Origin of the sequence: Aeromonas sp. 96A (genome assembly GCF_051919165.1) — a bacterium.
GTDB classification, from domain to species: domain Bacteria; phylum Pseudomonadota; class Gammaproteobacteria; order Enterobacterales; family Aeromonadaceae; genus Aeromonas; species Aeromonas veronii.
The window spans coordinates 3,150,172-3,206,152 of sequence record NZ_JBQBFE010000001.1 but is presented as its reverse complement, the minus strand read 5'-3'; the positions used below and the strand labels follow the sequence as shown (position 1 = coordinate 3,206,152).

General features: G+C 59.2%; 52 protein-coding genes, 1 tRNA gene, 1 pseudogene and 1 riboswitch (1 of these 55 cut by a window edge). Of the genes and pseudogenes, 26 read left to right on the top strand and 28 right to left on the bottom strand.

What is annotated here, in order from left to right; genetic code table 11:
- The 3 genes in view from ACTG2W_RS14775 to murA are tightly spaced (at most 18 nt apart) and all read left to right on the top strand, a layout consistent with a single transcriptional unit that may run on beyond the window.
- On the top strand, positions 1–53 hold the final stretch of the coding sequence (locus tag ACTG2W_RS14775) for an STAS domain-containing protein (protein WP_128834363.1). Its footprint begins 220 nt before the window's first position; the window shows 53 of its 273 coding nt (coding positions 221–273); its start codon lies beyond the left edge, outside the window; the stop codon is at positions 51–53.
- A complete protein-coding gene (gene ibaG / locus ACTG2W_RS14770; RefSeq protein WP_005306001.1) occupies positions 53–310 on the top strand; it encodes a BolA family iron metabolism protein IbaG in 258 nt (85 codons plus the stop codon). The genes ACTG2W_RS14775 and ibaG overlap by 1 nt, the downstream gene beginning before the upstream one ends.
- 18 nt (positions 311–328) lie before the next feature.
- Positions 329–1,585 (top strand): UDP-N-acetylglucosamine 1-carboxyvinyltransferase, encoded by a 1,257-nt coding sequence (murA, locus tag ACTG2W_RS14765; RefSeq protein ID WP_005336355.1) that lies wholly within the window; start codon positions 329–331, stop codon positions 1,583–1,585.
- Between the two features lie 87 nt (positions 1,586–1,672).
- Here murA and pmbA read toward each other — a convergent pair whose 3' ends face one another.
- Positions 1,673–3,016 (bottom strand): metalloprotease PmbA, encoded by a 1,344-nt coding sequence (pmbA, locus tag ACTG2W_RS14760; protein WP_040068810.1) that lies wholly within the window; start codon positions 3,014–3,016, stop codon positions 1,673–1,675.
- A 113-nt stretch (positions 3,017–3,129) separates the two neighbouring features.
- On the opposite strand from pmbA, the gene yjgA reads away from it, so the two are divergent.
- Positions 3,130–3,654 (top strand): ribosome biogenesis factor YjgA, encoded by a 525-nt coding sequence (gene yjgA, locus ACTG2W_RS14755; protein WP_005336359.1) that lies wholly within the window; start codon positions 3,130–3,132, stop codon positions 3,652–3,654.
- A 396-nt stretch (positions 3,655–4,050) separates the two neighbouring features.
- Positions 4,051–4,833, top strand: a complete 783-nt coding sequence (locus ACTG2W_RS14750; protein WP_106843465.1) for a gamma-glutamyl-gamma-aminobutyrate hydrolase family protein — start codon at positions 4,051–4,053, stop codon at positions 4,831–4,833.
- Between the two features lie 12 nt (positions 4,834–4,845).
- Here ACTG2W_RS14750 and ACTG2W_RS14745 read toward each other — a convergent pair whose 3' ends face one another.
- Positions 4,846–5,229, bottom strand: coding sequence for a hypothetical protein (locus ACTG2W_RS14745; RefSeq protein WP_040069030.1), 384 nt, complete (start codon positions 5,227–5,229; stop codon positions 4,846–4,848).
- 145 nt (positions 5,230–5,374) lie between these two features.
- On the opposite strand from ACTG2W_RS14745, the gene ACTG2W_RS14740 reads away from it, so the two are divergent.
- Positions 5,375–6,901, top strand: a complete 1,527-nt coding sequence (locus tag ACTG2W_RS14740; protein WP_064339228.1) for a mechanosensitive ion channel family protein — start codon at positions 5,375–5,377, stop codon at positions 6,899–6,901.
- Positions 6,902–6,946: 45 nt separating this feature from the next.
- Positions 6,947–7,344, top strand: a pseudogene (locus ACTG2W_RS14735) (STY0301 family protein).
- 76 nt (positions 7,345–7,420) lie between these two features.
- Here the strand turns inward: ACTG2W_RS14735 and ACTG2W_RS14730 are convergent.
- From ACTG2W_RS14730 to lptM, 6 genes are all read right to left on the bottom strand, one after another.
- The gene (locus ACTG2W_RS14730; protein ID WP_106843463.1) at positions 7,421–8,131 is read right to left on the bottom strand and encodes an HAD-IA family hydrolase; all 711 of its coding nucleotides are present in this window, start codon (positions 8,129–8,131) and stop codon (positions 7,421–7,423) included.
- A 32-nt stretch (positions 8,132–8,163) separates the two neighbouring features.
- Positions 8,164–9,129 (bottom strand): tyrosine recombinase XerC, encoded by a 966-nt coding sequence (gene xerC / locus ACTG2W_RS14725; protein ID WP_106843462.1) that lies wholly within the window; start codon positions 9,127–9,129, stop codon positions 8,164–8,166.
- The gene (locus ACTG2W_RS14720; RefSeq protein ID WP_005336370.1) at positions 9,122–9,802 is read right to left on the bottom strand and encodes a DUF484 family protein; all 681 of its coding nucleotides are present in this window, start codon (positions 9,800–9,802) and stop codon (positions 9,122–9,124) included. Before ACTG2W_RS14720 ends, xerC begins: the two co-directional genes overlap by 8 nt.
- A 91-nt stretch (positions 9,803–9,893) precedes the next feature.
- Positions 9,894–10,724, bottom strand: coding sequence for a diaminopimelate epimerase (gene dapF, locus ACTG2W_RS14715; RefSeq protein WP_005336371.1), 831 nt, complete (start codon positions 10,722–10,724; stop codon positions 9,894–9,896).
- A gap of 75 nt (positions 10,725–10,799) precedes the next feature.
- Positions 10,800–12,050 carry a diaminopimelate decarboxylase gene (gene lysA, locus ACTG2W_RS14710; protein WP_088868282.1) on the bottom strand — a complete coding sequence of 417 codons (1,251 nt, stop codon included), beginning with the start codon at positions 12,048–12,050 and terminating at the stop codon, positions 10,800–10,802.
- A gap of 32 nt (positions 12,051–12,082) precedes the next feature.
- Positions 12,083–12,259, bottom strand: coding sequence for an LPS translocon maturation chaperone LptM (lptM, locus tag ACTG2W_RS14705; protein WP_019444858.1), 177 nt, complete (start codon positions 12,257–12,259; stop codon positions 12,083–12,085).
- Between the two features lie 73 nt (positions 12,260–12,332).
- Between lptM and cyaY the strand changes: the two genes are divergently transcribed.
- Positions 12,333–12,647 (top strand): iron donor protein CyaY, encoded by a 315-nt coding sequence (gene cyaY, locus ACTG2W_RS14700; RefSeq protein WP_069554181.1) that lies wholly within the window; start codon positions 12,333–12,335, stop codon positions 12,645–12,647.
- The gene (locus tag ACTG2W_RS14695) at positions 12,644–13,297 is read left to right on the top strand and encodes an alpha/beta hydrolase (RefSeq protein ID WP_128834407.1); all 654 of its coding nucleotides are present in this window, start codon (positions 12,644–12,646) and stop codon (positions 13,295–13,297) included. The genes cyaY and ACTG2W_RS14695 overlap by 4 nt, the downstream gene beginning before the upstream one ends.
- 63 nt (positions 13,298–13,360) lie before the next feature.
- Here ACTG2W_RS14695 and ACTG2W_RS14690 read toward each other — a convergent pair whose 3' ends face one another.
- Positions 13,361–15,880, bottom strand: a complete 2,520-nt coding sequence (locus tag ACTG2W_RS14690) for a class I adenylate cyclase (protein ID WP_421308545.1) — start codon at positions 15,878–15,880, stop codon at positions 13,361–13,363.
- 323 nt (positions 15,881–16,203) lie between these two features.
- On the opposite strand from ACTG2W_RS14690, the gene hemC reads away from it, so the two are divergent.
- The 4 genes from hemC to ACTG2W_RS14670 are packed head-to-tail and all read left to right on the top strand — an operon-like array spanning position 16,204 to position 20,084.
- Positions 16,204–17,133, top strand: a complete 930-nt coding sequence (hemC, locus tag ACTG2W_RS14685) for a hydroxymethylbilane synthase (protein WP_139740585.1) — start codon at positions 16,204–16,206, stop codon at positions 17,131–17,133.
- Positions 17,130–17,864: a uroporphyrinogen-III synthase gene (locus ACTG2W_RS14680; RefSeq protein ID WP_106843458.1), complete on the top strand. Its 735-nt coding sequence runs from the start codon at positions 17,130–17,132 to the stop codon at positions 17,862–17,864. The genes hemC and ACTG2W_RS14680 overlap by 4 nt, the downstream gene beginning before the upstream one ends.
- Positions 17,861–18,910 (top strand): uroporphyrinogen-III C-methyltransferase, encoded by a 1,050-nt coding sequence (locus tag ACTG2W_RS14675; RefSeq protein WP_106843457.1) that lies wholly within the window; start codon positions 17,861–17,863, stop codon positions 18,908–18,910. Before ACTG2W_RS14680 ends, ACTG2W_RS14675 begins: the two co-directional genes overlap by 4 nt.
- 10 nt (positions 18,911–18,920) lie before the next feature.
- Entirely contained in the window at positions 18,921–20,084 is a 1,164-nt protein-coding gene (locus tag ACTG2W_RS14670; protein ID WP_106843456.1) for a heme biosynthesis HemY N-terminal domain-containing protein, read from the top strand.
- A 71-nt stretch (positions 20,085–20,155) separates the two neighbouring features.
- On the opposite strand, the gene ACTG2W_RS14665 is transcribed toward ACTG2W_RS14670, so the two are convergent.
- The gene (locus ACTG2W_RS14665) at positions 20,156–20,407 is read right to left on the bottom strand and encodes a YkgJ family cysteine cluster protein (protein WP_005336384.1); all 252 of its coding nucleotides are present in this window, start codon (positions 20,405–20,407) and stop codon (positions 20,156–20,158) included.
- 131 nt (positions 20,408–20,538) lie between these two features.
- Entirely contained in the window at positions 20,539–21,549 is a 1,011-nt protein-coding gene (glpX, locus tag ACTG2W_RS14660; protein ID WP_005336386.1) for a class II fructose-bisphosphatase, read from the bottom strand.
- A 221-nt stretch (positions 21,550–21,770) separates the two neighbouring features.
- On the opposite strand from glpX, the gene ACTG2W_RS14655 reads away from it, so the two are divergent.
- From ACTG2W_RS14655 to ACTG2W_RS14620, 8 genes are all read left to right on the top strand, one after another.
- A complete protein-coding gene (locus tag ACTG2W_RS14655; protein ID WP_440016317.1) occupies positions 21,771–22,823 on the top strand; it encodes a porin in 1,053 nt (350 codons plus the stop codon).
- 120 nt (positions 22,824–22,943) lie between these two features.
- Positions 22,944–23,864: an ABC transporter substrate-binding protein gene (locus ACTG2W_RS14650; protein WP_106843555.1), complete on the top strand. Its 921-nt coding sequence runs from the start codon at positions 22,944–22,946 to the stop codon at positions 23,862–23,864.
- A 33-nt stretch (positions 23,865–23,897) separates the two neighbouring features.
- A complete protein-coding gene (locus tag ACTG2W_RS14645) occupies positions 23,898–24,776 on the top strand; it encodes a DMT family transporter (protein WP_019444869.1) in 879 nt (292 codons plus the stop codon).
- Between the two features lie 435 nt (positions 24,777–25,211).
- Positions 25,212–26,678: a glutamate/gamma-aminobutyrate family transporter YjeM gene (yjeM, locus tag ACTG2W_RS14640; protein ID WP_274160654.1), complete on the top strand. Its 1,467-nt coding sequence runs from the start codon at positions 25,212–25,214 to the stop codon at positions 26,676–26,678.
- 259 nt (positions 26,679–26,937) lie between these two features.
- Positions 26,938–27,849 (top strand): D-alanyl-D-alanine endopeptidase, encoded by a 912-nt coding sequence (gene pbpG / locus ACTG2W_RS14635; protein WP_139428262.1) that lies wholly within the window; start codon positions 26,938–26,940, stop codon positions 27,847–27,849.
- A 223-nt stretch (positions 27,850–28,072) separates the two neighbouring features.
- Positions 28,073–29,110, top strand: a complete 1,038-nt coding sequence (locus ACTG2W_RS14630; RefSeq protein ID WP_106843454.1) for an acyltransferase — start codon at positions 28,073–28,075, stop codon at positions 29,108–29,110.
- 294 nt (positions 29,111–29,404) lie between these two features.
- A complete protein-coding gene (locus ACTG2W_RS14625; protein WP_106843453.1) occupies positions 29,405–31,447 on the top strand; it encodes a TonB-dependent receptor in 2,043 nt (680 codons plus the stop codon).
- Between the two features lie 21 nt (positions 31,448–31,468).
- Entirely contained in the window at positions 31,469–32,134 is a 666-nt protein-coding gene (locus ACTG2W_RS14620) for a PepSY-associated TM helix domain-containing protein (protein WP_337441961.1), read from the top strand.
- Between the two features lie 944 nt (positions 32,135–33,078).
- Here ACTG2W_RS14620 and ACTG2W_RS14615 read toward each other — a convergent pair.
- The 12 genes from ACTG2W_RS14615 to ACTG2W_RS14560 all read right to left on the bottom strand — a co-directional run bounded on the left by ACTG2W_RS14615 (position 33,079) and on the right by ACTG2W_RS14560 (position 44,206).
- Positions 33,079–33,900, bottom strand: coding sequence for a hypothetical protein (locus ACTG2W_RS14615; protein WP_106843451.1), 822 nt, complete (start codon positions 33,898–33,900; stop codon positions 33,079–33,081).
- Positions 33,901–33,925: 25 nt separating this feature from the next.
- Positions 33,926–34,240, bottom strand: coding sequence for a hypothetical protein (locus ACTG2W_RS14610; protein WP_106843450.1), 315 nt, complete (start codon positions 34,238–34,240; stop codon positions 33,926–33,928).
- Between the two features lie 311 nt (positions 34,241–34,551).
- Entirely contained in the window at positions 34,552–34,800 is a 249-nt protein-coding gene (locus tag ACTG2W_RS14605) for a helix-turn-helix transcriptional regulator (protein ID WP_440016314.1), read from the bottom strand.
- A 344-nt stretch (positions 34,801–35,144) separates the two neighbouring features.
- Entirely contained in the window at positions 35,145–36,140 is a 996-nt protein-coding gene (locus ACTG2W_RS14600; RefSeq protein WP_235657008.1) for a hypothetical protein, read from the bottom strand.
- A 954-nt stretch (positions 36,141–37,094) separates the two neighbouring features.
- Positions 37,095–39,899 (bottom strand): DUF927 domain-containing protein, encoded by a 2,805-nt coding sequence (locus ACTG2W_RS14595; protein ID WP_106843447.1) that lies wholly within the window; start codon positions 39,897–39,899, stop codon positions 37,095–37,097.
- Positions 39,896–40,150 (bottom strand): hypothetical protein, encoded by a 255-nt coding sequence (locus ACTG2W_RS14590; RefSeq protein WP_106843446.1) that lies wholly within the window; start codon positions 40,148–40,150, stop codon positions 39,896–39,898. Before ACTG2W_RS14590 ends, ACTG2W_RS14595 begins: the two co-directional genes overlap by 4 nt.
- On the bottom strand, positions 40,147–40,506 hold the full coding sequence (locus tag ACTG2W_RS14585) for a hypothetical protein (RefSeq protein ID WP_106843445.1): 360 nt from the start codon (positions 40,504–40,506) through the stop codon (positions 40,147–40,149). Before ACTG2W_RS14585 ends, ACTG2W_RS14590 begins: the two co-directional genes overlap by 4 nt.
- Entirely contained in the window at positions 40,503–40,709 is a 207-nt protein-coding gene (locus ACTG2W_RS14580) for a hypothetical protein (RefSeq protein WP_146142120.1), read from the bottom strand. The genes ACTG2W_RS14585 and ACTG2W_RS14580 overlap by 4 nt, the downstream gene beginning before the upstream one ends.
- Positions 40,710–41,209: 500 nt before the next feature.
- Positions 41,210–41,419, bottom strand: coding sequence for a helix-turn-helix transcriptional regulator (locus ACTG2W_RS14575; protein WP_226031354.1), 210 nt, complete (start codon positions 41,417–41,419; stop codon positions 41,210–41,212).
- 109 nt (positions 41,420–41,528) lie between these two features.
- The gene (locus ACTG2W_RS14570) at positions 41,529–42,563 is read right to left on the bottom strand and encodes a hypothetical protein (RefSeq protein WP_106843443.1); all 1,035 of its coding nucleotides are present in this window, start codon (positions 42,561–42,563) and stop codon (positions 41,529–41,531) included.
- An 86-nt stretch (positions 42,564–42,649) separates the two neighbouring features.
- On the bottom strand, positions 42,650–43,858 hold the full coding sequence (locus tag ACTG2W_RS14565; RefSeq protein WP_106843442.1) for a tyrosine-type recombinase/integrase: 1,209 nt from the start codon (positions 43,856–43,858) through the stop codon (positions 42,650–42,652).
- A 262-nt stretch (positions 43,859–44,120) separates the two neighbouring features.
- Positions 44,121–44,206, bottom strand: a tRNA-Leu gene (locus ACTG2W_RS14560).
- A gap of 143 nt (positions 44,207–44,349) precedes the next feature.
- Here ACTG2W_RS14560 and ACTG2W_RS14555 point away from each other — a divergent pair.
- Positions 44,350–44,883 (top strand): RDD family protein, encoded by a 534-nt coding sequence (locus tag ACTG2W_RS14555; RefSeq protein WP_162628446.1) that lies wholly within the window; start codon positions 44,350–44,352, stop codon positions 44,881–44,883.
- Between the two features lie 74 nt (positions 44,884–44,957).
- On the opposite strand, the gene lptG is transcribed toward ACTG2W_RS14555, so the two are convergent.
- The gene (lptG, locus tag ACTG2W_RS14550) at positions 44,958–46,028 is read right to left on the bottom strand and encodes an LPS export ABC transporter permease LptG (protein WP_106843441.1); all 1,071 of its coding nucleotides are present in this window, start codon (positions 46,026–46,028) and stop codon (positions 44,958–44,960) included.
- A gap of 25 nt (positions 46,029–46,053) precedes the next feature.
- The gene (gene lptF / locus ACTG2W_RS14545) at positions 46,054–47,166 is read right to left on the bottom strand and encodes an LPS export ABC transporter permease LptF (protein WP_005356742.1); all 1,113 of its coding nucleotides are present in this window, start codon (positions 47,164–47,166) and stop codon (positions 46,054–46,056) included.
- A 172-nt stretch (positions 47,167–47,338) separates the two neighbouring features.
- On the opposite strand from lptF, the gene pepA reads away from it, so the two are divergent.
- The 3 genes from pepA to ACTG2W_RS14530 all read left to right on the top strand — a co-directional run bounded on the left by pepA (position 47,339) and on the right by ACTG2W_RS14530 (position 52,394).
- Complete coding sequence (pepA, locus tag ACTG2W_RS14540; protein WP_005336423.1) at positions 47,339–48,847, top strand: leucyl aminopeptidase; 1,509 nt, start codon at positions 47,339–47,341, stop codon at positions 48,845–48,847.
- 174 nt (positions 48,848–49,021) lie between these two features.
- Positions 49,022–49,477: a DNA polymerase III subunit chi gene (locus ACTG2W_RS14535; RefSeq protein WP_040068777.1), complete on the top strand. Its 456-nt coding sequence runs from the start codon at positions 49,022–49,024 to the stop codon at positions 49,475–49,477.
- A gap of 64 nt (positions 49,478–49,541) precedes the next feature.
- A complete protein-coding gene (locus tag ACTG2W_RS14530) occupies positions 49,542–52,394 on the top strand; it encodes a valine--tRNA ligase (protein WP_106843440.1) in 2,853 nt (950 codons plus the stop codon).
- 68 nt (positions 52,395–52,462) lie between these two features.
- Here ACTG2W_RS14530 and ACTG2W_RS14525 read toward each other — a convergent pair whose 3' ends face one another.
- Positions 52,463–53,449: a sodium:calcium antiporter gene (locus ACTG2W_RS14525; protein WP_181281615.1), complete on the bottom strand. Its 987-nt coding sequence runs from the start codon at positions 53,447–53,449 to the stop codon at positions 52,463–52,465.
- A gap of 87 nt (positions 53,450–53,536) precedes the next feature.
- Positions 53,537–53,644: riboswitch (yybP-ykoY riboswitch) on the bottom strand.
- Between the two features lie 172 nt (positions 53,645–53,816).
- Between ACTG2W_RS14525 and ACTG2W_RS14520 the strand changes: the two genes are divergently transcribed.
- The gene (locus ACTG2W_RS14520; RefSeq protein WP_005336432.1) at positions 53,817–54,404 is read left to right on the top strand and encodes a superinfection exclusion B family protein; all 588 of its coding nucleotides are present in this window, start codon (positions 53,817–53,819) and stop codon (positions 54,402–54,404) included.
- Positions 54,405–54,500: 96 nt separating this feature from the next.
- Here ACTG2W_RS14520 and ACTG2W_RS14515 read toward each other — a convergent pair whose 3' ends face one another.
- Both ACTG2W_RS14515 and ACTG2W_RS14510 read right to left on the bottom strand, forming a co-directional pair.
- Entirely contained in the window at positions 54,501–55,361 is an 861-nt protein-coding gene (locus ACTG2W_RS14515) for an AraC family transcriptional regulator (protein ID WP_128836536.1), read from the bottom strand.
- Positions 55,362–55,365: 4 nt separating this feature from the next.
- Positions 55,366–55,863 (bottom strand): GNAT family N-acetyltransferase, encoded by a 498-nt coding sequence (locus ACTG2W_RS14510; protein WP_106843437.1) that lies wholly within the window; start codon positions 55,861–55,863, stop codon positions 55,366–55,368.
- Between the last annotated feature and the right edge of the window lie 118 nt (positions 55,864–55,981).

Here is a 55,981-nt window from a genome sequence, read left to right as displayed (position 1 = left end):
ACGGGGTGGCCGGGCTGTTTCAGTCAACTCCGCTCACAACTGAGGACGCATAATGCAAGTCTCTGAAATTGAAGCGATACTCCTTGAGGCTCTGCCATTGTCCGAAGTCCATGTCAAAGGGGACGGTAGTCACTACCAAGTGATCGCCGTCGGTGACATGTTTGACGGCATGAGCCGGGTCAAGAAGCAGCAGGCCATCTATGCCCCGCTGATGGACAAGATCGCCAGCAACGCCATTCACGCCCTCTCCATCAAGGCGTTCACCGACGCCGAGTGGAAACGCGAACGTAAATTCCTATTGCCCTCCTGATTTGGTAACGAAGTAAAAATGGACAAATTCAAAATCGATGGTCGTTGTACTCTCAACGGCGAAGTGACCATCTCCGGCGCCAAAAACGCCGCGCTGCCGATCCTGTTCGCGACCCTGCTCTGTGATGAAGAGGTACACCTCTCCAACGTGCCGCGCCTGAAAGATGTGGGCACCACCATCAAGCTGCTGGAGATGCTGGGCGCCACCACCAAGGTCAACGGCAATGTGACCGTGCTGACCGGTGCCGTAAACAACCACGTCGCTCCCTACGAGCTGGTGAAGACCATGCGCGCCTCCATTCTGGCGCTGGGCCCGCTGGCTGCCCGTTTCGGTGCTGCTGATGTCTCCCTGCCCGGCGGTTGCGCCATCGGTGCCCGTCCGGTCAACCTGCACGTCCACGGCCTGGAGCTGATGGGTGCAAAGATCACCATCGAAGATGGTTACATCAAGGCCCGTGTCGATGGTCGCCTGAAAGGCGCCCACATCCTGATGGATATGGTCTCCGTGACCGGTACCGAAAACCTGATGATGGCCGCGACCCTGGCTGATGGCCGCACCGTGATCGAAAACGCCGCGCGCGAGCCGGAAGTAGTCGATCTGGCCAACTTCCTCAATACTCTGGGCGCCAAGATCCAGGGCGCGGGCACCGATACCCTGACCATCGACGGTGTCGAGCGTCTGCACGGCGGCAACTACAGCGTGCAGCCTGATCGCATCGAAACCGGAACCTTCCTGGTGGGCGCAGCGGTCACCGGCGGCAAGATCACCTGCCGCAAGACCGACCCGACCCTGCTGGAAGCGGTACTGGTCAAGCTGGAAGAAGCTGGCGCCCTGATTGAGAAGGGTGAAGACTGGATCACCCTCGACATGACTGGCCGCACCCTCAAACCGGTCACCATCAAGACTGCCCCCTACCCGGCCTTCCCGACCGACATGCAGGCACAGTTCACTGTGCTGAACGCCGTCGCCAAAGGCACCGGCATGGTCACCGAGACCATCTTCGAGAACCGCTTCATGCACGTTCCCGAACTGGTACGGATGGGCGCAGACATCGAACTGCAGGGCAACGTAGCCATCTGCCGTGACACCGAGCAACTCAAGGGTGCCCAGGTAATGGCGACCGATCTGCGCGCCTCCGCCAGTCTGGTGCTGGCCGGCTTCGTGGCCGAAGGCTCCACCATCGTCGACCGTATCTATCACATCGACCGTGGCTACGAAGACATCGAGCAGAAGCTGCAGGGTCTGGGTGGCCGCATCGAGCGCATCAAGGGCTGATCGCCCACTGATCGCTAGCCGATAAAAAGGCCCCCTCGCGTTGGCGAGGGGGCCTTTTTCATGGTTTCGGTTCTGTTGAAACCCGGATCAGTGGCCCGCCAGCTTCATATTCTCTACCAGCACCGAGCCGGTCTTGAGACTGGAGCGCTCATCCTCGTCACGACCCACCGCCACGATATGACTGAACATCTCGGCCAGATTGCCGGCGATGGTGATCTCCTCGACCGGATAGGCTATCTCGCCATTCTCGACCCAGAAACCGGCAGCGCCGCGGGAGTAGTCGCCATTGACGATATTGACCCCCTGCCCCATCAACTCGGTCACCAGCAGACCGGTGCCCATCTCTTTCAGCATGCCCTGAAAATCCTGGCCAGTATTGGAGACCTGCCAGTTGTGGATGCCACCGGCGTGACCCGTAGTAGTCAGCCCCAGCTTGCGAGCGGAGTAGGAGGTAAGCAGCCAGCTCATCAGCTCGCCGTTACGGATGATATCCATGTCGCGGGTACGCACCCCTTCGCCATCGAACGGGGTACTGGCGAGCCCGCCCAGCAGGTGGGGGAACTCCTGAATGGTGAGCCACTCGGGCAGGATCTGCTTGCCCAATTTGTCGAGCAGGAAGCTCGACTTGCGATAGAGGTTGCCACCGCTGATGGCCATCACCAGATGGCCCCACAGGCCGGAGGCTGTGTCCGGGTGGAACAGCACAGGCGCATGACGGGTAGAGATCTTGCGGGCGCCGAGGCGGGAGACGGTACGCTCAACGGCTTCGTCGGCAATGCGCTGCGGGCTCCAGAGCCCGTCGAGGGTACGGCTGGAGGAGTAGCCGTAATCACGCTGCATATCGCCATCCTGCTCGCCGATCAGCACGCAGCTCAGTGAGTTGCGCGACGCCGCGTAGCCTTTGACGAAGCCGTGGCTGTTGCCATAGACCTTGATGCCGAGATGGCTGGAGAAACCGGCACCGTCGGAGTGCTTGATGCGGGCATCGCGACCAAGCGCCAGCCGCTCGCACTCGATGGCTAGTTCGATACCGCGCTGGGGATCCAGTTCGATTTGGTGACACAGTTGTAGATCGGGGGCATCCCAGGCCAGCAGCTCGGCGTCCGCCAGACCGGCGCAATCATCGGCCGAGGTGTGGCGAGCAATCTCGATAGCCGCTTCAACGGCAGCGCGAATGGCGGGTTTGCTCAGATCGGTGGTCGAGGAAGATCCCTTGCAACCATCGCGATAGACGGCGATACCGAGGGCGCCATCCTTATTGAATTCAATGCTTTCCAGTTCACAACCCCGGGTGTTCACCGACAACCCGGTCTGCTTGCTGATGGAGACTTCGGCCAGCGAGGCGCCCAGTCCTTTGGCTATCTCCAGGGCTTCGGCAACCACGGCCTCGAGATGGGCTTGATCCTGGCGGATTTGGTCTTGCTGATCCATAACTCACATCTGTATGAAGGAAGGAAAGGGGGTAAGCATATCAGACCCCTGCGCCCAGCGGGAGAAGCTGGTAACATATCCGCCAAACGTGAATGACAGGAATCAAGAGACCGATGAGTCAATATCAAGACGACAACGAGTTCGAAGACTGGGGCCCCAGCAAGAGCCAGCTCAAGCGCGATGCCGAAGCATTGCAGAAAATGGGGGAAGAGATCGTCTCCCTCAGCCACAGCGAGCTGGAAAAAATCCCGCTGGATGAAGAGCTGGCCGAAGCGGTAGAGCTGGGGCGCAAACTCAAGCCGAAGAAGGATGAGTCCTTCCGTCGCCATCTGCAGTTCATCGGCCGCCTGATGCGCAGCCGCGATATCGAGCCGATTGCCGAAGCGCTCTCCATCATCAAGAACCGTCACTCCACCGTGAATGCCCGCTTGCATCGCCTGGAGCAGTGGCGCGAGCGCCTGATCACCGAAGGTGACAGCGCCCTCAACGAGCTGATGTCCCAGTTCCACGAGCTGGATCGCCAGAAGCTGCGCCAGCTGATCCGCTCCGCCAACAAGGAGCGGGAGCTGAACAAGCCGCCGGTCGCCTACCGCGAGATGTACCAGTATCTGCGCGGCGAGATCGAAGACCTGCTGTGATCCCCGAAACACGCCTCCCCTCGGGGAGGCGTGCTTCTATTGATGCCTTTTCCTCTCCCCATACCCCGCCATCCCTGCGCGTTTAATATATCCACCATTTTGCAGCCCCAGCCCTAACGGCTCATCTCAACAGCCCCGTTAAATCGCCGCTTAAGAGCAGTCCAAGATAAATCCGTTAACAATTTTGCATCGTTTTGTTTGACATATTGAACGGCCTTGGCAGACTGAAGAGAGGATCCAGGCTGTCGCTGCCCAGGCTGACCAACGATTCTGTCACCCGGCCCGACGCGGGATCCCATGACCATGCCTTGAGGCATGCCCTTGCCCTGCCGGTTTGCAAGGGCCTGCCCAAGGCGCAGGATGAGACTTCAACGCCAAGGATAATCAAGGTGCCCTATGCCAAATCCCCTGCCTCCCGCTCCCCGTAAACCTGTCGTACTGATGACCATGGGCGCCCAGCCCCGCAACGGCCACGCCTATCAGGTGATGACCCACAAATACATCATGCCGCTGGTGGAGATAAGCGGCTGCGTCCCGCTGCTGGTGCCCACCTGCTGCGGCACCACCGATCTGGAGCAGTATCTGGATCTCGCCGATGGGGTCTATCTGAGTGGTGCAGGTTCCAATATCGATCCGGCCCTCTACGGCCAGGAGAACCTCACGCCGGAAAAACAGCAAGACAGGGATCGCGATTTGTTCGACCTGCCCCTCATCAAGGGAGCGCTCGCCCGTGGTTTGCCGATCCTCGGGATCTGCCGCGGCCTGCAGGAGATCAACGTGGCGCTGGGGGGAGACATTCATCAGAAGGTCTATAACGAGCCGGGTTATGACGATCACCGGGAGGATGCCGACGATCCGGTCGACGAGCAGTATGGGCCGAGCCATCAGATCAAACTGCTGCCGGGCAGCTGGTTTGCCGAACTGATGGGGGAAGAACAGATTCCGGTCAACTCCCTGCATGGACAGGGCATTAACCGGTTGGGGAAGGGTCTGGAGCCGTTGGCCCACGCCGAAGATGGGCTGATAGAGGCACTTCATGCTCCCGCACTGTCACCCTTTTTGCTGGCAGTGCAGTGGCATCCGGAGTGGAAAGCCAATGAAAACCCCCACTCCATCAAGATCTTTCAAGCCTTTGGCGATGCCTGCCACCAGCGTTGTGCATTGATGGCAGCGAGTTAACCCCTCATCGATTCAGTCGCCAAACCCGCGCGCCTTGAGCTTGGGCAGTCCACCCCGCTCGGGGCGCAAGGTGCGGCAGATATCCATCCCCTTGAGCCCGCGCTGGATATGATCAGGCGAATGGCCAAACACCATGCCGTTGCTGCGGTAGAGGTTATTGTCATCCAGCTCGAACTTCTCGCCGCCGATCAGCAGCTGCTCGCGACCATTGACCGTGTCGCCCCGCTTGATGGGCACCTTCATGTCGCTCAGCACCTCGCCGGTGGCACACCCCTCGCGCCAGCGTGCCTCGCTGGAGAAGGGGGTAATGGCTATTTCACGCCAGGAGCCATCCCGGAATTCGACCCGATACTTCTCGGCCAGCAGGTCGCAGCCAGCCAATGGCAACAGGGCCATCAAACAGATGATTTTCTTTGAAAATTTCACTCAATCGCACTCCTTTGCCCGGTTCTGCACAGGATAAATAAATTGCCGCCCCAACGCACCATTTCCCCGCGCCGTAGCAGCTATGCTGGAAATAAAACCACAATAAGGTGCTGCTATGGCTGGCGAAAACCTCACCGCGCTACCGACGCTGATCTGGATTGGCGAACACCCGTTCTGGACCCTGCTCACCCTATCCCTGATGCTGCTCCACTTCTGGCGCCGTCCGGGACAGCGACGGGAGCTGCTCTCCGAGCTCAGTTTCGTGATGATTAGCGCGGTGGTGATCCTGCTGATCCAGCTGGAAGGGGGCTGGTTCAAACTGCCGCTGCCCCATCAATTGCTGATCGAGATCTCCACCCTGCTGGCTGGCCTGATACTGGTCAAGATATGGGGGATCCTGCTGTTCGAGTTTCTGCTCCCCCTCTGCCATGTGCGGATCCCGCGGATCATCGCCGATATCGTCATCACCATCGGCTATATCGGCTGGGGTCTGTTTCGCCTCTACGCCTCCGGCATGGCGCTCGGAGAGATAGTCACCACCTCGGCGGTGATCACAGCGGTCATCGCCTTCGCCATGCAGGACACCCTGGGCAACCTGCTGGCCGGGGTCTCCATTCAGCTCGACAACTCCATCGCCATCGGTGACTGGCTGCAAGTCGACACCACCCAGGGCCGGGTGGTGGAGATCAACTGGCGTGCTACCACCATCGAGACCCGCAACTGGGAGACAGTCGTCATCCCCAACAGCCACCTGCTTAAACAGCGCTTCACCGTGCTCGGGCGTCGCCGTGGCGAACCCTTGCAGTGGCGGCGCTGGGTCTGGTTCGATCTGACCCTGGATACCCTGCCGACCCAGATCATCGCGCTGATCGAGAAATCCCTGCGGGAGACCAAGCTCCCCTGCGTCGCCAAGCATCCACAACCGGACTGCCTGCTGATGAACGTCGAAGGAGGGATTGCCCGCTATGCGGTGCGCTACTGGCTCACTGACCTGGCTCGCGACGATCCGACCGACTCCATGGTGCGCAGCCTGATCGATGCCGCCCTGCGTCGCAACGATCGCCGCCTCACCCCGCCGATCTTCAACGTCTTTATGGCCAAGGAGAAGCAGCATCTGGATGCCCGCCACAAGCGCCACACCGCCGAACGAACCGATACCCTGCGCAAGCTGCCGCTGTTTGCCATGTTGCAGGAGAATGAGCTGCTTCAGCTGGCCGATCAGGTGAAGTTCGCCCCCTTCGTCAGCGGCGACATCATGCTGGAGCAGGGAGATGTCTCCAGCTGGCTGTTCGTGCTGGTCAAAGGGGAAGCCGAGATGGTGGTCAATGTCGAGGGACGAGAGCTGAAGCTTGGTACGCTCAACGCGGGAGACTTCTTTGGCGAACTGAGCCTGCTCACCGGCGAGCCCAGCTCCTTCACGGTACGGGCGGTGGCCACCGTCGAAACCTATCGCATCAATCAGGCAATGTTTCAGGAACTGGTGATGCAGCGTGAGGCGCTGGTCGAGCCCCTCTACCGGGTGCTGAGCGACCGCCAGCAGGAGCAGCAGGCGCTGCTGGAGCGGGAGGCGGAAGCCATGAAGCAACCACCACAACAGCTTGATCTGCTTGATAAGCTGATGAAGCTGTTCGGCGGAAGATGACGTAGCATGGCATCGTATTGAGGACGTGAAGAGAGAACCGCAGCCATGTTACTGACTACCCTGGCCCTTGCCGCCAGCCTGCAATTTGATTGTCCCGCCACCATCGAGACTCGACAGCAGCTGCTGACCCCGCAGCAGGGCTGGCAGGCGTTCACCCGCAATGACGATGGCAAACCGGACGAAACCCTCAGTCACCGGCTCGATAATCTGGCCCTGTTCGACGGAGATCTGCCGAGCTGGCCCAACTCAAACCGGATAATGGCGACAGCGACGAGACCCACTACTGGAGCCAGCTCGATAGCAGCCTGCGCCCGCTCTATCTGGTCTGCCGCTATCAGAACAGCGCCATCACCCTGCAGCAGGCGCTGCCCGTCGGCATCAGCTACTGCCGCGTCAACCAGCGCGATCGCTACACCCTGCTCGGGTTGGTTTGTCGCAAATAGCGGGCGTAACCCCTTGCCATATATCGCTATTCGCTGACAGCCATTACCGCCTGAGCGTGGCCACCCGCCAGCGCTATCAGAGCAGCAGCTCGGCCAGCTCCTCCAGTGCCGTCAGCTCCACGTCCGGCAACAGTTGCAGCTGTTGCCACGGTTGCTGCCGTTCGTTGAGCCAGGCGGCGCGAAAGCCATGCAGACGGGCACCCAGTACATCGGTCTCGGGATGATCCCCCACATGGAGGATCCGCCCCGCTGGCAGCTTGAGGGCGCTGCGGGTCTGCTCAAACATATCCGGCGCCGGTTTCATCCTGGCGCCCGCCCCCGCCTTGCAGACCAGCGTGAAGTAGCGATCCAGCCCTGCCTGCGCCAGATCCAGATTGCCGTTGGTGATGACCACCAGCGGGTAGCGTTCGGCCAGTCTGGCCAGCAGCTGATGAGTGGACTCGCTCACCTCGATCTTCGAGCGCTCTGCCAGAAACGCAGCAAACACCTGCTCCGCCTCGCGACTGGCATGCTGGTCAGCCATGCCCCCCGCCACCATGGCGGCGCGGATGGTCTGCTGGCGCGCCAGGCTGACATCGTGGCGCAGCTCGGGGTTGGCCAGCAACACGGCGCGTTTTAACTCCAGCCAGCGTGGCTTGTCGAGCATGGCGGTGGCCAGATATTCGCTGCGCAGATGGCTCAACATCCACTGCTCGGCGCGCACGATGGCGGGGCCGTTGTCATAGAGGGTGTCATCGAGGTCAAACGAGATGGCAGCAACCGGCTGCCAGCGGCGATAAAAGTGCATGGACTCTCCTCTGCAACGGGGCTCAGGGCCCGTTATTCATCGTCCTGCGCATCCGGGTCACGCTTGGCCCTGGGGTGAGCGCTGTCGTAGACCTTGGCCAGATGCTGGAAGTCGAGGTGGGTATAGATCTGGGTGGTAGAGAGGTCGGCATGTCCCAGCAGCTCCTGCACCGCCCGCAGATCGCCGGAGGACTCCAGCATATGGGTGGCGAAGCTGTGGCGCAGCTTGTGGGGATGGACGTGGGCGTTGAGCGCCTGCTTGTTGCCCCAGCCATCGAGGCGGGCCTGTACCGAGCGGGCCGACAGCCGCTGCTTGCGGCTGGAGACAAACAGCGCCTCACTCTCGTCCCCGGCCAGCAACGGCCGCACCTTGAGCCACTTCTGCAGCCACTCCACCGCCATCCGGCCGATGGGCAGCACCCGCTCCCGCGAGCCCTTGCCGGTCACCTTGAGCTGACGGTCGTCGAGCTTCAAATCCACCAGATTGATCCCCACCAGCTCGGCCAGACGCAGCCCTGAAGAGTACATCAGCTCCATGATGGCGCGATCCCGCACCGCCAGCGGATCCTGTTCATCGGTAATGTTGAGCAGCTGGTGCATCTCGTCCACATCGAGGTTTTTCGGCAGCGGCCGCCCCTGTTTGGGGGTGACGATGCCGCGAGCCGGATTGGCGGTCAGCCGACCCTGCCGCACCTGCCAGTCGCAAAAGCTGCGCAGGGCAGAAACCTTGGTGGAAAGGGAACGAGGAGCAAGGCCCGCCTTGTGCATCCGGGTCACCAGAGTGCGCACCTGACTCGCCTCGAGCCGACCCCAATCAGTGAGTCCGAGGGCCACCAGCTCGGCGGTCATCGCCTCCAGATGGGCTTGATAGTTATTGCGGGTATGAGGGCTGAGCTGACGCTCGACCCTCAGGTATTCGATAAAGGCCGCCAGCTCGTCCGCCAGTGCCGCAGGCAGTGGCGGTGCGATGACGGGTGCTTTGGCCGGTGTTCTAGCCATGAGTCAACTCGGGCAGACGCAGTTGCAGCAGGCGCCCCAGTTGGCCCAGCAGCAGGGTGTCGTTGTGGGGAGTAAAGTGGCCGGGATCCGAGCTGGCGAAGGCCAGCACACCGAGATCGCCGAGCCGCATCAGGGCCACCGAGTTGACCAGCACATCATGGCCAAACAGCGCCTGCTTCTCGCTCTGGCTCAGGCGGCCAAAGTAGTAATCCTGCCCCGGCAGACGCTGACCCAGCAGGGATTCGAGCTGCTTGCCCTGCGCCAGAAAGCGCTGCTCGGGCCCGCTCAGGGCAAACTTCTTGGGATTGAGCCAGAGCCGCAGCCCGGTCAGGCGCAGCCGCTGGACAAAGGCCTTGCCCATCACGGCACTTACCTCGAACAGGGTCTGGCAGCCGTACAGCTCGCCGTAGAGATCGGCATAGACCCGGAAGATCCGCTCGTTTTCGCTGGCGATCCCCATCAATTCGGTGATCTCCTGCTCCAGCTGTTCGATCCGCTCGCGCTGACGCTCCAGCTGGCGCTCGACCAGCGAGACCGACCCTTTGCGTTCATGGGGAATGCGGATCCGGTCCAGCACGGCGGCATGGCGTTGGAAAAACTCGGGATAACGGGCCAGGTACTCCAGCACAGTGGCTTCATCCACCGATTGCTCCTGCCGTTTGAGTTCGCTCATAAATTGGTTGATCCATCAGAGAAATGGGGCTCGCTGCCCCGACATCATGGGCAAAGGGGGCCAACGCCCCCCGTACCTGAACCTTTATCGGCTAAACCTCTATCTGGCCGTCAAACACATGCTCGGCGGGACCTGTCATATAGACCGGCTGGCCCGGCCCCTTCCAGGCGATGGTCAGCTTGCCGCCCGGCAGACTGACGGTGACCCGCTCCTTGAGCTTGCCCTGACTGATGCCAATCACCGCCGCCGCACAGGCACCGGTGCCACAGGCCAGGGTCTCGCCACAGCCCCTTTCGAATACACGCAGCTTGATCTCGGTGGCGTTGACCATCTCCATGAAGCCGACGTTGACCCGCTCAGGGAAACGCTCGTGGCGCTCCATGATGGCACCGAGCGTCTCGACCGGTGCATCGGCGACCGAAGGCACCTCGATGACGCAGTGGGGATTACCCATGGAGACCACGCCACACATCACGGTATGCTCCTGCGCCCGCAACAGATAGGTTTTCTCTGCCTTCTGGGCCCGGAACGGGATCTTGCCCGGCTCAAACTGGGGAACACCCATGTTGACCGTGACCTGGTTCTCCCCCTCCAGCTGCAACACGATGCGACCCCGGGCGGTGCTGACCGCGATGCGATCCCGGTTTATCAGCCCCTTGAGACGCACGAAACGGGCAAAACAGCGGGCACCGTTGCCACACTGCTCCACCTCGCTGCCATCGGCATTGAAAATGCGATAGTGAAAGTCGAGTTCAGGGTCATAGGGCGGCTCCACCAGCAGCAGCTGGTCAAAGCCGATCCCGAAGTGGCGATCTGCCAGCTTCTTGATGACGTCATTGCTGAAAAATACCTTCTGGGTGACGCCATCCACCACCATGAAGTCGTTGCCCAAGCCATGCATCTTGGAAAAATCTATCAACATCGTGCATTCCTGTGCTGTTAGGGCTGTAAAAACTCACCGTCAACCGTTATGAAATCATTGTCCCAGCCTGCGCCATCAGGGCAGCAGGTGCTCACCGCGCCAGAGATCGGCCAACTGCTCACGCTCGCGGATCAGGTGTGCTTCGGCACCATCCACCAGCACTTCGGCTGCGCGCGGACGGGTGTTGTAGTTGGATGACATGGTAAAGCCGTAGGCTCCGGCCGAACGCACTGCCAGCAGGGAGCCCTCGGCAATGGCCAAGGTGCGCTCCTTGCCGAGGAAGTCGCCGGTCTCGCACACCGGGCCCACCACGTCATAGATCGCGGGAGCATGGCCGGCACGGCTATCCACCTCGATGATGTTCATCCAGGCGCCGTAGAGCGAGGGGCGCAGCATGTCGTTCATGCCGGCATCGATCAGCGCGAAGTTGCGGGTCTCGCCCGGCTTCAGGTACTCGACCCGGGTCAGCAGCACACCGGCATTGGCGACGATGGCGCGGCCCGGCTCGAACAGCAGGGTCAGATCCCGGCCCGCCAGCTTCTGCTTGAGCGCTTCGGCATACTCGGTCGGATGGGGTGGCTGCTCGGAACCGTAGTTGACCCCCAGACCGCCGCCCACATCCAGATGGTGGATATGAATCCCTTCCGCCGCCAGACCGTCGATCAGCCGCAGCAACTTGTCAGCCGCTTCCATAAAGGGATTTAATTCAGTGAGTTGCGAGCCGATATGGCAATCCACCCCGACGATCTCGATGTTCGCCATCGCGGCCGCCTTGCGATAGATGGCTGGCGCCAGCTCGATGGGGATGCCGAACTTGTTCTGTTTGAGGCCAGTGGAAATATAGGGGTGAGTACCGGCATCGATATCCGGATTGACCCGCACCGAGACGCGAGCCTTCTTGCCCATGCTGCCCGCCACCCGATTGAGGCGCTCCAGCTCGGCTTCCGACTCCAGATTGAAGCAGAGGATCTCTTTATCCAGCGCAAGGCGCATCTCCGCTTCACTCTTGGCAACACCGGAGAAGACCACCTTGGCCGGATCACCGCCCGCCGCCAGTACCCGCGACAGCTCGCCACCAGAGACGATGTCAAACCCCGAGCCCAGACGAGCCAGCAGGTTGAGCAGCGCCAGGTTGGAGTTGGCTTTCACCGCATAGCAGATCAGATGGGGAATATCGCCAGCGGCCTTGTCGAAGGCGTGCCAGTGGCGCTCGAGGGTCGCACGGGAGTAGACGTAAAGCGGGGTACCGTACTGCTCGGCAAGCTGTTGCAGCGAGGTTTGCTCGGCCTGAAGCTGGCCGTCGGCGTCGTAGTTAAAGTGATCCAAGGGGGCGGTTCCTTCCTAGAATGGGTGCGGCATTAGTGCGGCGCGGCCTCGGTGGCAGCCTCAGTGGTCGCAGGCGGTGCTGCTTGCGGTGTACTCTGGCTCTGTGGCTGCTCGGGGGGCGGCATATAGAGCGGCCCCTTCAGACCGCACGCGGCCAACCCGAGGGACAGAAGAGTGGCAAGCAGACACTTGGTGAACTGAGTGATCATAATGGTTCGCTGCGAAAAAATTTTTGGCCCTCTATAATCGCACTCACATTGTTAAAAGCAACAGGATAAACCGATGAAGGATCACGAGTATCACGCCCTGACCGACGCCTTTTTCCAATATGTGGAAGACACGCTCGACGAGGGGTATCCGGATATCGACTGCGAACGCAACGGCGGCGTATTGACCCTCTCTTTCGAGAACAAGACCAAGGTCATCATCAACAAGCAGGAGCCACTGCACCAGATTTGGGTCGCCACCCGCGAGAACGGCTTCCACTTCGAACTGCAGGGTGACACCTGGATCGACAACCGCTTCGGCCACGAGCTCAAGGCGCTGCTGAGCCAATCCTGCACCGCCCAGGCGGGCGAAGAGGTGGTGTTCCCATGATCGACCTGCACCCGCAGGGCGCCCGTCATGCGGTGATCTGGCTACACGGGCTGGGTGATTCCGGCGCCGGTCTCGCCCCGCTGGTGAACGCACTGGATCTGCCCGCCGAGCTACCGGTACGTCACCTGCTGCCGGATGCCCCCGAGCGCCCCATCACTATCAACATGGGCTACAAGATGCGCGGTTGGTACGACATCAAGAGCTTCGAGGACCCCGCCGAGCGGGCAGTGGAGTCCCATGTCCGTGAATCCGCCGACCAGATTGCCGCATTGCTCGATCAGCTGGTGGCCGACGGGTTTGCCCCCGAGCGCATCGTACTGGCGGGCTTCTCTCAGGGCGGGGTGATTGCCTCCTTCACCGCGCTGCGCTATCAGACAACGCTGGCGGGCCTGCTCTGCATGTCCACCTATCTGGCCGCCCCCGACAAATTGCTCGGCGAGATGAGCGAGGCCGCTCGCTCCCTGCCCATCTGCTACATGCACGGCATCTATGACGATGTGGTGAGCCTGTCGCTCGGTTGGGATGCCAAAAACCGGCTGGAAAGCGCCGGACTCGCCCCCGAGTGGCACGAGTACCCGATGCGTCACGAGATCTGCCGCCCGCAGCTGGGCGACATTCGCAGCTGGCTGCTGGCCCGCCTCGGCGCCTGAGCAACCGCAAAAGCAAACGGCCTGCATCTGCAGGCCGTTTTTATGGCGACTTACCCTCGCGGGTCACCCGACATCACGAGTGGGTGACACCTGCTCACGCGGAGCTCCCTGGCTGCGATAGGGGATCACTGCCAGCTCGCTCCCCTGCTGCACTATCTCGTAGTACTGGGGCAGGTTGAAGTTGATGAACTGACCATCATCGCTGAACCGCTCGTGGTTGGAGGTGTAGAAGCGGTTGACCCCCGCCACCAGCTCATCCTTGTTGCCGGCAAAGTGCTGGTAGATCTCCACCCGGTTCGCCTCATCGAGGATATAGATGTTGGTGCCCGCATCCCGGGTATCGAAGAAGAACTGCACCAACCCTTCGCTGGCGTAGGCATCGACGATGCTCGGCAGATGCTGGCTGTGGGTCTTGTCGAGCCGCAGCGGCAGGTGATCCAGCTTGTTGTGGGAGATGTGACGGTAAAAATCGATGGCGTTCTCCAGCTTCTTCACCGACACCCCGCGCCGCTCGAAGAAGATGCCGTACTTCTCGCGGCCAAGGGCCATGGTCTTGACCAGCTGCTGCTTGTCGCGGGCAAGGCGCAGATCGATACACTCCGCCACCAGCTTCTGGAAACGGGTGCGCACCAGAGATCGGAAGTGCTGGCTATAGCAGAACACCTCGATCATCTCGGGGGCGGCGGCATCCTGATGCATCTTGCCGAGGATGGTGGTGAGGGCATCGACCACAGCTTCATCCCCCTGGAAGTGCAGAGTACGGATCTCGCTCCAGGAGTTGCGATAGACCAGATCCACCGAACCCACCAGACACTCCTGATTGCGACCGAACGAGAAGACATCCACGGTATTGGCGTCAAATTCGATCACCTGACCGACCCAGTGGCTGGTCGGGTCCATCTCTAGGTTGAGGAAGATGGAGAGCTGACGGATCTCGCACGGCCGACTGAGCGCCAGGTTGGTGGCGAGCGGGTACTTCTCGGGGAAGCAGCCGGAGAGATCGCGGCAGAACTGGTGCAGATTGTCGATGTGCAGATCCGAGCCCTGATTGAACAGGTGCACCCGCGACTGGGGGGTCAGCAGATCGTTGAAGTAGGCCCAGGAGACCAGCTTGCTGATGTAGCCGTTGAACTCCAGCGGCGCGCGGCCAATGATGTCCACCGGCTCCAGCGAATGTTTGTAGAGATACCAGCCGGCGCGGTTGAGGCGACCATGCGGCACCTGCACGAAGCTGAGATCCGGCTCGCTGAGATCCGGCGCGATCTTGAGGTTGATGCGCTGCACCTTGCCCGGCAGGCTCTCGAACGCGGCGTAGAGTTTGCGCGACAGAATGCCGATATCTTCCGGGTTGATCGACTCGCTGATGTTGTTGCGGCGGGCGAACTGGATCAGGTTGCGGTAGCTCTGCATCAGGGCTTCCAGCAGCTCGGCGTGAGCGATCTTCACCTCTTCGATCTTCCACTCATGGCGATGATCGAGTTGATAAAGTTTGTCCTGACTCCAGCCCCAGTAGGAGACCAGCTGGCTCATCTGCTCGCGGCGCCACTCGGGGGAGTGATCATCCTTGGGATGGCTGAGACCGTCGCACACCTTGAGGTAGAAGCAGCGGCGCACCAGATCGAGCCGCGCCATGTCGCCGATGGACTTGAGGTAGTTGGTCACCTTGTCCAGCATCAGACAGTAGTTGTCGAGCCGGTAGTGCATCCCCTCGTTGTGCTGGAACCAGTCGCGGCTGATCATCGACAGCAGGCGGGTGTTGGGATACTCGTGGGAGTAGGCTTCCATCAGCACCGACTTGAGCACCGCCTTGTAGGGGGAGTCGATCCCCTTGTAGAGCTGCCACAGGGCGGAGCCGAAATACTCTTCGGCCGGAATACGGTCAAAACTGCCCAGATCGAGCCAGTCATCCTGCTTGAGCTTGCCGCTCTCGAACAGCTCGTTCACATACTCATCGTAGTGATCATCACACTCGGTGGGCACCAGATACCAGATCAAGCGTTTGCCCGCGATACGCATGGCGCTGCGGTAGAACTCGTCAAGCAGCAGCAGGTGCTGGGCGCTGCCACAGCTCTCTCCCTGCATCTCGGCATCGTTGGTCTGGCGGAACTTGTCTTCGGGGATCAGGAAGAAGTTGAGGTCGACCCCGCGCTGCTCCGCCCACTTGGAGAGCAACCGGCACTTCTGCTCCAGCAGGGCGAGCCGCTCCTGCGACAAGCCAGCCACGTGGCAAACCCAGATATCGAGATCGGAGTGACAGCACTGGCCGATGGAGGAGGTGCTGCCCATGGAGTAGAGCCCCTGAATGGCTCGATCATGGGTTGCCAGGCCGCTCTGACAGTTGGCGTTGCGACAGAGGTCATCGATAAAGGCTTGCTGCTCGGCGCTGGCGCTGAAGCTCCAGATGCCATGAGGAACATCACCGGAGACATAACCGGGGAGCAGGGGGTGATTGAAGTGCAGCATGACGGGCAGCAGTTGGAATACCTGCTGCCCGTAGCGACTCATGAGACCTAACGCCCGTTGCGTCTTGAGACGGGTAATGTCGTCATAACGCGCAACCAGCGTATCGATGTGTTCCTGCAATGCCCTGCCTATCACCTAAGTGAAAATGACGCACCAAAAGAGGGATACGTCAAAAAAGTGTGATCATGTTAACAATGCAAACAGCGGTGGTAAACAAGCCTTCAGCTAAACGTCAGATTATTTCTGGTATGACCACATCAAGTATCAGGGGAAATCATTAAATTCCAATGCATTCAATGAATTAATCAAGGCCGCTTGCTTAATGAAAATCATTTTCAGCATGCATTTTTGAGCTTGGCCCCGCTTTTGCCGGCTCCGCCATGAAAGCCCGGGCAAAGGGTGGTAATATCGATTTCCTTCTAAAAATGAAACAACTGATTGATATGGCAGCCCGAACCCTGAAAATTGCCACTCGCAAGAGCCCTCTGGCCCTGTGGCAGGCCAACTTTGTCAAAGACCGGCTCGAAGCCCTGCACCCGCAGTTGCAGGTCGAACTGGTGCCCATGAGCACTCAGGGTGACAAGATCCTCGATACCCCGCTGGCCAAGGTCGGTGGCAAGGGGTTGTTCGTCAAGGAGCTGGAGACCGCCATGCTGGAAGGGCGGGCCGATATCGCCGTTCACTCCATGAAAGACGTGCCGGTGGAGTTCCCCGAGGGACTTGGTCTGCACACTATCTGCGAGCGGGAAGATCCCCGCGACGCCTTCGTTTCCAACCGTTTCAAGGCTATTGCCGAACTGCCGCAAGGGGCCGTGGTCGGCACCTCCAGCCTGCGCCGCCAGTGCCAGTTGCGCGCGGCGCGCCCGGATTTGGTGATCCGCGACCTACGTGGCAACGTCAACACCCGCCTCGCCAAGCTGGATGCCGGTGAGTACGACGCCATCATCCTCGCCGCCGCCGGTCTGAAACGACTGGAGATGGCGCACCGCATCACCGCCTTTATCGAGCCGGAGCAGAGCCTGCCCGCCAACGGTCAGGGTGCCGTCGGTATCGAATGTCGCCTCGACGATGTTGAGCTTCACGCCCTGCTGGCGCCGCTGGAGCACGCCGAGACCCGCGCCCGGGTGCTGACCGAACGCGCCATGAATCGCGCCCTGCAAGGGGGATGTCAGGTGCCTATCGGTGCCTACGCACTGGTCGAAGGCGAGCAGATCTGGCTGCGCGGTCTGGTGGGTAGCCCGGATGGCAGCCAGGTAATCCGTGACGAGATCCGCGGCCCGCTGGCCGATGGTGAGGCCCTCGGCGAGCAACTGGCCCAGCGCCTGCTGGCCGCCGGTGCCGACGAGATCCTCGCCGAGGTCTACCGCGCATGACCCCGCTGGTGGTGCGTCCGGCCGCCCAGGCCGCCGAACTGGTGCAGTTGTTGCGCCAGCACGGCCATGCACCACTCTGCTGCCCGCTGCTGGAAACCGTGGCGGGCAGCGAACTCCCTCTCCTGCCCGACCTGCTGCGCAGTGCCGACGTGGTTATCGCCGTCAGCATCCATGCCGTTCATTTTGCACACGATTTTCTGTTGCAAACTGGTCAGACCTGGCCACATATTGAGTACTTTGCGGTGGGTCAGGCCAGCACAGATGCGTTTGCAGCCATCGGCATCACGGCGAGCTGCCCGGATGACCCGCGCAGCGAAGGGCTGCTGGCCCTGCCCGCCCTGCAGCAGGTAGCAGGCAAACGGGTACTGATCCTGCGCGGCAATGGCGGGCGGGATCTCATCGCCAGCACACTGGCCTCACGCGGTGCTCTGGTGCACTATTGTGCGGCCTATGAACGCCACTACCCCGAGCTGGACGGGGAGACATTGACCCGCCACTGGCAGGCAGCGGGGCTGGACAGCCTGCTCATTACCAGTGGTGAACTGCTGCAACGGCTGCTGGAGCTGGTTCCCGACCACCAGCGGCCCTGGCTTTTTGACCGCCTGCTGGTGGTCCCCAGCCCGCGCGTGGCCGAGATGGCCCACTCCGCGGGCTTTATCCATATCACGATTGCCCAAGGTGCATCCAACCAGGCCCTGACGGCCGCACTGGAACTGAGGAAGATGGAATGACAGAACAACAAGAATCCCAGGTAAAACCCCAGCCGACCGCTGCGGTCAATGGCAGCAAGAGCCGCTCCGGTGCCGTACTGGGAGGGGTCGCCATCCTGCTGGCCCTTGGCCTGACCGGCGGTCTCTATCTGCACGGTCACAAGAATGCCGTGGCCCAGCAAGCCGAACTGGCCCAGCTCAAGCAGCAGCTGGCGAGCGCCCTGAGCAAGATCGACCAGACCAGCAGCAAGGATGCCGAGCAGCTGGCCGCGCTGGATCAAACCCAGCAGCGGCTGCAAGGGGAGATGCAGGGTCTGCAGAACCGGGTACTGGACCTGAATGACAAGCGCCCCAACGACTGGATGCTGGCCGAATCCGAGTATCTGGTACGGATGGCGGGCCGCAAGCTGTGGCTGGAGCATGACCTCGTCTCCGCCATCACCCTGCTCGGCAATGCCGACGAGCGGATCGCCGCTCTCAACGACCCCAGCCTGATGCCGATCCGCAAGGCGCTGGCCGAGGATATCGCCAAGCTCAAGGGGATGCCGCGCATCGACCGCGAGGGGCTGACCCTCAAGCTGGCGGCGCTGTCCGACCAGATCGAGCTGCTGCCCCTCTCCACCGTCAGCATGCCGGAAGCCAAGACCGAGCCGGATCAAGCGGTCAGCACCAATCCCGACGAGTGGGAGAGCAACCTGAAGAAAAACTGGGTCAAGTTCACCGAGAACTTCGTCACCATCCGTCGCCGCGATGGCGCGGTCGAGGCGCTGCTCTCGCCGCAGCAGGAGATCTTCCTGCGTGAAAACCTCAAAACCAAGCTGTTGCAGGCCCAGCTCTCCGTCTATCGCGAGCAGCAGGCGCTCTACGAAGACAGCCTGGACAAGGCCCAGCGCTGGCTGACCCAATATTTCGACACCGACAACAGCGCCACCCGCTACATGCAGGGCGAGATCGACAAGCTCAAGGGTGAGCAGATCCAGATCGACTATCCGGCCCAGTTCAAGACCCAGGCCATGCTGGAGCAGGTGCTGACCGAACGCCTGCAACGCATTCTGGCCAGTAGCTGAGGAGGGCACCATGATCCGTATAATCATTCTGGTCGCCGTGATGGTCGCAGGGCTGATCTTTGGCCCGCAAGCCTCCGGCAACAAGGGCTATGTGCTGATTGCCCTTGGCAATTACACCATCGAATCCTCCGTCACCAGCGCGGTGATCCTGGCCGTGCTTTTCTACGGCGCCCTGCTGATCGTCGAGTGGCTGCTGGGCCGGGTATTCGGCCTGCGCCGCAAGACCCTCGGCTGGTACGGCTCGCGCCGCCGCCGCAAGGCCAATCAACAGACCGTCGCCGCCACCCTGGCGATGGCCGAAGGGCACTACAGTCAGGCTGAAAAGCTGATGATCAAGGGGGCCAGCAACAGCGACACCCCGCTGCTCAACTACCTGAGCGCCGCCAAGGCGGCACAGGCCCGTGGTGACGACGCACGCCGGGATCAATACCTGCAAAAAGCGCAGGAGGAGAATCCCAAGGCCGAGCTGGCGCTCACCCTGACCCAGACCCAGCTGCAGATCGAGCAGGGCCAGTACGACACGGCGCTGGCGATGCTGGAGTCGGTCTACGCCCTCAACCCGCGCCACCCCATGGTGCTGGATCAGCTGCGCCAGGTGCATCTGGCCCGTCAGGACTGGAGCGCTCTGTGCGACCTGATCCCGGCACTGCACAAGGTAGGCAAGCTGACCCCGAAACAGGAAGAAGAGCTGCTGCAACAGGCCTGGTCTGGTCGCCTGCAACAGGCTGCCAGCAGCCTCGAAACCCTCAAGGCGGTGTGGCAGGATCTGCCGCGCAAGCTGCGCCTTGAGCCAGAGCTGCTGGCCTGCTACGGCGATCTGCTGCGCCAGCTGGGCGCCGACGGCGAGGCCGCCACCCTGTGGCAGGAGGCGCTGCGCAAACAGCCGATGCCGCAGCTGCTGGCTCGCCTACCCAAGCTGAAACTCGACAGCTATCAGCCGCTGCTGGCGCTGTTGCAAAAGCAGCAGGGGCAACCGGAGGTGGACACCGCACTGGCCCAGCTCTATCTGCTGGCCGGTCAGCTGGACGATGCCCAGAAGCTGCTGGAGCAGGAGGTGGAGCGGGCGCCGAGCGCCGCCGCCTATCACGCCCTCGGCCAGCTGATGGACAAGCGCCGCCTCACCAACAAGGCCAACGAATACTATCGTCAGGCACTGGAGCTGGCGGGGATCTGATCCCCAGCGAAAAGATAAAAAAAGAGGCCGCATGATGCGGCCTCTTTTTTTATTTCTTCAACCTGCCCTCGTCAGGTGGTGAGCCGCTCCAGCTCGCCGATCAGCCAGATGGCCTCGGCACGGTGGCTGCCGCACACATCCATCATGGGGCGAAAACCGCCACACACCGCCGGCCGCTCCGGTTGACCGAAGATCTTGCAGCCAAGGGCGCTATCGAGCTGGATACAGGGGACGCCAGCCGGTTTGCCATCTGGCATACCGGGAATGGCACTGCTGATACTGGGGGCGATGCAACAGGCAGCGCAGCCACTACGACACTCCATAGACTCCACTCCTTTGGGACGGTCTGAACCACCATAGCCGAAGCGGCGGCACAAACGTAGCTGGCGCACAACAAAAAGCCCGACCGCACGGGCGATCGGGCTTCAGACACAGCCGGGTTAGCGAGCCATCATCACAGGATAATGTCGCGTACCACGCTGTCTTTGCGCTCCAGGTAATGGATCGACTTGATACGACGAATGGTGCGGGATTTACCACGGATCAACAGAGTCTCGGTGGTCGCCATCACGCCATCGCTGGTGATGCCATCCAGCAGATCACCCTTGGTGATGCCGGTGGCGGAGAAGATGACGTTGTCATTCTTCGCCATGTCTTCCAGCTTGAGCACCTTGTTGACATCGATGCCCAGCGCTTCGCAGCGGGCAATTTCCTGCTCGCCCAGCGCACGCACTTCCGGGCTGTCGCCCTTGACGCGGTGACGCGGCACCAAACGGGCCTGCATGTCGCCATCCAGCGCGCGGATCACCGCAGCGGAGATCACCCCTTCCGGTGCGCCGCCGATGCCATACAGCATGTCGACTTCGCTGTCCGGCAGACAGGTGAGGATGGAGGCGGCAACGTCACCATCAGGAATGGCGAACACCCGCACGCCCAGACCCTGCATCTCCTTGATTGCCTTGTCATGACGCGGCTTGGCCAGGGTAATCACGGTCAGACGGGAGAGCGGCTTGCCCAGCGCCTTGGCCACGGACTTCAGGTTCAGCTCGAGAGCCTGATCCAGGTCGATGGCGCCTTTGGCCTTGGGCCCGACGATCAGCTTTTCCATGTACATGTCAGGCGCTTTCAGGAAAGAACCCTTGTCGCCCACCGCCAGCACGGCCAGCGCGTTGGCCTGACCCATGGCGGTCATGCGGGTACCCTCGATGGGATCGACCGCGATATCCACCGCGTCGCCGTGTCCGGTACCGACCTTCTCGCCGATATAGAGCATCGGCGCTTCATCAATTTCACCTTCGCCGATCACAATCTCACCATCGATCTCGATCTGGTTGAGAATGTGGCGCATGGCCGCTACGGCCGCCCCATCAGCGATATTCTTGTCACCACGTCCGAGCCACTTGTAGCCAGCCAGTGCAGCCGCTTCCGTCACTCGGGAAAACTCGATTGCCAGTTCACGTCTCATCGCATATCCAACCTATGGAGCTCGAAAACGGGCGGCATTCTACCACAAGGGCAAACCTTTGCGCACAAAAGTAGCCGCTGCGAGCAAGAATGTAGCCAATTCATCCAATTGCAACCCAATTGCCATCGACTCTTCATCCAACTGTCACCCCGCTGTCATCCCCGCTGCCTAGCATGACCCCGTTTTCAAAACAAAAGCTTGCAACACCACAAGGGATTAAGATGAAAAAGCTGACTGTAGTGGCACTGGCTCTCACCGCAGCCTTCCAGGCTCAAGCCGTTGAAGTGTACAAAAATGACACCTCCATGCTGGATCTCTATGGCCGTATCTACGCTGGCCACTTCTTTGGTGACAAGAAGGAACTGGATGCCAGCGGCAAACCGAAAAGCGAATACAGCGACAAGCAGGGTGCCAACCAGTTTGTCCGTTTCGGCGCCAAGGCCGAGACCCAGATCCAGAGCGGCCTGAAGGCTCTGGCTCAGTACGAAGTACAGATGTATATCAATGACAGCGAGAAGACCATCAGCGAGAACTCCGACAACCTGCGCACCCGTCTGGCGTTCGCCGGTGTCGGCGCTGGGGGCACCGTGACCTTCGGTCGCCAGAAAGGGGCCCCGGGTTTTCTGGCCGACTGGACTGATGTTTCCCTCTCCGACGGCTACGGCAACGAAGCGCTGGGCGCCAAGACCGACACCTTCGCCACCAACCGCGCCGGTTCCGTGCTGAAATACTCCGGCCTGTTCAATGGCTTCCAGCTCGACACCAGCTACAAGTTCGACGGTGGTGACACCGAAGAGACCACCAGCAAGGATAGCGACGCCGCCTACGGTGCTGCCGTGGCCTATACCTTCCCGTTCAACCTGTCACTGGGTACCGCCTACAACGTCGGTATCCGCGACAAGAGCGGTGAAGAAGATGCCAAGCTGTGGCTGATCTCCGCCAAGTTCGACAACAAGGCCGCCTACGCCGCCCTGAGCTATGCCGATGGCAGCGACTTCCTGGCGACCGGCACTGATCACACCGGTTGGGAAGCCGCGCTGGGCTACAATTTCGAGAACGGCTTCGGTCTGATGGCCCTGTGGAACAAACAGGAGCAGGACAAGGCTGGCATCAAGAAAGACAACGTGGATTACTACACCCTGGGTGCCCAGTACAAATTCAACAAGAACCTGCGGGTGATTGGCGAGTACCGCATCAACAATCTGGACAGCAAGGAGAGCGGCAAGCTCAACGTCAAGGATGACTTCCAGCTGGCTGCCCGCTACGACTTCTAATCGAGGTTTTGCGGATCCCCAAAGCGCGATGGCTTGCCATCGCGCTTTTTGCTGGGCGTCGCTCACGATCGGAGAAAGTGGCCTAGGCTCAACAGTAGATGTATCGCCGGAGAGATGATCATGGTCAGGCTGCTTTTCGTCCTGCTGTTGCTGCTGGCTCTTCCCGCTCACGCCCTCTCTATCGCCATGGTGCTGTGGCGCGGTGAAACCGCAGCCGAAGCGGGCTTTCGGGCAGAGCTGACCCGTCTTGGCTATCAGGCCACCATCACCACCTATAACGCCGATCAGGATCGTACGGCGCTGGCAACCATGCTGCGCCAGCAGATGCTGCCGAAACTGGCCGAATACGACTACATCTACACCTTTGGCACCACCGCCACCACCATGACCAAGAGTCTGGTGGCCAACCGCAAGCCACTGATCTTCAACGTGGTATCCGATCCGGTCGGGGCAGACATCCTCTCGGAAGACAAAGCCCAGAACAGCATGGTGGCCGGGGTAAGCAACATGGTGCCGATGGCACTGCAACTGGCCAACGCCAGCGAGCATCTGGCCACCGGAAAACGGCTGCTGCTACCCTTCAACCCCCGTGAGCAGAACACCCTGCTGGTGGCTGATATGCTGCTCAATGAAGCGAAACGCTATCAGTGGCAGATGGTCACCTGGCGAATGGCCCCTGACCCACGGCGGCTGGACAACGAACTGAAGCGGCTGCAACAGGATGCCAAAAACGACATCGTCTTTCTGGCCGCAGACAGCTATCTGCTCTCCATCGCCCCCCGCCTGCTGAATGCGCTCAACGAAGCTGCCATCCCTACCATCTGCAGTGCCGAGCTGTTCGTCGAACACGGCTGCAGCGTTGGCACCATCAGCAGCTACGAGGCGCTGGGCAAGATGGCCGCCGGGATCATCCATCGCCATCAGCAGGGAACAGAGTTGCAGGATATTCCGCTGCAGACCGACCCCCATCCCAAACTGGTGCTGGGGCAGCTGGGTAACGCCACCACGCAGGAGGCGAGCCCCGCAAAGCCGAAGCCTTGATAAAGATCTCGGCCAATCAGGCTCCGGGCGGGTATGCTGTTGACCCCCATCGCCCGAGAGCCCTTTCCCATGAGCACCACCGTCTTTTTTGCCGTTCTTCTGGCAGCCCTGCTTCACGCCAGCTGGAATGCGCTGGTCAAAATTGGCGAAGAGCGGTTGGTGGGGGTGTCACTGGTGGCGATCTTCTCAGGGCTTATCGCCGCTGTGGCGCTGCTGCCAATGGGGCTTCCCTCTGCTGCCGAGCTGCCCTGGCTCGGCCTCTCAGTCCTGCTCCATATCGGTTACTGCCTGTTTCTCAGCCATGCCTACAATCAGGGCGATTTTGGCCAGATCTATCCGCTGGCCCGTGGCAGTGCCCCACTGCTCGCCATGGCGTTAAGTGCCCTGCTGCTGGGGGACTACCCCGGTTACGGCGGCATCATCGGCGCCTGCGTGCTGATCATGGGGGTCTTGCTGATGGCCTGGCGAGGCGGGCAGCAGCGCCTTGACAGCAAAGCGGTTCGAGCAGCACTGATAACGGCCATGTTCACGGCGACCTATACCCTCTCGGATGGAGCCGGCGCCCGCGCAGGGGGTGAACCGGTACGCTACACCCTCTGGCTCTTTGCCTGTACCGGGCTGGCGATGCTGCTGGTGTTGCTCGTCCACCAAAAGCGCAACGCATGGCGCCAGATCCGCCAATATGCACTGGTTGGCGCCACCGGAGGTGCCATGTCACTGCTCGCCTACGGGATTGTTATCTGGGCCATGACCCAAGCCCCCATTGGCGTGGTTGCGGCTCTGCGCGAAAGCAGTGTGCTGTTTGCCATGCTGCTCTCGGTCTGGCTGCTGAAAGAGCCGCTCGGGCGCATGCGGCTGACGGCGGCGGCCATTATCACTGGCGGCGTGCTGCTGACCCGGCTGGGAGGATAAGCGCTGTCGCCATTGGTGCGTATTTATTAGGCAGGATGGCGTAATTCACTCCGCCAAATATGCCGAATACCAATAATGGAAATAAGTGTCGGCCCGGGCGTAAATGTTTACATCCGCAACGTATCAATTAACTGGCAGGTCTGTTTATTTCAACCACAGCTTCATTCGGAAAACTTACCTGCCCAGCAGCATTAATGATAAAATCGTTCACAGTTAATTTTCGGCAACGCTGACCAATACCGCGCATGGCACAGACCATGCCGCTCCGCCCATACATTCATTGACCGCCTGACGGGTAAGCCAGCCCGGTCAGAGATGACCCGATCGCGCCCGCCACAGCAGGATGGCATGGCGCTACCGCGTTATTAATGGGTTCGGTTTCGTCTGTTTAATTTTTGATTATTTTAAATCCAGCACCATCAGGGAGTTTTTAATATGTCGGCAAAAAAGCTGAAGTTGGGTGCCTTTATATTGATGATATTAACATCGGTATTTGGCGTCACTAATATCGGGATCGGTTTTTACCGAATGGGATATGCCGCCATTCCGATGTTCGTGATCGGCGGTCTGTTTTTCTTCATCCCGTTCATTTTGATGATGATTGAGTTTGGTACCGGCTTTCGCAAAGAGGCGGGCGGTATCTTTACCTGGATGCGCCACTCGGTCTCGACCCGATTCGCCTTTATCGGTCTGACCATGTGGTTCGCCTCCTACGTCATCTGGATGTTTGGCAAGGCGCTCTCCATGTGGGTGCCCCTCTCCTTCATGCTGTTTGGCCGCGACATCACCGTCATCCCGGTCACCCTGGGCACCGGTATCGACTTCGGCCCCTTTATTCTGGGAGTGGTCGCCATCGCACTGGTTGCCATCGTCACCAAGCTCATCACCCTGGGTAGCGCCCGCTTCGCCAAAGTGGCGGCCATCGGCGGTCTCTCCGTGGTGGCACTCAACGTGTTGCTGCTGGTCGGTGGCGTCTTCACCTTCGCGGTGAGCGGCATGACTCTGCAGGAGCCCTTCACCCAGGCATCGCTGACGGCGTCTCCCAATGCCGCTTTCAACGACATCATCCCCTTCCTCGGCTTTATGGTATTCGCCATCTTCGCCTACGGCGGGGTCGAGGCGATGGCCGGGGTGGCTGACGAGCTGGAAGATCCCGAGCGCGACCTCAAGCGCGGCATCTTCCTCTCCGGCGCCTTCATCGTACTCTGCTACATCATCGGCTTTCTGGCGGTCGGCTCAATCATGCGCTGGAGCGACTTCCCGGCCGAGGGGATCACCTCTCTCTCCGCCCTCTTCATCATCATGCTGGAGCTGGGGCGCCATCTCGGTGGCGAGTGGCTGGGACAGGTGTTCATGCGCTTTGCTGGCCTTGGCATGTTCCTGAGCTATCTGGGCGCCTTTATCGCCCTCTCATACGCGCCACTGCGCCAGTTCATCACCGGCACCCCGAGTTACTTCTGGCCGGAGCGTTTCCAGCGCGAGAACGAGAATGGCGTGCGGATTGAAGCCCTCAAGGTGCAAGCCTGGGTGGTCTGTCTGTTCATTGCCGCCAAATCCATCTTTACCCTGATCAACCCGGAAGGGGCCGCCGCCCTCTATGAGCTGATCATCACCATGACCAACGTCGGCATGACCCTGCCCTACATGTTCCTCATCTACGCCTGGTATCGCTATCGCAACAACCCGGCGCTGGGCAAGGACCTGATCTTCTTCAAGAGCGCGGGCTCGGTACTGCTGGCCACCATCATCAGCCTGATCCTGGTCGCCTTCGGCAACGTCTTTACCGTGGTCGCCCCCTTTATCTCCGGCGATATCTCCACCGGCGTCTGGACCATCATTGGCCCGCTGCTGTTCGTGGTGATCGCCATGCGCTTCAAGATCATGCAGGAAGATGCCCACTAAACGGTAAGCAATGCTCCATGCCAATCGGGACTGTTCTGGTCCCGATTTTTTTTAGCGCCGGCTTCCGCTCGCCATCACGACCAGCCCATATTGTTAATGCAGAAAAGACTCTATGGAGACCCTTTTTACGTTCTCCTCGCCGCCAGAGCGCGCTCAACGCCGTAAATTATCAATATCAAGGTGAGAATGATTGTGAAGCGCCAGTTCACGACATATAACTTAGCGAGATATCCCTGTATTTCGTCCGGTAGAGCTGATCATGATGATGCGTTCCCTCCTTCCCCTGTTGCTTGGCGCAGTAATGCTGCCGGCCACTATGGACAGTGCCCATGCCAACCCCTTTTCCGCCAACAGCAAGAGCAGCAGCGGCTTTCTCGAGCGACGGGATGTGCCTAACCTCAGCTCGGCTGCCTTCGTGGTGGCCAACCACAGAACCGGCGAGGTGATCTCCGAGCGCAACGGCAACCGGGTAATGCCCATCGCCTCCCTCACCAAGCTGATGACGGCGCTGGTGGTGCTGGATGCCAACCTGCGCCTGAATGAAATGCTCACCGTGACCAATGCCGACATCGACCGCATCAAGGGAACCGGCTCGCGCCTGGCCATCGGTTCCAGGCTCAGCCGCGCCGAAATGCTCCATATCGCCCTGATGTCCTCTGAAAACCGCGCCGCCTCGGCACTGGCCCGCCACTATCCCGGCGGCCAGCGTGCCTTCGTCGAGGCGATGAACGCCAAAGCCCGCATGCTGGGGATGTGGAATACCCGCTACGCCGACAGCACAGGGCTCAACCCGCGCAATGTCTCCACCGCGCAGGATCTCGCCAAACTCGCCGCCGCAGCCGCCTCCTATCCGCTGATCCGCCAGTACTCCACCGACGAGCAGAGTTATGTGCGCACCAACAAACGTCAGCTGCACTACCTCAACTCCAACCGGCTGATCCGCGAAGGGCAATGGGAGTTCACTCTCTCCAAGACCGGCTATATCCGCGAAGCGGGACGCTGTCTGGTGCTGGGCACCAAGGTCAATCGTGAGCCGGTGATCATGGTGCTGCTCAATGCCGAAACCACCAACGATCGGGTCGCCGATGCCAAGCGGATCAAAACATGGCTGGAGAGCTCGGGCAGAACCACCTTGGCAGCCAACCAGAGCAGCATGCTGACTCACCAGTAAGCTCGAGATCCCCAACCAAGCGAGGCGCCCGCCTCGCTTTTTTTATCTGCGTGAGCGCGCCCAAAAAATGGGATCCAGTTCCCGCTACAGGTAACACCTTCCGCCATCCAGTTACAAAACGTAACTACTCAACAGCGTGAATCACACTAATAGAATCAATTGGTTGTAACCTGGCAGCAAGAATTTTAGCGTGCCATCACAACCCCTGTAACGACGAGCCACCATGCGTATTTCCAGTATCGAGTGCGGGCGGGTACTGGCCATTCTGGCCGTGATGACCATTCACGTATCCCCCTTCGCCCATCCCTTCAATCCCACCCTGTGGGGAAGTGGATCCTGGCTCTGGCTGAGCGGCACCATCAACCAGTCATGCCGCTTTGCCGTGCCGCTGTTTTTCCTTTGTGCCGGTTACTTTCTGCAACCGAGACTGAGCCACGAAGCGCCGCTGACCGTTGCCTGGCGCTACTGCCGCCCCTTGCTGCTGCTCTGGCTGGTATGGAGTCTGGTCTACCTGCTGGTGCCGTTCAATCCGCTGGATGCCGTACAGCACGGCTATCTGGCCTCCCTGCGCGGGCAGTGGCAATTCCAGCTCGGCGACCCCCTCAATGGCTGGCTGGTGGGCGGCATGATCCACCTCTGGTTCCTGCCAGCCCTGATCATGGCGGTGGCCCTGCTGGCACTCTGTTACCGGCTTGGCAGACCATCACTCGCCATCTGGCTGGGTCTTGGCCTCTACCTGCTGGCGCTGCTGGGGGGCTCCTATGCCAAGCCGCTGCTGGGCGCCGAGTGGCCACTGCTCACCCGTAACGGCCCCTTCTTCTCCCTGCTGTTTGTGGCGCTTGGTGCCCTGCTGCGCCAGCGTCAGTGGCTGCCCGATGCCCGCACCGGCTGGCAACTGCTGCTGGCGGGCGTGGCGCTCTATGGCTGTGAAGCCTGGGCACTGCAGCACTTTGCCGCAGTGCCGCTCACCCGCCACGACTTCCTGCTCGGCTCCCTTCCCTGGGCTATCGGCCTGTTTGGCCTGCTGCTGGCCAACCCCGAGTGGGGCAAGGGCAGCTGGCTTGAGCGCCAGGCCCCCAAAGTGCTCGGGATCTACTGCCTGCACATGATGCTGGTGGTCTGGCTCTTCGTGTTCGGCCCGCAGGGCGCATCCATCCTGTGGGAGATTGCCAAAGTGCCGCTGCTGCTGGGATCGTCTCTGCTGGCCTATCGCCTGATGGCGGCCCTGCCCCTCGCCCGCCGACTGCTGCGTACTCGCTGAGTCCGGTATCCGGCCCGTCCTATCGGGCCGGATACCTCCTCACGTTTAGCCCCTTTCTCTTCCGCTACGCCCTTTTTGCTCTCGCTTCATTACCGCAGTTTGCTGCAATGGTTCTACTTTTCAGCCGCGCTTCCCCAACCGTAAAACCTGCCACCACAGCCCCCCTCTATTTTCACCTTGCCAGACAAATGAAAATCAATATCATTGGCATCCCGCTTAAGCGGGTCAGGCTAATTATAATTAAATCAATATGTTCGAGCCGTCAGGTCGACATCCAAAGAGTCAATATTGAATATGCAGCACCCTCACTTTCGCAGAACGCTGGTCTCGCTGGCACTGCTGGGCACCGGCTTCACAGCCCAGGCCGCCGATGAAACCATGACAGTGGTTGGCAAACGATCCCAGCATCAGGAAGTTGCCACCGCAACCCGTACCAATACGCCAGCCAAGCTGGTTCCGCAGACCATCGACAGCGTCAAGGTCAGCGAGCTGACCGCCTTCGGCCAACCGACGCTGAGTGAAGCCCTGAGCGGCATTCCCGGTGTCAACGCCAGCGGTGATACCCGCTTCGATGGAGTCAATATCCGCGGCTTCAGCGCCAGCAACGACTTCTATCTCGACGGGTTCCGCGACGACATGCAGTACACCCGGGATCTCGGCAATATCGAACGGGTAGAAGTGCTAAAGGGCCCGGCAGCAGTACTCTACGGACGTGGTAGCAGCGGCGGCATCATCAACCGCATCAGCAAAAAACCGCAAAAAGGGCAGGAGTCCAGCGTCACCGCCCGGGTCGGCAGCTTTGACAGCCAGCGGCTAACCGCCGACCTCAATGGCGAGGCGAGTGAGCAGGTGCAACTGCGCCTCAACATGGCGCAAGAGGACAAAGATAGCTTCCGCAACGGCGTGAAGAGCAAGCGCACCCTGCTGGCCCCCTCCGCCAACTGGGAGATCAGCGACAACCTCAACTGGCTGGTGCAGTACGAGCGCAACGAACATGACCGCACCCCGGATCGCGGCATTCCCGGGGTCAATGGCCGTCCGGCCGATGTGCCGCGAGAGTATGTCTACAGCGATACCAGCCGCGACTTCATCGATGACGTGGCGCAATCCACCCGCTCCCGCCTCTCCTGGGATATCAACGATCAGTGGCAGTTGCGCCAGCAGCTCGGTTACTCCACCCTCGACAGCCAGTTTGACAACACCTATGTCACCAGCGTCAAAGGGGATAAGGTGACCCGCTCCCGCTGGCAGCAGGATCTGAAAGCGAAGAACCTGATCAGCAACACCGAGGCCGAGGGTCTGTTCCAGACCGGCCCGGTGGAACATCGCCTGCTGGTTGGCTTCGAGCAGAACTGGCAGGAGCGCACACCCAAGCTCTACCAGAATGCCACCGCCATCCCGTCCGGCAACCTCTACGATCCGGGCTCACTGCCTACTTACAATGGCGCCATGAAGCTCTCCAGCGACGCCAAACACAAGGTGCGCGGCAATGGTCTCTATCTGCAGGATCAGCTCAGCCTGGGTGACTGGCATCTGGTTGGCGGGCTGCGCCGTGACGACTTCACCGTCACCAGTCGCCGCTACGACCTCAACAAGGAGGAGAGCGTCTCGGTCAACAGCCTGAGCCCGCGCCTCGGTCTGGTGTGGAATCCCCTCGAGGATCACGCCTTCTACACCTCCTACAGCAAGACCTTCACTCCGGTGGGCGGCGAGCTGATCGGCATCACCCCGGGTGACAAGAACAACGGGCTGGAACCCCAGCACACCCGCCTCTACGAAGGTGGTGTGAAGAGTGACTGGCTGAACGGCAAGCTGGCGACCACTCTCTCCCTCTATCGACTGGAGATGTACAACAAGCGCACCAAGGATCCGCTGGATCCCACCAAGGTGATCCTCACCGGCCTGCAGCGTACCGAAGGGGTCGAACTGAGCGCCCGCGCCGAGCTGACCGACGAGATCTATCTGCGTGGCGGCTTTGCCATTCAGGATGCGGAGCAGGTCAAGGCGGATGCGGATCTGCAGGGCAAGCGCCCGATGAACGTCTCCCGCCAGAATGGCCAGTTCTACCTCGGCTACAAGAGTGGCGAGCAGGGCTGGTTCGGTGAAACCGGCGTAACGGCGGTGGGCGATCGCTTCGCCGACAACGCCAACACCACCACACTGCCCGGTTACGCCCGCTTCGATGCGCGCGCCGGTTATCGCTGGCAGCAGTGGGAAGCCGAGCTGAGCGCCGAGAACCTGACTGACCACGAGTACTTCGTCAGCGCCACCAGTGCCACCCAGATCATGCCGGGCACACCCCGTCAGCTGAGCCTGACCGGTACCTACCGTTTCTGATCTCTGTGACAACCACCCCGACTGGCCAGCCCTTGCTGGCCAGTTTTTTATGAAGCAACCACGATGAAACGCAGAAGAGTTCCCCTTCACAACAACAAATGGGTACGCCGCCTCCATGCCTGGGCCGGTTTTTTTACCCTCGCCCTGATGCTGATGTACGGCATCACCGGCCTCTGGCTGCAACACCGTGCCGTGTTGCCCATCCCCGGCCCCCACACCGAAAAATCGAGTGAAGAGATAGTGCTCAAGGCGCCGCTCGCCAGCCCGGAGCAGCTGAAAAGCCTGCTGCAACAGCGCTATCCCGATACCTTTGCCGACGGGCGAACCATGATCACCCCGGCCCAGACCCTGCCCACCCCGAACGGCCTGCTCATCCTGCCCGCCAAGTGGGAAATGCGCGGCGTCACCCTCAGCCAGAGCGTGGCTGCCAGCTATGTTGAGGGTACCCTGCTGGTACGTACCGACCTGCAACTGGCCAACTTTGCCGCCAGCCTCAACCGGCTGCACCGCGGCATGGGCACCGGCCTCGGCTGGCAGCTGTTTGGCGATATCGCCGCCCTGGCCCTGCTGCTGCTCGCCCTCACCAGCCTGTTTATGTGGACCAAGCTGCACGGCACACCCAGAGCCATCATCGTGCTGACGCTCGCAGGTACCCTCGGGACCCTGCTGTTTGCCCTGCTGGGATAGCGCAACCAGCATGTTTCAGCGCCGCAAGACATGAAAAAACAGCAATAGAAACAGTCAGCTGGCGGCGATGCCGTCAGCGGCTATATCAAGAAAAGGAAATAACGGAGAGAGGGAAAAGAGAAGGGATACCAAGAGGTAACGGGAAGTACTGCCAGCTCAACAGTAACGCTCCAATGTTCAGGAACGCTAAAAAACAAAAGGCCATCATTGCTGATGGCCTTTTGTCATGAATTTGATGGTGCCGGGGTCTCTATCGAATTTAGAGCATAAAGTAATGATTTATATGGTGTAAATTCACATAAAAGATCGCATATACCCCCATAAGTACCCCCAGACATAAAATTCATATGAACTCCGCAACGCCAAGTCCAAGTACGGTATAACCCTCAAGACAGATACAACCATGCTCAAAATCGCGGTTTGAGCCTCGTTTTTCATGAATACTCCCCTGCCACCAAATCGACATGACGGAAAGTGAAAGATTTTGAAGGATTCTGAAGGATTATTTCGATGGTACTTTCGCTATCCCGCCCCAGATATGGCGCGGTGTGAGCCCAATCTGTCATGTGAACGATTTTCAACACATAAAGCGGGCAGGCGAGGCGGGGTATCGATTGCGCGCCAGCGGTGCAGACCAAGGTCGGTAGGCTTCTCCAAGCCACTCAGGATACAGGTGCAATTGTCTACGCGTGGTATGGGCGATCAACGCTGTCGAATCAACAGCGGGCTGCTCATGCGCTCTGGTGCAAGCCAATAAAGGCCCGTCATGTGGCGAACTGGATTGCAGTCAGTGCTGGGTCAGGTCGAAATGTCTACATGCAGCAAATTGCTCCCGAAGAAGTTCTATGTGTTTTGGTAGCCAAAGAGGCTCTGCTCTTATATTTGAGGGCGAAAAAAAGCCCGCGCGGGGCGGGCTCAATGCACACTGCGTGCGAAAACCGGAGTCATGCCTCTCGCAAATTCTTGCTGCGGGCCAACATTGCATCCGGTGACCAGTTATCGCGGCTTGCCTGCAATGCAGATTTTGGTTCTTCCGTTTGATCCATGCGCACGGCCTGTTTTGCACGAGCACTACATTTGGCTGATGGGCTGCCGACCAAATCAAGACGGATCAGATTGCTCGGCGGAATACGCTTAATCTCTTCCATGACCACCGGCTCCAGTTCCGGGTCAGTATCTCTCCAGATTGGCTCAAGCAACTCATCCACCAATGATTTCACCATATCGAGCGGGTGTGCTTCTGCTGGCTCTATCAGGCCGGCTGGAGTGAATACAGTACTGGTGTCATCTTGCAAGAATGAACCGATGGCCGCCTTCTGTCTGCCTCTTGATACTAATCTGGCCAGCATTGGCAAGAATGGAGCCAAGGCTTCTCGGGCTTCATCCAAATCACTGGCGATCAATTCATCCAGATAGGTTTGTGCAAGAGCGGAACGTTGCTTAAGGTGCTGGCGCCACAACGCCTGCCCAGAACATGAGCGCTCAAATGCACCGCCTTCTAACTCTTCGGCAACTACCTCCATGTCAGCCAACTCACTCTCAAGTGACGAGATATGAGTAGACAGCTGGCGATACTCTTTTTTGTTCGTGTTTCCCTGGGCGATCGCTGCTCGCCGAAGCTCACGCCCCCTCTGGATATCCTGTTTGATTTCATCGATACGTGTGGTGCTGATACAGGTCAGCAACCGATGCTCGCCTTCATGCCACCCCATATATTCACGATGCGCTTGTTGGGCTACTTGTACTAAATCGGTGATGTTATTCATTTCCGGTCTCCAAATCTGGGGCAATTCAGCAATCTGTTTCGGTCAGGTGTTTCAGGTCACTAGTTAGGCGTTCCACGTTTTCAGCCGTGAAGTTCATAACGCCAGCCAGGCCAGTGGATACAGACCCCAACTGCTGCGACAAACTGAGCAGCATCTTTTCGTCACGCAGTTGAAGCGGGGTCTTTGCCAACTCACTGGCATTGGAGGCATATTCGCGTAGTTCGCTGTTGGTCATGCCATCCAGGTTATCCAGCAACACGGCCTCCTGTTGCAGAGTCAGCTTGGGCATAGCGGCAAAAATACGACCGCAAATGGCGCCATGATTAAGCGGCTTGGTCATGATTTTCTCTCCAGTGGTTGATGGTGTTCTTGACGAGGGTTTGGGCGGTTCGATTAGGCTGCTGTCGCAAGATGTTTTGACCTGAAGCACTCAAGACGACCACCCCACAGGTGTGTTCGGTAAGGTAGTGCCAAGGGTCTAACTTAGCCTCGGATTGAGCCGGTAGGGCGACTTTCGCCAGTTCACTGCGGAAGATCGTCAGTAGCAGTCTTGCCTGTTCAGGAGAAAGCGGTCCTGCTATGTGCAATACACCACACACAGCCTGGCAAATCGTTAGCCAGGTCGAGCCGGGCTGGAAGATCCCGCCTCGGTCATGTGTCGTGATGATTGGCATGATCAGACAACACTTCCAGCATGGGCGGCTTCCAGTTTCGCCAGATCGATCCATGCAGCTTTAACGCAGGTTCAATTTCGGCACGAATGAAGCGGTGCCGGCCATTGCGCCCGAGGCGAATTGGGCGCGGTAATTCTCCACGTTCAACCATGCGGTCAATCGTGTCGTGACGGCATCCAATAAGGATCGTTAGCCTTTTTCGTTCGATAAATACGGAATCTGACATTTTGCATCCCTCGATGTTTTTAACGCCTTTGAATGTTGCAACGACTCTGGTGCATACAGCGACCTTGCCCGGGTGTGTGGAGGCGCTACACACCCACGGATGATCCTGTTGATTGCTTTACGAAGGTTGCAATGGTTTAGGCAGGGAAGCGATCAAGTGCTGTTGTAAAACCGCCGTATACAACGGCGGTTTTCACTATCCCGGCTATAAGCGATGATGCGGTGGTATCAAACGAAATGTGAGCGACAGCCAGTGTATCCACTGTCAGATACACCGGCTGGGTCAGAGATTGCGGCGGGACTGGGGAGGTGGGCAGCCAAATCGGGTTATCGGTGATCGGATCACTATGGATGCAGGTCAAGCCCGAGTGCTTGGTTAACTTTGTTGGTTTTTTTGACTGCCTTTGCAACCGGATAGAGGGCTTGCTGGATCTCGGTGGCGAGCGGGCGCAGTTCCGCCAACGCCGCAATCGCGGTATCTGCTTCAGCCTTTGGCTCTATCGCCCTGGGATCTCGAAGAATCGCAGCAAATGCGGCCAAGATAGGTGACAAGATCCCTCTCATCCGCACTTCAGCCGCTGTGACAGTCTGCTTGGCCCAGTGTTCAGCTCGAATGGCTATTGCCTGGGCCTGCTTAACCTTCAGCAAAGACACCTCTATGCGTGCCTGAGCCTGTTCCTCGGCCTCCTTAACCCTCTCGGTTGCCTCAACTATCCGGTGCGCTATCGTTGCCTCATGGGCAGCCAGTTCGGCCAATCTGGTCTCGGCAGCGTCGATCTCGGGAGTACGAAGGAGCACTGTTTCAAGCATGGCTTGACGCTGGGATGCATTGTGCCTGGCACCATACAGCGCAGCAGCCTTCGTCGCGGCCAGTAGCTGATCTTTTGTGTAGAGCGGCTCGCCCCGTCCAAACAACCCGGTTCGGTGCTCAACCTCTTGCATAGCGATGATCTGATTGATTTTCCCCATGGCTGGCCCTTTCGGCTGCGTTGCCCCGATGAGTGCAGCATGGGCAGACAACGCCCTCTGTTCGGCGTTCCACACCTCCCTCGGCAGTCGCCGCCGACCCGGTCCGAGACGGGCAAGCCCAAAGTCTGCGGACACGGTGTGGATCTCGTCCTGCCAAGCTCTCATGGCCTGATTGAACGCGAGACGTTGCAGACCCTTTCGCTCCCCTCGCGCAGCTGAGGCCCGCGCAGCAGCCACACCAGGATGTACCGCACCGAACGATTCGCCGGGCAGCGGGACCAGGTAAAAATGGATGTGTCGATGCCGTTCATCACTATGCTCGACCACCGATTTTAGCCTGTCACCATGCTTGGTTTTCAGATACCTGATCATGGCGTCACGATACCCTGGCCAGAGCTCATCTGGCAGGTTCTCCGGGACACTGACCACACCAGCACCTAAACACAGTCCGTCAATCCTCAGCTTACGCCCTCGCGGGTCTACGGCCTGCTCCGCCCATGCGGTGGCCTGCTGTACGGCCTCCGATGGCGTTACCCCAAACCGTTGGATCGGCGGCTTAGGGTCTTTGACATGTGGATGGGCGCCGGGTCTGCGCTCAGCCTCATCCGCTATCTGCTGTGCTGACAGTTCCCGCCCCGTCTTTGTCTTCCCGCCTTGTCGTGCATACCCGTCAATGTGTGCAAACTGATATCCCGCCATATCTGACCAGCCTCCCCCTGCTTGTTCTCATTCCACGCTACTCCAAAAGCGAAAATGAGTGGGCGAAAACTTACGCATAGTGACCGACTTGGCTTATGCGCTTGAGTCCTTCGTCCTCTTCGGCATAAGCGTCGGCCCTGCGGGGCACGGGCACGGCTTGCAACAGCAGAACTTGGGAGGGAAACAACGAGCCCTAAACACGGCCAGCCAGAGAAAGGAGTTGACGAACAGCCACACTTTTTGTTATTCGCGCACGCACACATGCATGTGTGATGTAAAAACGATGGGAACAGTGGGAACATGGGAACATTTCCCGCTAACCCGCGCCAGGACTGGGTTTCTCTGTTCCCACAATCGCGGGAAGGGGTGGGAACAAAGGGAACAGGGGTTGGGAACATTTTCGACTTGTTCCCACTGTTCCCAATCTGTTCCCACAAAATGCTGTGAGCGTGGGAACATTGGTATCACTTGCTGGATAAGGCTTTGAAGGTGATTTATCTACCTTGTTCCCACTGTTCCCATACTTTTTCTTAAATCTTTCCTGTGCGCGCACATACGCGAATAGCATGAGGATCTGGAAAAAGTAAAGGGCCGCGCGATGGCGACCCTTTATTTTCTTCTGGCTGGCTATTCGTCTTCCGGCCCATCAGCCTCATCGGCTAGCACTCTCTCGGTCAGCATGTAGATCCAGACCGGTGCGCTGCCATCCCTCAGACGGATCTTGCGCTGGACTCGTTTTCCATCATTCGAGGGCAACAGATAGCCCGCCTCCAAACAAAGCTGGGCCACCCGCTTGGGATCCCGACCGATGGTGATCTCTTTCCAACCAGAGGGCAGCACGATAAAGCTCACGCCATCAGTATCCTTCTTGCGATAGCCGACCATATTGGCCGGACGATGGGTGTGATCGAACCAGTCGGCAAAGCGGCTATTCTGATGCGCAACCACAAAGCCTCGCACCTGCTCCAGGGTTGCCTTGTCTTCCTTGTTGCCCAGATGCCCCCGTTCATCCAACCACGCCTTGAGGCATACCCGTACCGCACGGGTAGCTTCACCCTGGGGCCAACCGGTGATCCCAAGTTCAGTGGCCAGCTCACCCGCTGCGGCCACTATGGCAAAGCGATTGATAGCCCGCCCGACCTGATTACCGGCCCCTGCGGGGGTGAGTTCGACCGCCAGACGCTTGATCTCCGCCTTCAGGCGCTCCTTGTATGCATCCAGCCCTGTTGCCAAGGTCTCGATATAGGCCCGAAATGCGGTGCCGTATTCGTGCTTACAGGCCTCGTTGAGGGCATCAGCAAAGGAGCGCCCGTCTGGTTGGTTGTGCAGTTCCTCAAACGCACCGTGCTTACCGGTGCTACTCGGGATCTGGATGGTACGCACTTCCATCCCAGCTTGAGTACGCTTACCCGCTTCGGCAGCATGATCTTCTAGAGATAGTTCACCCGTGGAGAGAAACAGCAGCCGCCACGCCTTGCGCTCTTTCAGCTCACCATCCTGCTTGCTGCGCCCCTTGCCTTGGCCATTCGCCAGCATGTAAGCCACTTGTCCAGCTTCCCGCCCGTCCAACTCGCCCAGTTCGTCCAGACACAACAAGGCATCGTTACGCCGACTGGCGATCCCCTCGATAGCGTTGCCAGTCGCCCGCCAGGTGTGACAGTAGCGATCGGGCTGGCCATAGATGCTGGCGGCAGCCTTCATGATGGTGGACTTGCCATCGGTACTCTCGCCCTTGAGGTGGAAACCACCACCTTCCAGCCCCACCAGTGACAACAGGGGGGCGGCGAAGGCCAGCGACAAGGCGAAGCACAGGCGGGAGTTACCCACGGCCATAGCTGCGATCTGGCGCTGCCAGTCGGCCAGCAACCCCGAGCAGGTGAAGTCGCTACTCAGATAGCCGGCCGATTGCAGGATCACCTGCTCAGCATCCGGCCCGATTCCCCCACCCGGCAGCACATAGGCTTTGCCGTGCCAGCCGGTACGTTCGACACAGGTCACCCGCCGCTCGGGTTGGCTCATCATCAGATAAATCGCCAACTTGTCGAGCTTCTTGAGGTTCACAAAGGGCAAGCCGCCATTGAGTAAGGACGCCAGCGCCTCTTGGCCACCACGGTGGACCAACATGCTGACCGGCATCGCCCATTGCCGCGTACGGCCAGCCCGATCCTGCCACTCCAGCAAGCGCCCTTGGCCATACCCCGCCTCATCAGAAGTTTCGGCAACCACCCGAAGCTCAGGGGAAATCAGGGTTTCCTCCTGCCTACCGTTTTGTCCAGAGCCAACCCATTCATGCACGTAGAGCATCCCGTCCCGGATCTCATAGCCCTCAGGCAATTCCTCACCATCAATTGGTTGATCCTGCTCGCCTTGCACATCTGGCACAGAGTGCAATGGGATCACTTCGGCTCGCGGCCCTTCCTTCTGGCTGGCGCCTTGCTGCTGGGTCTGTTCAATCTGGCTCATGATGGCTCTCTTGGTCTCTTCAAGCCCATTGGCCTGGTGATAGTCGTTCCAGTCGCCTGCTGTGGGCGGTAGTGCGACCACGGCCCCCACAGCCGCGGCTGCTTGCTCGGCTTTGGTCTTGCCTGGATTGCCTGGGGTGTTGGCATCGTTGTCGGCGGCAATCCATAACCGGCACGGTTGCAAGGGGTCATCCGTCCCCCTCACCACCTGAGCGATGGCCAGCAGGTTACCCGCATCCATGGCGCAATAGACGGTCGCCCCGGTTGCGAGGTGAACGCTCAGACCGGTGGCATAACCCTCGCAAACCGCCACCATGGCACTGCCCGGGATCCGGTGGCAGGCAGCCTGCTTCTGACCACCGGCAAGGTAGTGCCTCACCCCGTCATGGCGGATCAGCTGTACGTTCACCAGTTCACCGGTCTCGTTGTAGAGCGGTACCACCAAGGAGCCAGCGGGGAACGCCTCTTCCCCCACTCGGATCAGGGTGCTATTCAACAGCCCACTGGGCCAGCTCAAGCGTTTATGTGCCAGATAAGGGGACTGGCCAGGCTTGCAGTCGCGCAGGATATCAGCGGCGCGTCTGGCGGCTTTCTGGCGCTTAATCTGCTGCTGTTGTTGCTCTGCATCAGCCTGCGCCCGCTGTTGTTGCTGCAATTGCTCTCGGTCAGCGTCTGATATGACAACATGGGAAAAGCCAAGTACCCCTGCAACCAGTTCCGCAGCATCCTTCGGCAACTTACCGGTTACACGGCGGATCAGATCCAGCCCGTCACCCGCGCCACACTGGCTACAGATCCAGGTACCACGCCCGCCCTTGTCATCGAGCCGAAAGCGGTCTTTCCCACCACAAGCCGGACAAGGCCCATGCTGCTTACGTGGCGGCACCGTCACCCCCAGATTTGCCAGCAGTTCAGGCCAGTGGCCACAGGCCGCGGCGGCCACGTCAGAAACGAATGTTGCCTGGCTCATGCATCACCCCCCACCAGAACGGTCACCAGCTCATTGAAAGCGCGTTCATCCAACCCAGCCTTCAGCTGGCGTGCCTGTGTGGCAGTAACGACCCTCGCCATACCGTTGGTGCTGGCAATGAAGGCATCGCGCTGCTGACGGCAGGCAAAGGCGCTCAGGGTACCCGCTTGTGAACGTTTGCCGGTCTTGGGGTTGGCTGGGCCAATGAACGTGGGTTGTTGGGCCGCTGGAGCCCAGGCGTAATAGGTCATACACCCTCCCTGAGCTGGGCCAGCTCAACAGCTTCAAACTCGGCCATGACCGGTGCAAGCAATACGCTGAGCTCACAGGGCTCGGTGTGAGATTGATTTCCCTCAATCACTTTGAGCAACATGGTGACATAGCGATTGATCCGCTCAGAAGGCGCCGCTAGCGGTGTCCGCACGCACCCAACCTCCAGCTCATCAAGCTGTATTTGTAAGGGGCGCAGCAGCTCAGAGAGCTCCAGATAGAGCATTGTTTCGGTATTGGCGTTACAGACATTACACAGCGCAGAAGTGAACAACGCGGCTTGATCAAACAGGGCCTGAGCCTGGATAACCTGACGGGGTCGAATGGGCTGTTTCATGCTGCTGCCCCCTTGCTCGGGGTGCGGGACAAAAACACCAGGGGCAGACCGGCCAGCGCAGAACGAGCTTGTGCTTCGTTGTTGGCAACGGCGGAAATGGTGCGGATACGGCGTAGGTCTGCCAAACGGCAGGCACGGGAATGCTGGATCAGGAAGGTGTAGATCATGGCCTGTACTCTCTCGTGGTTTAGTGAGTCGGCCATGCTGCAAATCGGGATGCGGCATGGCGTCAACTACCTCCACGAGAAGGCGGGCCTTATTCACCCTTTCGGGCTTATTGGGGCCTCTCAACCATACCGCAAAAGCGGGTACACTCCCGCCGTGATCGGCGTGAATGTGAAGTTCATCTGTGCGATTGCCTGGGGTAGTAACCCAAATGGCAGGCACAAAAAAACCGCTAATTGTCGGCTGCGTGTAACCGCTCGTGGAAGTAGTACTGTTGGGGTTAGTAGCCCCAACGGATAAGATCGTACCGTGTCGGATCGTGTCACGCAATATCATTTTGCACGCCCTACCGGGGATTTTGGGCAAGGCTTCGCCCTGGGAGGTGCGCCCATATGGTGAAAAGTTCATAGCGGAGTTATCCTAATGTCGGTGGTTGGCTGGCTTGCCGAGCATGTGATGATGCGATGAAGCGCCAGCGGATTGGTCAGGGCTGTACTGTATTTCAGGCAGCCCTTTCTTTTGCTGCAATGTTCACACTCTAGGCCGCTTTACCCTGGGCGTTCATCCAATCCCGGATGTCTTCAGCCCGCCAAGCTGTCACTCGCTCGGACAATTTCACCGGCTGGGGTAATTTTCCGTTAGCTGTCCAACGCCAAACCGTCACCACGGCGATCCCCAGCAATTTCGCCAGCGTACCGACCCTTACGAAACCTTCCTTGGGTAATTCAGATGATGCATGTAATGACATGATTTGATAGCCCTCGATGTGTCTTGTGATGTCAGGAGCTATCAAACCATGAGAGGAGATATGTGTGGGGAAGTTATAGAAAATTACCGGAAGTTATGGAATAACTTCCTTAGCGACCATCACCTCTACTTAGCCAAGTTCTCAGAGTTTTAGCTGTCAGGCTACTCAGTTGTTTGCTATGCCCGTTACGAGTTATTTTTTGCTGTAACGCTTCTGTACTGCCTTTTAGCTCATCTGGGGTATAACCGAGGGCTTTCAACAAGTCCACAATGGCATTGCTCTGTCTTTCCGTCACTCGTACGGGGACATCTATATCTGAATATATATTTTGATGAGGAGGTGCTGTAGTATTACGAGCATATTTATTGAGAGCATTTCCAGAAGCAATGCTCTCTTTCATTCTTAATAAATCATCATTGCAAACCCTAAAAAGGGATTCACAATCTTCAATGTGAGCTTTATTTAAATAGATACAACTACCACCAATATTAACTTTCAAACTTATCGAGTCGACCATCACTATATTTTCAAACCCATTTTTAAAACCAGCTCTCAGATAGGAGTATGGGATTGCAACCTCATGAAAACCCGAAACCCAAACCCTATAGCTTATATAGTCGAGTTTTTTGATACTCTCGTGCTTAGCTTGTCTTTCCGCTGGTGTATCGCTCTCTTTAATTATTGGCGGGTCATACTTATCCAATTTAATCCATACGTCATGATATTCTACCGCTGTAGGTTCTTCTTCACCGGCATCAGCATTAGAACCAGCACAAATATCACTGTATTTATTTATCTCATCCGTATCTAAATCGTCAGTATTGAACTCATCAGAAAGAAGAAAAATAACGTCAGTACCGTGACCACGCAAAGTTCCATTACCAACACCAATGAATTCTACATCAACCGTACCGAGCTCACCTTGATAACATATCTTACCAAGCACATCGTTATCAAAATATATGTCGTTACAGACAAATCCACTCCCACCAGAAGGCCATTCACCATCTTCATCAAGTTTCAAAAATAATTTAATAGCGCCAATCTCGTACCAGTGAAAAATATCCTCAAGTTCACAGCCCAATAATCTTGCCGCACGAGAAGGGGTACAATACTCAAGAGGAATAAATCTTTCATTTGTCATGATGTTGCCTCTATACGCTGCCTTGTTCTAAATTGCCGGATAAGGCCCGAGCGGCTTGCTCTCTCGTGTCAGACACGACAAAGTCGTTAACCCACTCGGTTAAAATTCACTGGTAGCACATTGCTACCCCGTTGCGAGTCATAGAAATCAGCCAGCCATTGCAACAGCTTGCGCCTGTCGTCCAGGTACTCGGCCCGGTGATAGGCTGCCCGCACCTTGTTGCGTTCGGCGTGGGCAAGCTGGCGCTCTATCACATCCGGATCAAAGCCTTCCTCGTTCAAGGTGGTAGAGGCTAATGCCCTGAATCCGTGCGGTGTAGCGATCCCTTTATAACCCATCCGCCCCATTGCATAGCTCAAGGTGTTCTCACTCATGGGATTGGTCAGCTTGCGCTCACTCGGGAACAGCAACTCACAGTGGCCTGTCAGCTGGCGCAGCTCATCGAGCACGGCTAACGCCTGACGAGAAAGGGGGACAAGGTGCTCGGTTCGCATCTTCATCCGCGCAGCAGGGATCCGCCATTCTGCCCGTTCCATATCGAACTCATCCCAACGGGCAAAGCGCACTTCACCAGGGCGGGTCATGGTCAACATCAGCAGATGGAGGGCAAGACGAGTCGCCGGATTAAGTGGCTCAGCTTCCAAACGTCGGAAGAACTCTGGCAGCTCAGAACGGGGCAAAGCGGGTCTGTGCTCCTGCTTGGTGGCCTTGAGTGCCCCTTTCAGGTCTTGGGCCGGGTTGTAGCTGGCTCGTCCAGTCTGAATGGCGTAGCGCATGATCGCACTGATCCGTTGCAGTATCCGTCCTGCTGTTTCAGTTGCGCCCCGTTTCTCCACTTTCCGTAAGGCCTCCAGAATCATGGGGGCTGTGAGTTCGGTAACAGGGACAAGCCCGAGGTCAGGGAAGGCATCGACTTCCAGAGATTCGATTACCCGAGTGGCGTGGCCAGGACTCCACAGGGCAAGCTGGCTCTGGTGCCACTCCCGCGCCAGTGCTTCGAAGTTATTCTCGCTAGCCAGCTTGTTGGCGATCTTGCTCTGCTTTTTGACTAAGCCCGGATCCACACCTTCAGCAATCAGTCGACGAGCCTCATCTCGTTTGGCTCGCGCCTCTTTCAGTGACACCTCGGGATAGACCCCTAAAGCCAGCGTCTTCTCTTTGCCGCCGTGGCGATACTTGAGCCGCCAATATTTACCGGACTGGTTGACCAGCAGGAACAACCCCTTCTCATCAGAGAGCTTCTGAGGCTTGCCAGTGTATTTGGCCTGCCGGGCGGTGATATCGGATAGCGGCATGGGGGGGTCTCCCGTCTCAACTTGGGGGTACTTATCACATGCTGGGGACAAAAGATGGACACTCGGCGGGCCAGGAACGGCACGGGATGGTGACCTGTGGGGGTACTTTTTACCCCCATCTGGACTGATACCCCCAGATGTACCCCCAACAATGGGGGTATGTTATGGGGCTATATGATACGACAGGACATAACAAAAAACCCGCACAGCCTTAAGCTATGCGGGTTCTAGCCATGTCATGATACGACATGAAATTCAATAATGGTGCCCGGGGTCGGACTCGAACCGACACGGTTATTCACCGGCGGATTTTGAATCCGCTGCGTCTACCGATTTCGCCACCCGGGCAACTGCGAGGGATTATACGAATGGCGCGATGCCATGCAAGGTGTTTTTCGATTGAACACTCCCGTTTGTTCATTTATTCAACGCCTTGCCGATGCGGGGCCAGTTACATAGAATGCCGCCATCATCTTAATGGAATAAAAACGATGGCCAAGCCTAAAAAAGTCCAACAAAAATCCCCCTCTCCCGCCACTCAGCCATACCCGTCAGCGGGTCTGCTGCGTCGCCTCGGCGCCCTGATCTATGATGCGCTGGTGGTGACTTCGCTGCTGATCATCGCCGGCTTTATCGGCATGGGTGTCGCCAAGCTGTTGCTGGTCACCGGCATGGCCAGCGTACCGGCGGGTGAAGATACCGTCTGGTTGCTGACCCGCCACCACCTAAGCCTGATCTACACCCTGTGGCTCGCCTTCGTCATCTGTGGTTTCTACACCTGGTTCTGGACCCGCGCTGGCCAGACCGTCGGCATGCGCGCCTGGCGGCTGCGCATTCAGAACGAAGATGGCAGCCACATCCGCGTTACCCAGGCGCTGATCCGTCTCGCCACTGCCGCCTTTGGTCTGGGCAACCTGATGTGCCTGTTCAACCGCCAGCGCCCGCGGGCGTTTCAGGATATCTGGGCCGAGTGCGAAGTGATCGTGCTGAGCAAAGAGGCAAATCTGGAATTGTTGAACAAGTAATCCCGGATCAATGCAATAACGAAAGAGGGCACCAACAGGTGCCCTCTTTGCATTTCCTCATAACCTCGTGCGGATTACTGCTTGCGGCTGAGGATGTAGAAGGAGATACCGCCAAACAGCAGGCTGGGCGCGATAGCCGCCAGAATGGGCGGTACCGCATAGACCAGACTGATGGGGCCAAACACCCGATCACTCACGTAGACGGCGAAGCCGGTCATGATCCCCATCAGCATCCGCGCCCCCATGCTCACCGAGCGTAGCGGGCCAAAGATGAAGGAGGAGGCCAGCAGGATCATCGCCACCACCGAGAGCGGTGACAGCAATTTGCGCCACATCTCCAGCTTGTAGCGACCGGCATCCTGCTTGTTGGCATCGAGATAGCCGATGTAGTCGAGCAGACCGGAGACCGAGAGGTTCTCGGGGTCGATACTCACCACCCCCAGCTGTTTGGGCGTCAACTCCGAGCTCCACTCCATCTTGTCATGCTGTTCGCTGCGGATCTGCGCCGGGTCGTCGAAGCGGGTAACCTGAGTCTGCTTGAGCAGCCAGTGGTGGCGCTCGAACACCCCCTCCTGCGCCTGCACCACGTCGATCAGCTTGCGCTCGGGGGTGAAGCGATAGAGGGTGATGCCGGTGAGTGCACCATCGTTACGCACCCCGTTGATATTGACGAAGTTGTTGCCATCGCGAGCCCACACCCCGTAGGCGGAAACCGTCAGACGACCTTCGGAGAGCGCGCCCGCCTTGATGTCATCAGCTATCCGCTTGGCGATGGGGGCCACATATTCCCCCATCAGCCCCACCATGATCATCAGCGGGATCGCCGTCTTGAGCGCCGCCATTACAATACTGATCTTGGAGCGACCCGCCGCCTGCATCACCACCAGCTCGGAGCTGGTCGCCAGCTGACCCAGACCAATCAGGCCACCCAGCAGCGCGGCCAGCGGGAAGAAGAGCACCGCCTCCTTGGGCATGGAGAGCAGCACATAGTAGAGGGCATTGATCATGTCGTAGTTGCCGTCACCGACCGACTTGAGCTGCTCCACATACTTGATGAGCGCCGCCAGACCAACCAGCGTGATTTCACACAGCAGGATCGACATAAAGATGACCCTACCGATATATCTATCGAGAATGCCAAACATCAGCAGAAGTTCCTATGTTGCAGCATCATGCTGATTTTCTGTTGAAATAGCGCCCTTTCACCCCGTTCCACCAGCTGGTGCCCTGCAGATTGAGGGGCAGGCCGATAAACAGCAGGTAACCGAGCGGCACCAGGAACATCCCCGGCCAGTAGGGCAGCCGACCGCTGTCGATGGCCGAACGGGCGGCGCTGAGCAGCAGGAAGTAGGAGAGATAGAGCATGATGGCCGGCAACAGCTTGGCGTAGCGCCCCTGACGGGGGTTGACCCGCGCCAGCGGTACCACCAGCAGGGTGAGCACCGGAATGGAGAGGGGCAGCGAGATACGCCACTGCAATTCCGCCATCATGGCGTTGTCCTGGGTACCGAACAGTTCCATGGTCGGCTTGGCCGCCGCCTTGCGGTTGGAACGCTCCATCTCTTGCTGGCGGATCACCAGACCATATTCGCGAAAATCGGAGATCTGGAACTGCTTGCCGGAGAAGTTCCCTTCGTAGCGGGAACCATCCATCAGGGTCAGCCACTGCAGACCGTTCTCGTCGACCGTCACCACCCCTTCGGTCGCCACCACCACCGAGGGAGGATTATTCCCCTCCGCCCGCTGCAGCACGAAGATCTTTTGCAGTTTTGAGCCGTTGTCGTTCAAATCCTGGATATAGGCAACCAGACGCCCCTTGTCGAGCTCCATAAAGCGGCCAGCCTGCAGGAAGGAGATACCCGGATCCGACTTGAACTCGTCGATCACCTGATACTCGCGCTCCTTGGCCTGCGGGGCGATCCAGCCAGTGTTGAACGCCGCGACCACCGCCGTCAGCAAGGCCAGCAACATGGCGCTGCGCATCACGAAACGGTGGCTGAAGCCGACCGCATGCATCACCGTCATCTCGCTTTCGGCGTAGAGGCGACCATGGGCAAACAAAATGGCTAAAAAGAGACTGATAGGCAGCATCAACAACGCCATATTGGGCAAGTTGAGCAGCAGCAGGGTGGAGACCAGACGTGTCGGCACCTCGCCATCGGCGGCGTCACCGATGATCTTGATAAATTGTTGGCTGACAAAGATAAGCAGCAATACGAATAACACTGCCAGCTGGGTTTTCAGGGTTTCCCTGAACAAATATCGGAAAACGATCACAGTCATTCCCAAGTAAACTTGTGTTTTTAGTCGAATGCCTGAAAAATAGGGCCGTATATTGGATTTTTACCAGTTTGAACTGCGGAGCCTGTGGCTGTTCGCTCCGCCTCTGATACCCCAACAAGCACCGCATTATTCAATAAAAGGTGCCTTTTGTCTTTAGGATGTAGGAGATTCCATGGAGTTCAGTGTAAAGAGTGGCAGTCCAGAGAAGCAACGGAGCGCCTGCGTCGTAGTCGGCGTATTTGAGCCTCGTCGCCTCTCTCCGGTTGCCGAACAACTGGACAAGATCAGCGATGGCTATATCAGTTCGCTGCTGCGCCGTGGCGACCTGGAAGGGAAACCAGGCCAGATGCTGCTGCTGCATCAAGTACCGGGCGTGCTCAGCGAGCGCGTACTGCTGGTCGGATGCGGCAAGGAGCGGGAACTCGACGAACGCCAGTACAAGCAGATCATCAACAAGACCATCACCACCCTGAACGAAACCGGCTCCATGGAAGCGGTCTGCTTCCTCACCGAGCTGCACGTCAAGGGTCGGGATACCTATTGGAAGGTGCGCCAGGCGGTAGAAACCACCAAGGCGGGCCTCTACAGCTTTGATCAGTTCAAGACCAACAAGGCCGAGCCACGTCGCCCGCTGCGCAAGCTGGTATTCAACGTGCCGACGCGTCGGGAACTGACCATTGGTGAAAAAGCCATCGCTCACGGTCTGGCCGTGGCCAAGGGTGTGCGGGTCTGCCGCGACGTGGCGAACATGCCGCCCAACGTCTGCAACCCGGCCTATCTGGCCTCCCAGGCCCGTCGTCTGGCAGATGCCTACGACAACATCACCACCAAGGTGGTGGGCGAGCAGGAGATGGCCGAACTCGGCATGAACTCCTATCTGGCCGTGGCTCGCGGCTCCGACAACGAAGCCATGATGGCCATCATCGAATACAAGGGTCATCCGGATGCCAAGCCCATCGTGCTGGTCGGCAAGGGTCTGACCTTTGACTCCGGCGGCATCTCCATCAAGCCTGCTGACGGCATGGACGAGATGAAGTACGACATGGGTGGCGCTGCCTCCGTGCTCGGTACCATGCATGCGCTGGCCCAGCTGCAACTGCCGATCAACGTCATCGGCGTGCTGGCAGGCTGCGAGAACATGCCGGGTGGCAACGCCTATCGTCCGGGTGACATTCTCACCTCCATGTCCGGCCAGACCATCGAAGTGCTCAACACCGATGCGGAAGGTCGTCTGGTGCTGTGTGATGCGCTGACCTATGTGGACCGCTTCGATCCGGAAACCGTGATCGACGTGGCGACCCTGACCGGTGCCTGCGTCATCGCACTGGGCCACCACACCTCGGGTCTGCTGGCCAACCACAACCCGCTGGCCCACGAGCTGCTCAACGCCTCCGAGCAGGCGGGAGATCGCGCCTGGCGTCTGCCGTTGTTCGACGAGTATCAGGAGCAGATCGATAGCCCGTTCGCCGACATGGCCAACATCGGCGGTCGTCCGGCCGGCACCATCACCGCAGCCGCCTTCCTGTCACGCTTCACCAAGAAGTACAACTGGGCTCACCTGGATATCGCCGGGACCGCCTGGAAGAGTGGCAAGGATAAAGGCTCTACCGGTCGTCCGGTGCCCCTGCTGACCCAGTTCCTGCTGAACCGGGCTGGCGTGGATATCGAAGAGAAAGAGTAACTTTATCATCCCTTCTGATGCGTGCATCAAAAGGGTTGGCGTTACCCTGAACCACAAGGAAGAGGCCCGCCTCTTCCTTGTTTCATTCTTGAATCAGTGAGCTGCGGACGGGAAACGCCCCGTCAGCCTCATTAGGCGGTCAACAGTCCGTCACCGCAAAACGGGATCAACCTGATGAGCCAAGTGACCTTTTATCTGATGAGCGAACAGGATGACGCGCAGGCCTCTGCGGTCGAGCGACTGGCCTGCACTCTTGCGGCCGAGTCGTGGGGCGCGGGCCATATCTACCTGTTCTGCAACGATGAGGCCCAGGCTCTGCGTCTGGACGAGCTGTTGTGGCAACTGCCGCCGGAGCGCTTTGTGCCGCACCAGCTGCAAGGCGAAAGCGGCATGGCTCCGGTGGAGATCGGCTATCAGCCACCGAAACGGCGCTACGCCCGCCTCATCAATCTGGCCACCGCGACACCTTTGTTTGCAGGACACTTCGCTCAAGTGGTAGATTTTGTCCCCACTGACGAAACACAAAAGCAGCAAGCCCGCGAGCGCTACAAGCACTATCGCCAGGCAGGCCATACCCTCGAAATGAGGGATCAGCCCGTCCTTGCCGCACCGGATCCGGCGCAGCCCTGACTGCAACCAATTGATCCATAAAGAATCAACACCAGACTCCATCCATCCAGATTACGGCGAGACCATGGAAAAGACTTTTAATCACAACGCCATCGAACAGGCGCTCTATCAGCACTGGGAAGCCCAGGGTTACTTCAAGCCCCACGGCGACACCAGCAAAGACTCCTTCTGCATCATGATCCCGCCGCCGAACGTCACCGGCAGCCTGCACATGGGTCACGCCTTCCAGCAAACCCTGATGGATACCCTGATCCGCTACAACCGCATGCAGGGCAAAAACACCCTGTGGCAGGCAGGTACCGACCACGCAGGTATCGCCACCCAGATGGTGGTTGAGCGCAAGATCGCCGCAGAAGAGGGCAAGACTCGCCACGATTACGGCCGTGATGCCTTCATCGACAAGATTTGGCAGTGGAAGGAAGAGTCCGGTGGCACCATCACCCGCCAGATGCGCCGTCTGGGCGACTCCGTGGATTGGGAGCGCGAGCGCTTCACCATGGATGAGGGTCTCTCCGCCGCCGTGCAGGAAGTGTTTGTTCGTCTCTACGAAGATGGACTGATGTACCGCGGCAAGCGTCTGGTGAACTGGGATCCGAAACTCAACACCGCCATCTCCGATCTGGAAGTGGAGAACCGCGAGATCAAGGGCCACATGTGGCACCTGCGCTATCCGCTGGCCAACGGCGCCAAGACCGCCGAAGGCAAGGATTACCTGATCGTCGCCACCACCCGTCCGGAGACCATGCTGGGCGATACCGCCGTGGCCGTGAACCCGGAAGATCCGCGCTACAAGGCACTGATCGGCCAGCACATTCTGCTGCCGCTGGTGAACCGTCTGATCCCCATCGTTGCCGACGAACACGCCGACATGGAGAAGGGCACAGGTTGCGTGAAGATCACCCCGGCTCACGACTTCAACGATAACGAAGTGGGCAAGCGCCACAGCCTGCCGATGATCAACATCTTCACTCTGGATGCCCACGTGCGTGCCGAGGCCGAAGTTGTCGACACCAACGGCAACCCGAGCACTGCCTACGATGCAGCCCTGCCGGCCGAGTTCGCCGGTCTGGAGCGCTTCGCCGCCCGCAAGGCGATTCTGGCCAAGCTGGAAGAGCTGGGTCTGCTGGACGAGATCAAGGATCACGTGCTGCAACAGCCTTACGGCGATCGCGGTGGCGTGCCCATCGAGCCGATGCTGACCGACCAGTGGTACGTGCGCGTAGCACCGATGGCCAAGACCGCCATCGAAGCGGTGGAAGATGGCCGCATCCAGTTCGTGCCGAAGCAGTACGAAAACATGTACTTCTCCTGGATGCGCGACATTCAGGACTGGTGCGTCTCCCGTCAACTGTGGTGGGGTCACCGTATCCCGGCATGGTATGACGACGCCGGCAACGTCTACGTTGGCCGCAGCGAAGATGAAGTGCGCGCCAAGCACAGCATCCCGGCCGTAACCGTACTGCGTCAGGACGAAGACGTGCTCGACACCTGGTTCAGCTCCGCCCTGTGGACCTTCTCCACCTTGGGCTGGCCGAACAACACCGAGGCACTCAAGACCTTCCACCCGACCGACGTACTGATGAGCGGCTTCGACATCATCTTCTTCTGGATTGCCCGGATGATCATGATGACCATGCACTTCATCAAGGACGAAAACGGCCAGCCGCAAGTCCCGTTCAAGACCGTCTACATCACTGGTCTGATCCGTGACGAAGAGGGCCAGAAGATGTCCAAGTCCAAGGGCAACGTGCTGGACCCCCTCGACATGATCGATGGCATCTCGCTGGAAGATCTGCTGGAGAAGCGCACCGGCAACATGATGCAGCCGCAGATGGCCGAGAAGATCGCCAAGCGTACCGCCAAGCAGTTCCCGGAAGGGATCGATGCCCACGGTACCGACGCCCTGCGCTTCACGCTGGCCGCGCTGGCCTCTACCGGTCGTGACATCAACTGGGACATGAAGCGCCTGGACGGCTACAACAACTTCTGCAACAAGCTGTGGAACGCCTCCCGCTATGTGCTGATGAACACCGAAGATCAGGACTGCGGTTTTGCCGGTGGCGAAATGCAGTTCAGTCTGGCGGATCGCTGGATCCAGTCCCAGCTGCAAGTGGCCATCCGTGACTTCCGTACCGCCCTCGATACCTACCGCTTCGACATCGCGGCTGGCGTGCTGTACGAATTTATCTGGAACCAGTTCTGTGACTGGTATCTGGAGCTGACCAAGCCGGTGCTGACCAAGGGTTCCGAGGCCGAGCAGCGCGCTGCCCGCCACACCCTGGTGACTGTGCTGGAAACCCTGTTGCGTCTGGCGCACCCGATCATCCCGTTCATCACCGAGACCATCTGGAAATCGGTCGCCCCGCTGGCTGGCGTACACGCCGATACCATCATGATTCAGGCCTTCCCGGAGTTCGATGCCGCCAAGGTGGACGAAGCCGCGATGGCGGATCAGGAGTGGGTGAAGGAGTTCATCGTCAGCATCCGCAACATCCGCGCCGAGATGAACGTGGCCCCGAGCGTACCTCTCAACGTGCTGCTCCAGTGCGATGCCAAGGATGCCCAGCGTGCCGCTGACAACGAGGCCTTCCTCAAGTCGCTGGCCCGTCTGGAGTCCATCCGCGTACTGGCGGACGGTGAAACCGCACCGCTGTCAGTGAAGAAGCTGATCGGTGCCACCGAGCTGATGATCCCGATGGCCGGTCTCATCGACAAGGATGCCGAACTGGCCCGTCTGGCCAAAGAGGTTGCCCGTCTGGTGGGCGAGTGCGGCCGTATCGAAGGCAAACTAGGCAACGAAGCCTTCGTCGCCAAGGCGCCGGAAGCGGTCATCGCCAAAGAGCGCGAGAAGCTGGAAGATTACCGTCTCCAGCTGACCAAGCTGGAAGCCCAGCAGGCTGAAATCGCCGCGCTGTAAGCACCGCGACCAACCGCTACAACAAAGCCCCCTGCCAAGGGGGCTTTTTCATATCCGCGCTTCCCGCCTCAGCTCACCAGCAGCCAGCCGCAAAAACCGAGATAGAGCAGACCGACCAGCGCCAGCCGTCCGGCGGTCATGGCCCCCTTTCTGAACCCCCACCAGAGCAACCCCACCGCCAGCAGCGTCACCAGCGAGGAGGCCATCATGGCGCCATCCAGCAACCAGGGGGTAAAGAGCAGACAGAAGGCCTTGGGGATAGTGCCCTGGATCATCATGGCCCCGGAGATATTGGCCAGCGCCAACCGGTTCTTGCCCTGCCGCACCCAGATCAGCACGTTCATCAGCTCCGGCATCTCGGTCGCCACCGGACTCAGCAGCAGGGCCGCCAGCACCGGCGAGAGGCCAAACAGCTCGCCCATGCTCTCCAGCTGATGGACAAACAGCTGGGCCGCCAGCGCTACCACCACCAACGCAGCCAGCGTCTGCAGCAACACCTTGCCAAGGGGCGGGATCCCCGCATCGGGGGCCAGCTTGAGAGGTTCTGGCAGCTCGACTTCGTGGCTGTCAGTTTGTTTCAGCTCGCGCCGCACATAGATGAGGTAGACCAGCACAAAGAACGGGGCCAGCCAGCTCTTGCCGGTGAAGGCGACCAGCCCCAGCGCGGTCGCCACTAGAAAGATGCCCATAAACCAGCGCTGATCCCGGCCAATCTCCCGCTGCACCTCGCCATTGATGGCGCGCTCGGTACGCCCCATGCAAAGCAGCAGGGTGAGACCGACCGCCCCATAGCCGATGGTCGCCAGCACCAGCGGCCCGCCGAGGGCGGCGCCGATGCCGATCTCCTGCTGGGCGGTTGTGTTGCCCATCAGCAGGGCGGTGAGGGTCACGATGCACTCGGGCAGCGCCGTACCCAGTGCCGCCAGCAGCGAGCCGGTGGCGCTTTGGGAGAGTTTGAAGTGGTGGCCGGTCCACTCGATGCCATTGACGAAATATTCGCAGGCAAGGTAGATGGTGACCGCAGAGACGAGAAATAACAGCAGGGTAATCAACATAATAGATACCGCCAGGCGAGCAAAATAACCGATGGACCCGACATGGCTCGCCCGGCTGGCGTGCATATCGAGGCCAAAGGTCTTGCAGAGCGATAGTGCCTATCGCCGCCCATGCCATGGATACGAGGATCCAAGAGTGTTGACATGGGCCCGGCCCGGAATGCGGGCGGGTTGCTACTCCCCAATGACTGAGGGGACGTTTTAGCAACTCGACCGCCGCCTCACAAGGCAAATTAATGACAACTCATTCAATAAGTTGTAAGGGAATGTAACCTCGCCAGCCCCTCCTCCCCACCGCTATTGCGCTGTTGGCACACCGATTGCTGTAGGTAGTTCACTATCCACAACAGTTTGGGAAGGATGAACAATGAAACGGTGGATCCAACATTTCTATCAACTGAACCGCCTCAATTGGCTGATGGTCTGGTTGTTGCTCTGCTGCAGCATCATTCTGCTGTTTCCGGCCGGGCTGATGAAAGGGGCCGTCAGCCAGTGGGCTGCGGATCATGCGGCCTGGCTGGGGGTCGGCATGCTGATCGCCATCTCCTACTTCTGCAGTCAGGGCTTCCTGATCGCCTGGGAGTGGGCATGCGAAGAGTGGCAGGCGCGCCGTCAGCAGGACCAGCTGGCCCAGATGATCGGCTTCCTCGACTTCAACGAGAAGGCGGTGCTGCGCGAGTTCGTGCTGCAGCGTAAAAGCGTCATAAACTTGCCGATCACCGAGCCCGCCGTCAAAAACCTGATGGATGCCGGCGTCCTCACCTACGCCTACGGCAAGCCGACCCGGGAGAAGGATGACGAGAACCAGATCCGCGCCCTGATGATCGCCCTGCCCGCCCGACCACTGCTCACCTACAAGGTGCTGGGACTGTCGCGCGGCAAGATGAGCGACGAGCAGGTGGAGCAGATCATGAATGCCAGACCCAAGTTCGCCCAGAAGGGGTTCCAGCGCTAACCGCCGCCCCATCCGCCAGATGCAAAAGAGCCGGACACTGTCCGGCTCTCTCGTTTCTGCGCGACGTTCTGTACATCCCTTGCGTCTTGTTGCGCCCTACCCCTTTAGGCTGGAGCAAAAGCTGACATCGTCCTGCACCGGATCATCGCTCATGCTGTGATAGAGCTCGAAGCAGGGACCATTGCCAAACTCCAGCCCGGCAGCAACGATGCCGCCGATATGCTCCTGCCAACGCGGGCCATACTGACTGCGGTCGGTAATAAGATAACGGGACTGGGCATAACGACCGGCGGGAATAAGCTGGATCTCGACCGCTCCCATCCCCACCGTCCCCGCAGGCACCGTCACCCCGATGTCAGTGCGACACTGGGCTGGCGGAGTCACCTCGGGGTTATCGTGATAGATGAAGATCCACTCCCCACCTTCCAGACCGCGGGCGCTGGCCCACTGATGCAGCTGGCTGCAGACGGGGTCATACCCCTCGCCATAGGGGCCGGTGACACGCATATAGGCCAGAGTGCGGGCGTCCATCTCGATGGTTTTCATGGTATTGCTCCTTGCTGATGAGTGACCCTCAGCATAAGGATTAGGCTGCACAAGTGCGTGTCCATCCTTGCTCATCAAGTGTCCATTCTTGCTCTTGTCGCGGCGAAACTCTCCCGGCGAGCAACCATAGTAACGGCGAAATACCTTGGCAAACGCCTGAGAGCTGGCGAGCCCCGCCCCCAACGCAATGGCCGTGACACTGGCATCGGAATAGCAGAGCTGCCAAGCAGCCCGCTGGATGCGCAGACGACGACACATCTCCCCGGGCGTCTCCCCCGCCACAGCCGTAAACACCCGGTGAAAATGGTAGAAAGACAAGCAGGCACTGCTTGCCAGCGTTTCGATGGAGAGATCGGGATTCTGCTCCAGCGCCCGGATCACCGGGCGCAATCTGGCCTGATAATCGACCATGCCGTTAGCGACTGGCGCCCCCCGCGACTCTGGCCATATAGAGCGCATCCACATAGCGCCCCTGGCGGAAGGCATAGTCGCGAGCCAGTCCCTCCTGAGTGAAACCGAACTTGCGATAGAGCGCCTGTGCGGCCTCATTGTCGGTATAGACGGTCAGCTCAATCCGGTGCAGGTTGAGCCAGTTATCGGCCAGATCCAGCGCCGCGGCCATCAGGGCAGAGCCAACCCCCTTGCCAGCCCAGTCATCCCGCACTCCCATGCCAATCCCGGCCACATGCTTGCGTCTGGGATTGGGCTCCACATGCAATGAGATCTGACCCACCAGCCTCCCATCGGCCTCCGCCACCAAGGCGACCACATCACCGTTCTCCAACCGTTTTTGCCACTGGCTAAGGGGTGGCATAGGCAGGTGCAAAGTGCCCGCCTGGGCATTGGGCATGGCGTAAAGATCCCGCAAGGCGGGGGCATCGGCGGGTTCGGCATGACGGATAGTAATCTGCATATGAGGCTCCTTCTCGAAACCTCCATCATGCAACATCCAGCGCGGTTACACATCCCCCCGCCCCCATTTGTCTTGCCTATCAAAGGGCTAGGAAAAGCCCATTGGCCCATCACTGCGC

What these genes read in the sequence shown, in the direction of transcription:
- ACTG2W_RS14655 (WP_440016317.1), top strand. Translation starts at nt 21,771, where the DNA reads ATGAAAAAGCTGACTGTAGTGGCACTGGCTCTCACCGCAGCCTTCCAG.
- ACTG2W_RS14530 (WP_106843440.1), top strand. Translation starts at nt 49,542, where the DNA reads ATGGAAAAGACTTTTAATCACAACGCCATCGAACAGGCGCTCTATCAG.
- xerC (WP_106843462.1), bottom strand. Translation starts at nt 9,129, where the DNA reads ATGGCTAGAACACCGGCCAAAGCACCCGTCATCGCACCGCCACTGCCT.
- ACTG2W_RS14510 (WP_106843437.1), bottom strand. Translation starts at nt 55,863, where the DNA reads ATGCAGATTACTATCCGTCATGCCGAACCCGCCGATGCCCCCGCCTTG.
- ACTG2W_RS14630 (WP_106843454.1), top strand. Translation starts at nt 28,073, where the DNA reads ATGCGTATTTCCAGTATCGAGTGCGGGCGGGTACTGGCCATTCTGGCC.
- ACTG2W_RS14670 (WP_106843456.1), top strand. Translation starts at nt 18,921, where the DNA reads ATGATCCGTATAATCATTCTGGTCGCCGTGATGGTCGCAGGGCTGATC.
- ACTG2W_RS14515 (WP_128836536.1), bottom strand. Translation starts at nt 55,361, where the DNA reads ATGGTCGATTATCAGGCCAGATTGCGCCCGGTGATCCGGGCGCTGGAG.
- lptF (WP_005356742.1), bottom strand. Translation starts at nt 47,166, where the DNA reads ATGACTGTGATCGTTTTCCGATATTTGTTCAGGGAAACCCTGAAAACC.
- ACTG2W_RS14650 (WP_106843555.1), top strand. Translation starts at nt 22,944, where the DNA reads ATGGTCAGGCTGCTTTTCGTCCTGCTGTTGCTGCTGGCTCTTCCCGCT.
- murA (WP_005336355.1), top strand. Translation starts at nt 329, where the DNA reads ATGGACAAATTCAAAATCGATGGTCGTTGTACTCTCAACGGCGAAGTG.
- hemC (WP_139740585.1), top strand. Translation starts at nt 16,204, where the DNA reads ATGGCAGCCCGAACCCTGAAAATTGCCACTCGCAAGAGCCCTCTGGCC.
- ACTG2W_RS14585 (WP_106843445.1), bottom strand. Translation starts at nt 40,506, where the DNA reads ATGAAACAGCCCATTCGACCCCGTCAGGTTATCCAGGCTCAGGCCCTG.
- lptG (WP_106843441.1), bottom strand. Translation starts at nt 46,028, where the DNA reads ATGTTTGGCATTCTCGATAGATATATCGGTAGGGTCATCTTTATGTCG.
- ACTG2W_RS14590 (WP_106843446.1), bottom strand. Translation starts at nt 40,150, where the DNA reads ATGACCTATTACGCCTGGGCTCCAGCGGCCCAACAACCCACGTTCATT.
- ACTG2W_RS14610 (WP_106843450.1), bottom strand. Translation starts at nt 34,240, where the DNA reads ATGACCAAGCCGCTTAATCATGGCGCCATTTGCGGTCGTATTTTTGCC.
- yjgA (WP_005336359.1), top strand. Translation starts at nt 3,130, where the DNA reads ATGAGTCAATATCAAGACGACAACGAGTTCGAAGACTGGGGCCCCAGC.
- ACTG2W_RS14665 (WP_005336384.1), bottom strand. Translation starts at nt 20,407, where the DNA reads ATGGAGTGTCGTAGTGGCTGCGCTGCCTGTTGCATCGCCCCCAGTATC.
- pepA (WP_005336423.1), top strand. Translation starts at nt 47,339, where the DNA reads ATGGAGTTCAGTGTAAAGAGTGGCAGTCCAGAGAAGCAACGGAGCGCC.
- ACTG2W_RS14535 (WP_040068777.1), top strand. Translation starts at nt 49,022, where the DNA reads ATGAGCCAAGTGACCTTTTATCTGATGAGCGAACAGGATGACGCGCAG.
- ACTG2W_RS14555 (WP_162628446.1), top strand. Translation starts at nt 44,350, where the DNA reads ATGGCCAAGCCTAAAAAAGTCCAACAAAAATCCCCCTCTCCCGCCACT.
- ACTG2W_RS14525 (WP_181281615.1), bottom strand. Translation starts at nt 53,449, where the DNA reads ATGTTGATTACCCTGCTGTTATTTCTCGTCTCTGCGGTCACCATCTAC.
- cyaY (WP_069554181.1), top strand. Translation starts at nt 12,333, where the DNA reads ATGAAGGATCACGAGTATCACGCCCTGACCGACGCCTTTTTCCAATAT.
- ACTG2W_RS14600 (WP_235657008.1), bottom strand. Translation starts at nt 36,140, where the DNA reads ATGATCAGGTATCTGAAAACCAAGCATGGTGACAGGCTAAAATCGGTG.
- ACTG2W_RS14615 (WP_106843451.1), bottom strand. Translation starts at nt 33,900, where the DNA reads ATGAATAACATCACCGATTTAGTACAAGTAGCCCAACAAGCGCATCGT.
- yjeM (WP_274160654.1), top strand. Translation starts at nt 25,212, where the DNA reads ATGTCGGCAAAAAAGCTGAAGTTGGGTGCCTTTATATTGATGATATTA.
- ACTG2W_RS14625 (WP_106843453.1), top strand. Translation starts at nt 29,405, where the DNA reads ATGCAGCACCCTCACTTTCGCAGAACGCTGGTCTCGCTGGCACTGCTG.
- ACTG2W_RS14575 (WP_226031354.1), bottom strand. Translation starts at nt 41,419, where the DNA reads ATGTCATTACATGCATCATCTGAATTACCCAAGGAAGGTTTCGTAAGG.
- ACTG2W_RS14695 (WP_128834407.1), top strand. Translation starts at nt 12,644, where the DNA reads ATGATCGACCTGCACCCGCAGGGCGCCCGTCATGCGGTGATCTGGCTA.
- lptM (WP_019444858.1), bottom strand. Translation starts at nt 12,259, where the DNA reads ATGATCACTCAGTTCACCAAGTGTCTGCTTGCCACTCTTCTGTCCCTC.
- ACTG2W_RS14675 (WP_106843457.1), top strand. Translation starts at nt 17,861, where the DNA reads ATGACAGAACAACAAGAATCCCAGGTAAAACCCCAGCCGACCGCTGCG.
- pmbA (WP_040068810.1), bottom strand. Translation starts at nt 3,016, where the DNA reads ATGGATCAGCAAGACCAAATCCGCCAGGATCAAGCCCATCTCGAGGCC.
- ACTG2W_RS14730 (WP_106843463.1), bottom strand. Translation starts at nt 8,131, where the DNA reads ATGCACTTTTATCGCCGCTGGCAGCCGGTTGCTGCCATCTCGTTTGAC.
- ACTG2W_RS14595 (WP_106843447.1), bottom strand. Translation starts at nt 39,899, where the DNA reads ATGAGCCAGGCAACATTCGTTTCTGACGTGGCCGCCGCGGCCTGTGGC.
- ACTG2W_RS14605 (WP_440016314.1), bottom strand. Translation starts at nt 34,800, where the DNA reads ATGTCAGATTCCGTATTTATCGAACGAAAAAGGCTAACGATCCTTATT.
- ACTG2W_RS14565 (WP_106843442.1), bottom strand. Translation starts at nt 43,858, where the DNA reads ATGCCGCTATCCGATATCACCGCCCGGCAGGCCAAATACACTGGCAAG.
- ACTG2W_RS14750 (WP_106843465.1), top strand. Translation starts at nt 4,051, where the DNA reads ATGCCAAATCCCCTGCCTCCCGCTCCCCGTAAACCTGTCGTACTGATG.
- ACTG2W_RS14720 (WP_005336370.1), bottom strand. Translation starts at nt 9,802, where the DNA reads ATGAGCGAACTCAAACGGCAGGAGCAATCGGTGGATGAAGCCACTGTG.
- ibaG (WP_005306001.1), top strand. Translation starts at nt 53, where the DNA reads ATGCAAGTCTCTGAAATTGAAGCGATACTCCTTGAGGCTCTGCCATTG.
- glpX (WP_005336386.1), bottom strand. Translation starts at nt 21,549, where the DNA reads ATGAGACGTGAACTGGCAATCGAGTTTTCCCGAGTGACGGAAGCGGCT.
- ACTG2W_RS14745 (WP_040069030.1), bottom strand. Translation starts at nt 5,229, where the DNA reads ATGGCCCTGTTGCCATTGGCTGGCTGCGACCTGCTGGCCGAGAAGTAT.
- ACTG2W_RS14740 (WP_064339228.1), top strand. Translation starts at nt 5,375, where the DNA reads ATGGCTGGCGAAAACCTCACCGCGCTACCGACGCTGATCTGGATTGGC.
- ACTG2W_RS14645 (WP_019444869.1), top strand. Translation starts at nt 23,898, where the DNA reads ATGCTGTTGACCCCCATCGCCCGAGAGCCCTTTCCCATGAGCACCACC.
- ACTG2W_RS14680 (WP_106843458.1), top strand. Translation starts at nt 17,130, where the DNA reads ATGACCCCGCTGGTGGTGCGTCCGGCCGCCCAGGCCGCCGAACTGGTG.
- ACTG2W_RS14520 (WP_005336432.1), top strand. Translation starts at nt 53,817, where the DNA reads ATGAAACGGTGGATCCAACATTTCTATCAACTGAACCGCCTCAATTGG.
- ACTG2W_RS14580 (WP_146142120.1), bottom strand. Translation starts at nt 40,709, where the DNA reads ATGGCCGACTCACTAAACCACGAGAGAGTACAGGCCATGATCTACACC.
- ACTG2W_RS14570 (WP_106843443.1), bottom strand. Translation starts at nt 42,563, where the DNA reads ATGACAAATGAAAGATTTATTCCTCTTGAGTATTGTACCCCTTCTCGT.
- pbpG (WP_139428262.1), top strand. Translation starts at nt 26,938, where the DNA reads ATGATGATGCGTTCCCTCCTTCCCCTGTTGCTTGGCGCAGTAATGCTG.
- dapF (WP_005336371.1), bottom strand. Translation starts at nt 10,724, where the DNA reads ATGTTGATAGATTTTTCCAAGATGCATGGCTTGGGCAACGACTTCATG.